The sequence below is a fragment of the Comamonas kerstersii genome (assembly GCF_002056725.1).
Taxonomy (GTDB): Bacteria; Pseudomonadota; Gammaproteobacteria; order Burkholderiales; family Burkholderiaceae_C; genus Comamonas; species Comamonas kerstersii.
Genome location: NZ_CP020121.1, coordinates 2,642,141 through 2,698,832, shown reverse-complemented (window position 1 = coordinate 2,698,832; position 56,692 = coordinate 2,642,141). Strand labels below are relative to the sequence as shown.

Below are 56,692 nucleotides of genomic sequence, written 5' to 3'. Positions count from 1 at the left end.
AAGACAGAAATCATTTGGGAAATTTGAGACAAATGGTAAATCACACAAAAGACTTTATCATTTTTATCATTAAAATTTAATACAAACGCAGAAAAATTTAACAACCAGAAGTGGTGCATTTTTTGCTAAGGAAGATCTGTACAAAGCGCCAAACGATGTGCAGAACACCTGAACAACATTGTTGCACAATGGCCTGCTGCCGGTTTCAAAGACACCTTGTTAAGGTGGAAGATGAAACCGGAGGTGGTTTATGGGAACGAGACGGCAGTTCAGCCGGGAATTCAAGGTTGAAGCGGTCAAGCTGGTGACCGAGCGAGGCGTCGCAGTGGCGCAAGCTGCGCGTGACCTAGATGTGCACGAGACGCGGCTGAGGGCATGGATGCGCGAGCTGACAGCAGATTCGCAGCAAGCGTTCCCCGGCAAGAGTGTGATGAAGCCCGAGCAGGCCGAGATAGAGCGGCTGCGCAAGGAGGTTGCCAAGCTCAAGATGGAGCGTGACATCCTGAAAAAGCCGCGGCCTTCTTCGCCAAGGAGTCGATGTGAAGTTCGGCTTCGTTGCGAAACACCGAGGGGCCTGGCCGGTGAATCTGATGTGCGAGGCGCTCGGTGTCTCGCAAAGTGACTTTTATGCCTGGTTGGTGAGGCCACGCAGCCAGCGTAGCCTGAGTGAACGGAACTGAATGCTGTGCTGCCCAAGATGAGCCCTCTGAACCCGCAGTACCTCACCAAGAAGCAGACGGTGTTTCAGAAGATCGCTGCGTTTGTGGAGAAGTTCAAGGGTGTGGGTGGGCAGGTTTGAATCTGCCCTTTTCTCGCCGGAAAATCCATAGGCTGCAAGAATGACAGCAAGGAGGTGGGGATCGCACGTAGGGCTGTGTGACCCCCATCCTGCAGCGTGACCTGATTGGGTCAAGGCCGAGTTGTCATGCAGGCAGTTTGGCTGCAAGCAGTTCGACCTTCTCGATATTGGGCGGAGAACTGAGCAAGGTCGCTGCGTTGGCCATCAAGGCCGCGGCGATCTGGCCGTTCAGATGTGCCTGGCGACCTGCCTCATCGGCAAAGGCATCGAACACACCAAATGTCGAAGGGCCAAACTTCAATGCGAACCAGGCCGTGGTGCCGGACTCGGCGTTGGCGAGCGGCAGTGCGCTGGCCAGGAAGTCGGCAAGCGCAGCCTCCTGGCCGGGTTTAGCTTCGAGGCGAACAAACAGGGCGAGCTTGGTCATGCTGTATTCCTTTGGGTAAATGGAAAAGTGGGTGAAGGGATCGAAGAGACTGCAGTCTAAGTCTTCATGACAGACATCTCTATAGGCAATAATGACAACATTGATATCATTGTTGCCATGAAACTCCACCTCCTTGTTTGTGATGGCGTGTTTGATCTGGGGCTTGCGGCGCTCACTGACACAGTGGGCTTAGCCAATGCGATGGCGGGCTCGCTGCCACAGGCTTCCGCGCACATAGAGCTCACGCTGGTGGGCGTGCGGCGTCGCATCCGAACTGCGCAAGGCTTGACGGTCCCCGTTGTCACTGCGCATGGTGTGCCCGAACCAGACGTAGTGCTCGTGCCAGCGTTTGGCGACAAGATGCCTGACACGCTCTCGGCTCGGCTCACACGCCCCGATGTGCCCGACGCGGTCGCAGCGCTACAGCAGTGGTCCACCGCTGGCGCGCACCTTGGTGCCGCTTGCTCCGGTAGTTTCTTGCTTGCAGAGAGTGGCCTGCTTGATGGGCATCGTGCGACGACGTCATGGTGGCTGGGGCCGATGTTTCGGCAGCGCTATCCGAACGTCGCGCTGGACGAGTCACGCATGATCGTGAACTCGACACGCTTCACCACCGCGGGTGCCGCTTTGGCCCACGTCGACTTGGCCTTGCGCATCATCCGAGGGCGCAGTCCGGCGCTAGCGGCCCTGGTGGCACGCTATCTGCTGGTCGAGACACGCAGTTCGCAAGCCGAGTTCGTGATTCCCGACCACCTTGCGCATGCCGACCCGATGGTAGAGCGCTTCGAGTGCTGGGCCAGACGTCGGCTCGCGCAGGGGTTCTCGCTGGCCGAGGCGGCCAGCGCCGTGGGCACAAGCGAGCGCACCTTGGCGCGGCGGCTGCAAAGCGTTTTGGGAAAGACACCGCTGTCGTATTTCCAGGACCTGCGCGTGGAGCATGCCGTCCATCTCTTGCGCACCGGGAACGCCAGCGTCGATCAGGTCGCCGCACAGGTCGGGTACTCGGATGGAGTGACGCTGCGGGCCCTGTTGCGCCGCAAGCTGGGCCGGGGTGTCAGGGAGTTGCGACGCGGTGGATGACCAAAGGCGTTTGGTGCATGTACGGCTGGAGACCGCCGCGAAACTGTCGGTAGCAAAGGCTTACCCACTTGCGTCTACTACATCGTGCGTTGGGTGCAAAAGCACCAGCCGTGCCAAAGCAGTCTTCAGTGGCCTTTCAAAGGTCTGAGTATTGGGAATACTGTTAGCTTTACCACTGTTTTCTGTTCACTAATCTGGGTTTTCATTCGCATGCTATTCAATCCACTTCAAGTAGGTTCTCTCACCCTGCCCAACCGCATCCTTCTGGCACCACTGACACGCGCCCGTGCCGACGCTGGCCACATGCCCAACGCGCTGATGGCCGAGTACTACAGCCAGCGAGCCACCGGCGGCCTGCTGATTTCCGAATGCACCATGGTGGCGCCCGGTACATCGGCCTTCGTCAATGAGCCTGGCATCTACAACGACGCGCAGATTGCAGCCTGGAGGCAAGTGACCGACGCGGTGCACGCCAAGGGTGGACGCATCTTCATGCAGATCTGGCACGCTGGCCGCGCAGCCTACCCTGGCGCTGCCGATGGCGCCCCCATTGTCTCCAGCAGTGCCACCGCTATTGAGGGTGAGATCCACACGCCCCAAGGCAAGGTGCCGCACGCGGTGCCCCGCCCCCTGACCGTCGAAGAGATTCCCGGCATCGTGGCTGCGTTTGCTCAAGGCGCACGCAACGCCATTGCCGCCGGCTTTGATGGTGTGGAAGTACACGGCGCCAACGGCTACCTGATTGACCAGTTTCTGCGCGACACGCCCAACCAGCGCACCGATGCTTATGGCGGATCGCTGGAAAACCGTGCACGTTTGCTGTTCGAGGTACTCACTGCCGTGACCCAGGCGATCGGTTCCGAACGTGTGGGTCTGCGCCTGTCGCCCCTCAACAGCTTCAACAGCATGAAAGACAGCGACCCGCTGGCCCTCATCGGCTTCCTGGCCGATAGGCTCAATGCCTTCAAGCTAGCCTACCTGCACGTGATGCGCGCCGATTTCTTCGGCGTGCAGAAGGCTGATGTCATGCCCGTAGCGCGTGAAAACTACAAGGGTGTGTTGGTGGGCAATATGGGTTACAGCGCTGATGAGGCAGAGGCAGCTATTGCCGAAGGTAAGCTTGACGCTGTGGCCTTTGGCACCGCCTTCCTGGCTAACCCGGACCTGCCCGCACGCATCAGGGCCAAGGCACCGCTGAACGCGCCTGACTCCAACACGTTCTACGCAGGTGGCGCCAAGGGCTATACAGATTACCCGACACTGCAGGTCGCGTAAATCACCGCTCCAGAAGACCGAAGAAACGAGCCACTTTATACCCAAGGCTCTGCTCTGATGTTGCCCCTGTTTTTTGGAGTTCTTAGCTCCCTACTTACGCGGTCTTTTTGCGCTGTACCTCGTACCAGCGTTGCTCGTATTGCATGGGACTGAGATAGTCCAAGCTCGAATGCCTTCTGCGGTAATTGTAGAAGGCCATCCAATTCATAACGACCTGTGTAGCTTGCTCCCGGCTAGCAAAGCGCTGGCCGTGCACGCAAGCTGTCTTTAATCGCCCCCAGAAGCTTTCAATGGGGGAGTTGTCCCAGCAATTGCCTTTACGGCTCATGGACGAGCGTATTCCCCATTGGGCTAAAGCAGCTTGGAAGTCATGACTACAGTATTGGGTAGATTCAACCGGTCGTCGCAACACCTTTAATCAGGAGGTGTTTATGGGACGTCCCGCAGGATGGATGAAGCAATTTACTGGCTGAGATGCCATGCGATCTCCTGGTGCTCCGTCACATCGACGTGAGATCGAGCGTCAGTTCTGGCTTCAGATTGCCAAGGGCATCACCAGCGAGAAAGCAGCCGAAGCTGTTGGCGCATCACAGGCGGTTGGGGCTCGTTGGTTCAGGCATCGTGGCGGCATGCCATTGTTTATGTCCAAGCCTGTATCCAACAGGTATCTGTCGTTTGACCAACGAGAAGAGATCGGATTGCTTCGTGCGCAGGAGATCGGCGTGCGGGAGATTGCTCGCCGAATTGGCCGAAGTCCGTCTACAGTATCAAGGGAGCTGACACGCAATGCAGCGACTCGCGGTGGCAAGTTGGAATATCGAGCATCAGTTGCGCAGTGGAAGGCAGAGCTAGTGGCTAAACGCCCCAAGCCATCCAAGTTAGTGGTGAATCCACGGCTGCGTGAATATGTCCAAGAACACTTGGAAGGTTCCATTTGCGACGCGCAGGGACGGGAAGTCGCCGGCCCCCAGCAAGCGGCATTTATTGGCCGCAACAAGCCTCATCGTTGTGATCGCAAGTGGGTCAAAGGTTGGTCGCCACAGCAGATTGCCAATCGATTGCATCTCGACTTCCCCAATGATCCATCAATGCGTATCTCGCACGAAGCCATCTACCAAGCCCTGTACATTCAGGGCCGAGGTGCCCTCAAGCGAGAGTCTGTCAGTTATCTGCGCACCGGGAGGGCCTTACGTGTTCCTCGAGCACGATGCCAAGCTAAAGCGTGGGCCCATGTCAGCGAAGAATTAATGATCTGCAATAGGCCACCCGAGATAGAAGCTCGCAAAGCACCGGGGCATTGGGAGGGAGACTTGATCATCGGTTTAGGGCGATCAGCGATTGGTACGCTGGTCGAGCGCACAAGCCGCTTCACCATGCTTGTGCACTTGCCTCGAGAGGATGGCTATGGCTTGAGCCCAAGGGTAAAGAATGGGAAGCCGTTAGCTGGCTATGGGGCTGCCACGATGGCCAATGCGCTGAGAGCAACTGTCACTGAACAGCCTACTCAACTATGGAAATCGTTAACGTGGGATCGAGGTAAAGAGCTGTCAGACCACGCACGGTTTACTGCCGAGTCAGGGGTGCAGGTGTTCTTTGCTGATCCTCATAGCCCATGGCAACGTGGTACGAACGAAAACACCAATGGGCTGCTGCGGCAATACTTCCCCAAGGGCACGGACCTATCTCGATGGAACCATCGAGAGCTTCAAGCTGTGGCATTGACACTCAACAATCGACCACGCAAAACGTTGGGCTGGAGAACACCTGCGGAAGTCTTTAATGAGTATCTAGAATCGGTAACTTCACTTGGTGTTGCGACGACCGGTTGAATCTACCTTGGCTGCCCCTGTCGCTGTGGAAGATGGCTCCTGGTTCTGGACGCCTTCGCCACCAAGCCATCGCCAGAGCATCTTTAACTAAGCTGGTTTGCATATGGGGCTGCAGGCTCCATCCCACTATCTGACGGCTGAACATATCCATGACAGCGGCCAAGTACAGCCAACCTTCATCGGTAGCGATATAGGTGATGTCACCGCACAGAAGTTGGTTGGGTGCCTGCGGCGTAAAACGCCGCTGCACCAAGTCCGGAGCTACCGCTAGGTTGTGCTTGCTGTCTGTGGTCACCACAAACTTGCGCTTGGTTTTAGCCCTGATGCCATGGCTGGCCATCAGCTTGCGCACCCGCTCTTTACCAATGCGCAGCCCCTTAGCATGCAACTCTTTGTACATCCGTTGCCAGCCATACTCGCCCTTGAACTCAGCATGAATTGCTCGAATGTGGGCCAGTGCCAATTCATCGCTACAGCGCTGTGATGTCTCACCTCCGCTGCGCCGCCAGCGGAAGTAACCACTGCAGCTCACTTGCAGCACATGGCAAGAAACAGCAATCGGGTAGACGTACTTCATTTGCTCGATCCAGGCATACCTCGCAGCACGTCCTGCGCGAAGTACGCCGCCGCTTTTTTTGCGATATCTCGCTCCATCCGCAGCCTGGCGTTCTCCGCCCGTAACCGAGCCAGCTCCATTTGCTCCGATGTGACCTTGCTTACTACACCATCGACAGCTCCAAGCTTGAGAGTGCCTGTTCTTGCCTGCCTCACCCAACTACCCAAACTGGCCTTCGGTATGCCCAGCGCCTGGCACACCTGCATTTGAGATTGCCCGCTTTGCACCAAGCGAACAGCCTCCAACTTAAATTCCTGCGTGTACGCCGCTCGCACTTGCTTTGTCGCCATTTCTTAGCTCCTTGTCTACATTTTGGACAAAGCTAAGAACTCCCAGTTTTAGGGGCAACTTCAAGTACCCAGCAAGTAAGAATTCAGACTTATTAAACCTGCTTCACTACACCTCAGATCGTCTAGAGCGACCAAACGATCAAGCAGCTCTGTGCTTTCAGCTGCGACTTTCTGGAAAGTTCGCAAAGTGTCCTCATGCTGCTGGCTAAGTCGGCGTTGATCCAACCACACCGTGGCGACCAGTGCTCCCAACACAAGAGCGAAGGCCAGAAGAAGTCCGATCCCGAAAGCAAAAAACCTAGGCATTTCTGCCATTTTTAGAAGCAGCCAGTAACGGATCTTATTCAAACCAGCCCCCCCTACTCTCAGCAAATCGGATTGGACAGAACAAGGATGCCCATCACTTCAGCGAGCATGAAGGGATGCAGCGTTGTCTGTTGAACTATTTTGCGGCTGGCAAATTGTAAATTTGACAATTTTTTAGTCAATTGTGTCCACCACGCGATTTCGGCCTTCGCGTTTGGCGAGGTACAAATTTTTGTCGGCACGCTCTATGGTGCTTGCCAGCATTTCTTTCTTATTGCGCCGCAGTGCCAGCCCTACGCTGATGTGGATCTGAATCACTTTTTCCCCAACACGCACTGGCTGAGATTGCATTGCAAGGCGCAACCGCTCAGCGACCGCACGAGAGCTAGCTTGGTTGGCTTGGCGTAACAATACGATGAACTCTTCACCACCATAGCGCGCCAGCACATCACCTTCACGCAACTGGGCCTGCGAGCGATGAGCGACCTCTCGCAGCACTTTGTCACCGACTGGATGACCAAATCTATCGTTGATTTTTTTGAAATAGTCGATGTCAAACATCAACACAGCCAAGTCCTGGGATGTATCGCTATCAAACGCTACCTTGTCTTGGGAGTTTTGTGCTTGATAGTGGGCTTGGGCTAGATCGAAAAAAGCACGGCGGTTCAACAGCCCAGTCAGGGGGTCATGTGACGCCTCTCGTCTCAGCATTCGCTCGAGTCGAATTTGAGCCGTGACATCTTGGAAGAGCCAAACTCGACCATTGTGAGCATCATTGAGGACAGGGTGTGTGTCTACTCGCCAGATGCATTCGTCCAGCTCCCAATTGGCTGTCACCTGAGCATTCAGAGAGTGCTGCAGCGCCTGGTAGACAGACTCCAAGTCAGCGGCGTTATCGCAACGCATACGCGCAGCACGCATGGCTTGCGCGAGTGTGTTCAGTGGAACATACCCGGCCGAGATGTTGAGCAAACCTGATGCGACTTGATTGACTTGGGCATGTTGGCCCAGACCTGATACGACGACGACCCCCTGTGGCACGCTGTTGAAGATGTCGTGAAACTTCGCACCAGACTCAATGGTCTCTTCAGCCAGATGACGAGCATCCAGCAAACGTGCATAGATTGGTCTGAGCAATCCGATCAAGTGCTGCTGCGATAGTGGATTGCTGCTTAGCGTTGCCGCTTTGGGTGCTTGGGAAGCATTCCACACAAAAAGTACACCACCCTCTGCCCGTTCTCCAAAATCCAAGCAATTCAGATAAGCGACTTTAGCTGCGGTGAATGTCAAACCAACCGTCAGCATGCTGGGTAAGTCTGCGGGGCACAAAAACTGCAAGGCCCCAGCTTCGTTGCTTAGTTCTTTAGGAACGCGCCAAGACCATGCTGTGCCGCGCTGCCAGCTCAAAGGAGGCTCGCTACGCAGCGGTACAACCTGATCAGCCGCGCGTTGCTGCAATGCGATCACCAAGCTTGCTTGAGATAGCTGACGCGCCAACTCCAGAAAAGCCGCCAGTGAATTGGTGTGCATCCTCACGGGCAGAAGCTCTCAGCAATCCAAGAGATGACGCAATACGGCAGGTGCCACGATCTCAGGTTGCGTTATGTGAGGCAAGTGTCCTTCCAACTCCAAAACCTCGGACACACTGCCAGGCATGTGGGCATGCAGCCAGTGGGCAACATCGACTGGCACAGCCATATCCTTGCGACTATGAATCAATCGAGTGTGCGTAGTCACACGAGGCACAAGACTGCGGTGATCACTTTGAAAGATCATGCGCAGTATGTGTTGTGCGATATCTGGTCGAATTTTGAACAACGTCGCGCTGAAATGTGCAAGGGAGTCCTGCGCTGCCAAGCCCATGACCATGGGCACAAAACCAGCTGCCCAACTCTGATAGTTGGTGGCCATGGCATCGTAGAGTGCATTCAGGTCATTTTGCTCAAAGCCGCCGACATAAGACATTGCAGGATCATTCAAGTAGCACGGAGAAGGCTGCAAGAGCACCAAGCGACCAAACAACTCAGGCCGTGCTACTGCTGCAATCATGCCGATCATTCCACTGACCGAATGACCCACATAATGCACTCGGCTCACTTGCTGCTCGGCAATGAGTGCCAGCAGATCATCGGCGTATCCAAACAACGAGCTGTGCAAGTGCAAATCATAGCTAGCCTCGCCGTGGTCGCCACAGCCAGCCAAGTTGTAAGAAAGCACCCGGAAATTTGCATCCAAAACGGGGCGAATGTACTCCCACGATGTCTGATCGGAACCAAAACCGTGGCTGAGCACAACTACTTCGTCCCCAGAACCACTCCACGTGGCTTTCAAACGGTTGGAAGCTGTTGTCACGTCAGAAGGCTGGTTGGTCATGGTTTTTTAGAATATGGAGTAAACCAATTTTTGTCATACAAATCTTTAGAGCCGCGAACACTACCCAGCAAATCGAAGATTTGCCTCTTAGACGAGGCGTTTAAATGTGCATTGGCTTAGAGCCGCTAACACAACCGGTCAACGAAGCGTGCGCAGATGATTGCTGCCGCTAATTTGAGCAAGGCCAAGTGTATGTCCAGCCGCCTCTCAAAGCGTATGCGTAGCTTTCCAAACCCTGCAAACCATCCATGGGTGCGCTCCACCACCCAGCGATGCTTGCCCAGTTTCTCGCTGCTTTCAACACCACGTCTTGCGATGCGGCTGAGGATTCCACGCTTTCTCAGGTGCGCTCTGCAGCGGGCGTAGTCGTAGCCCTTGTCTGCGTGAAGCTTGTAGGGCCGCCTGCGAGGGCGGCCTTGCAGTCCTTTGACTGCAGGTATGGCGTCCAGGCACTGCTCAAACATCTTGGAGTCATGCCGGTTGGCAAGCGCTTCTTGATGACGGCACTTGATCATGGCGATCCATGGGCAGGCTCAGAAGGGCTCTTGGATGGCTGAAACCTTGCCCCAGTCCTGGTTGATTTCAGCTCATGGCAACGATTCGCCGAAAGATTATTTCTTCTCGTAGTCCTTGCGGAGATTTCCAACTTCCTTGTCACTGCGGGCATTTCGACCGTCGGGGTTCCTGATGTGTACAGAGCCCGCAGGAAGACCGTAGTCTTTCTCAATACGTTTTTCGATTGAACCAACGCGAGCATCGCTACGAGCATCACGGAAGCGACGAGCATCTTCACCACGGGTTGCCATTTTTTATCTCCTGAGTTTAGATAAGTAATGGTAACAAAACGATTCAAAAATTTCTTACCTTCAGCGACACTCAATCCGTCCCAAGAGCTGGTCGATTCCGTTGGCTATCGATTGATCGCGCCGATAACGATTTCGTGACGTTGGTGCGTCAGCGGTAGCGTGATTGATTTTTTCAATCTGCAGCTCCACATTCCCAGTGCGATTCACTCCTATAAAGCACTCGCCAGAACATCCTGCGCTGTGGGAGGAATCATCGTCGGGACGCGCACGAAACACTAACGGGAAGATTCTTGTACTGTTCTCCGAACTTTTTGGATCCATGCGCACCGACGGCATAGGCGTAGACATTCAGCCGAACTTAAAGCTGGAGGTTGCACCAGCCAGATGGCCTATGCTCATCGGCGGCGTGTTGTACCACGTCCAAGTGGTGGCTTGGGTTCAATTCTTGGCCTACAGTAAAATAATTGCCCCAGTTTATCCGCCAGGTCGCCCTGCGAAAGTCAAATGAAATCAGATAGTTATGACACAGTTTCGGCATCAGAAGCAGTCAAAGCTCCGAAGGTTGGCTTTATAAGTCTTGGGTGCCCGAGAGAGGGAATTGCCCCCCTTTTTCTTCAACTCAATCACAAGGGGATTGAGTTTGCTCTTGCTTCCACCCAGCAAGCTCCAGTGGCCGCAGCCCAAACCGCACTGCATTCCCGGCATGCAAGCCAGCCAGTTCCTTGAGCACGAGCTGTGTGAAGTGCTCGCGGTCTTCAGGCTGCACACTTCCAGGAAGCATGGCGTTGACGCTCGCCTTATTCACGGGCTGGCCGCTGCGAACAACAGCTGCAATCACGTCACCTAGCACTTGCCGGTAGCGTAAGCGCAGGATATCGGGCGGCACTAGACTTTGCTGCACCGCCACGTACTGCTGGCAGGAGCGCTCGTAAGCCCACACAAAGACATCCCGCAGCAGATCAACCTGATTGAGTTCGTACACACCGATCATCGCGTCCACGTACGCTTGCTGCGGCACATCAATAAATGACAGCGGGCACAGGTTGTGGCGTATGAAAGGAATGTTGGCAGCCAGGCGCGACACCCGCTTGTTCACATCCTCGAAAGGCTGCAAGTAAGGCAAGTGCACCATCAAGAAGAACGCTTGCTCAAACGGATCTTCGATTTCTGCGGCCATGCCCACCACGATGCCGAACAACTCTTCCAAGCGCTGCGGCAAAGCCACTGGCAGGTAAACGCTACCGCCAATTTCAATTGCACGGCTGCGAATACGACCGCACATGGCGGGTGAAGTTGCCCCTAGAAATGGGAGTTCTTAGCTTTGTCCAAAATGTAGACAAGGAGCTAAGAAATGGTGGCAAAGCAAGTACGTGCGGCATACACGCAGGAATTTAGGTTGGAGGCTGTGCGCTTGGTGCAAAGCGGGCAGTCTCAGATGCAGGTGTGCCAGACGCTGGGCATCCCCAAGGCCAGCTTGGGCAGTTGGGTGCGACAAGTAAAAGCAGGTACTCTGAAGCTTGGGGTTGCCGATGGTGCAAGCAAGGTCACGCCGGAGCAAATGGAGATAAGCCGTCTGCGAGCCGAAGTTACACGCCTGCGAATGGAGCGTGACATCGCAAAAAAAGCGGCGGCGTACTTCGCGCAGGACGTGCTGCGAGGTATGCCTGGATCGACCAAATGAAGAACGTCTATCCAATCGCTGTTTCTTGCCATGTTCTGCAAGTGAGCAGCAGTGGTTACTTCCGATTCAGACGCAACGGTGGTGAGGTATCACGCTTGTGTAGCGATGAACTGGCCCTAGCCCACATACGTGCCATTCATGCACAGGTTAAAGACGAATACGGCTGGCCTCGCATGCACAAAGAGCTGCAAGCCAAAGGGCTGTGCATTGGCAAAGAGCGGGTTCGTAAGCTGATGGCAAGTCATGGCATACGAGCTAAAACCAAGCGCAAGTTCATCGTGACCACAGACAGCAAGCACAGTCTGCCTGTAGCTCCAGACTTGGTGCAACGGCGTTTTACGCCACAGGCCCCTAACCAGCTTCTGTGTGGAGATATCACTTACATCCAGACCGATGAAGGCTGGTTGTACTTGGCTGCAGTGATTGACATGTTCAGCCGTCAGGTGGTGGGCTGGAGCCTGCAGCCCCACATGCAAAGCAGCTTGGTTAAAGATGCCATGGCAATGGCTTGGTGGCGAAGGCGGCCCGAGCCAGGGGCCATCTTCCACAGCGATAGGGGAGCCCAATATTGCAGCCAGAACTTCCAAGCTGCGTTAGCAGGCTGGGGCCTACGCTCGTCCATGAGCCGCAAAGGCAATTGCTGGGACAACTCGCCCATCGAAAGCTTCTGGGGTCGATTGAAGACCGCTTGCGTGCATGGGCAGCGCTTCGCTACTCGGGAGCAAGCAAGGCAGGCCATCATGAACTGGATGGCCTTCTACAATTGCCGCAGATTGCATTCGAGCTTGGGCTATCTCAGCCCTATGCAATACGAGAAACGCTGGTACGAGGCACAGCGCAAAAAGGCCGCGTAAGCAGGGAGCTAAGAACTCCACAAAGCAGGGGCAACATCAGTTTCTCGTCGGCCATTGAGGCGGTAGTCATAGCGGAATGACTTTGTGCCAGCAGTAGTCACCATGACATACATACCATCACGATCCGAGATTTTCTAGGCTTTTTCTTTAGGGCGCAGGCTGCGCAGTTCGGTGTCAGTAAGCATATTGGCTAGGCTTTCGTTGATACCGTCACAGGGGGTGTCGGTATGGGAAAGCAACGTTCCGAAATGTTACAGCTTTACCGTCAGGCGTACCGCACGAAATTGCGGCTAGTGTTGTATTTTGTCGGTTGTCCCTGGACGAACAACCGACTATTCCTTATAGGGAATCAGCAGTTTCCAGAACGTTGCGGTACGTTGCTGGAAACTTTAAATTATTCCCACTCAATGGTTGCTGGTGGTTTGGTGCTCACGTCGTAAGTCACGCGGTTGATGCCGCGCACTTCATTGATGATACGGCCAGACACCTTCTTGAGCAGGCCGTAAGGCAGCTCGGCCCAGTCGGCCGTCATGAAGTCGCTGGTCACCACAGCACGCAGAGCCACGACGTAGTCGTAGGTGCGGCCGTCGCCCATCACGCCCACGCTCTTGACGGGCAGGAACACGGTGAAGGCCTGGCTGGTCAGGTCGTACCAGCTCTTGCCGGTCTTTTCATCGATCCAGTTGCGCAGCTCTTCGATGAAGATGGCGTCCGCACGGCGCAGCAGGTCGGCGTATTCCTTCTTGACTTCACCCAGGATACGCACGCCCAGTCCGGGGCCTGGGAAGGGATGGCGATACACCATCTCGCGGGGCAGGCCCAGAGCTACGCCCAGCTCGCGCACTTCGTCCTTGAACAGGTCGCGCAGGGGTTCCAGCAGCTTCAGACCCAGCTGCTCAGGCAGACCGCCCACGTTGTGGTGGCTCTTGATGGTGACAGCCTTCTTGCTCTTGGCGCCGCCCGACTCGATCACGTCGGGGTAGATCGTACCTTGTGCCAGGAAAGTCGCGCCCTTGGAGCCTGCGGTGGCTGCCTTGAGCTTGGCGGCTTCGCTCTTGAACACGTCCACAAACAGACGGCCAATGATCTTGCGCTTTTGCTCAGGTTCAGACACGCCAGCCAATTCGCCCAGGAACAGCTCGGAAGCGTCCACGCGAATCACCTTGGCGTGCAGCTTGCCTTCGAACATGTCCATGACCATATCGCCTTCGTTCAGGCGCAGCAGACCGTGGTCCACAAACACGCAGGTCAGCTGGTCGCCAATGGCGCGGTGGATCAGCGCAGCAGCTACGGACGAATCCACACCGCCAGACAGACCCAGAATGACTTCTTCGTCACCCACTTGTTCGCGAATCTTGGCAACTGCTTCTTCGATGTAGTCGCCCATGATCCAGTCTGCATTGGCACCGCAGATATCCAGCACAAAGCGGTTCAGCATGGCTGCGCCCTGCACGGTGTGCGTGACTTCGGGGTGGAACTGCACAGCGTAGAAGCGACGTGTTTCGTCAGCCATACCAGCGATGGGGCAGGAAGGTGTGGAGCACATCACCTTGAAGCCTTCGGGCAGCTGGGTGACCTTGTCACCGTGGCTCATCCACACTTTGAGCATGCCGTGGCCTTCAGCGGTCACGAAGTCTTCAATGCCCTTGAGCAGTTCTGTGTGGCCGTGTGCGCGCACTTCGGCGTAGCCGAATTCGCGGGTGTTGGAGCCTTCAACCTTGCCGCCCAGCTGGGTGGCCATGGTCTGCATGCCGTAGCAGATGCCCAGCACGGGAATGCCCAGCTCGAACACTGCGTCAGGCGCGCGGTCATCGACTTCGTAGACGGAAGCGTGGCTGCCAGAGAGGATGATGCCTTTGAGCTTGCCGTCAGCGGCAAACTCGCGCACCCATTCGCTGCTCACATCGCAGGGGTGGACTTCGCAGTACACGTGGGCTTCGCGCACGCGACGTGCGATCAGCTGTGTGACCTGCGAACCGAAGTCAAGAATCAGGATCTTGTCATGTTGCATGGTGTTATCCAAGGGCAAGAAAAGGAGAAATCCATGTCAAAAATCGCCAGGTGCCAAAAGTGCAATTCCGCGCTTTCGGGCCGCAGCAATCTGGGCAGGATCAAAGGTCGCCAGCGGCACACGCAGTGATTGCGCGAGCCACAGATATGCAGCGTCGTACACGGGCAGGCCCGTATCCAGTGCCACATCCAGCACGGCTTTGTGCTGGGCAGGAGCCAGCTCGTGCAGTTCCACGCGATGGCGAATAGCTTCGAGCACACCCCACAACCCCTCGACCGAGGTCTGCGGAATACGCCCATGATTGACACCCGATGCAATCAGGTTGCCGCACTCCCACTGCCAGACATTGGGAGCTTGCGGTTCCACCTCATCACGCCGGATGCGTGCGTACAGACGCTGGGTATCAGCACTGGCATGCTCAGGCAGCAGCCAGGCGGAAGTCACGGAGACATCCAGCACAAATGCGCTCATGTCTGACTCCGCCCTGTATGGCGCAGTGCCACTACAGAATCAGTAGCTTCCGGGGCACGCACAGTCTGCTGTAGCGCCTGAATTTGTTCTAACTCACGGGCAATCTGCTCGTCCGTAATCACCGGGCGACGGCGCACAGGCAGCATGCGCACCACTTCCTTGCCGTGACGGGTAATGCGCACCTCTTCTCCCTGCTCGACCAGTTCGATCAAGGCAGAAAAGCGGGTTTTGGCTTCGTAAATACCGACAGATTGCATGGGTAGAAATAAAAAAATCTGGTCTGAACCAGAAGTTCAGGCCAGATTTTAGCATTCTGACCAGAATCCTGCGACTCTGGTCTATTTCCTCAAAGGGAATTAGTCGGCACGGTAATTAGGTGCTTCCTTGGTGATCTGCACGTCGTGTACGTGCGACTCACGGATACCGGCTGCGGTGATTTCCACAAACTCGGCCTTTTCGTTCATCTCAGCAATGGTCTTGCAACCGCAGTAGCCCATGGAAGCACGGATGCCACCTGCCATCTGGTACACGATGGCAACCATGGAGCCCTTGTAAGGCACGCGGCCTTCAATACCTTCGGGCACCAGCTTGTCAGCTGTGGGGTTGCCTGTAGAGGATTCCTGGAAGTAGCGGTCTGCAGAGCCTTGCTGCATGGCGCCGATGGAGCCCATGCCACGGTAGCTCTTGTAGGAGCGACCCTGGAACAGAATCACTTCACCAGGTGCTTCTTCGGTACCAGCAAACATGCCGCCCATCATGATGGTGGATGCGCCAGCTGCCAGCGCCTTGGAGATATCACCGGAGAAGCGGATACCACCGTCACCAATCAGTGGCACACCTGTGCCCTTCAGGGCTTCGGCCACGTTGGAGATCGCCATGATCTGGGGTACACCCACACCGGCCACGATACGTGTGGTACAGATGGAGCCAGGGCCGATACCGACCTTCACAGCGTCAGCGCCCGCTTCCACCAGCGCCAGCGCAGCAGCGCCGGTAGCGATGTTGCCGCCAATCACATCGATATGGGGGTAGTTTTGCTTGACCCAGCGCACGCGGTCGATCACGCCCTTGGAGTGACCGTGGGCTGTGTCCACCACAATAGCGTCCACACCAGCCTTGGCCAGCAGCTCCACACGCTCTTCCGTGCCAGCGCCCACACCCACAGCAGCGGCTACGCGCAGACGGCCAGCGGCGTCACGTGCAGCGTTGGGGAAATTGGTTTGCTTGTTGATGTCCTTGACAGTGATCAGACCCTTGAGTTCAAAGGCATCGTTGACCACCAGCAGGCGCTCGAGCTTGTGCTTGTTCAGCAGCGCCTTGGCTTCAGCAGGCGTTGTGCCTTCATGCACAGTGATCAGGCGCTCGCGGGGCGTCATGATCTCGCGCACTTTCACGTCGTAGCGTGTTTCAAAGCGGATGTCGCGGTTGGTCACAATACCCACCACCTTGCCGCCTTCCACCACAGGGAAGCCCGAGATGCCACGCTCTTCAGACAGCTGCAGCACCTGCAACACAGTGAAGTCAGGGGTGATCACCACAGGATCAGCCACCACGCCGGATTCATGGCGCTTGACCTTGAGCACTTCAGCCGCTTGTTGCTCGGCCGTCATGTTCTTGTGAATAACGCCAATGCCGCCTTCTTGGGCAATGGCGATCGCCAGACGCGCTTCAGTCACGGTGTCCATGGCCGCAGAGACCAGTGGCAGGTTCAACGTGATGTTGCGAGTGAACTTGGTAGAAAGAGAAACGTCCTTGGGCAGGACTTCGGAGTAGGCGGGAACGAGCAGAACGTCGTCAAAGGTCAGTGCTTTTCCGAGAAGGCGCATTGTGAAGGCTCCAAAAGAGGGATTGTAGCTTCGTCTGGCGGCTCCCGTGCCAATCACGCAACAAGAAACCTTGCAAGCCAGAGCTACACTGCCAGTCATGAAAACGCTCAAACTTCTTCTTGCAGCAACGCTAAGTGTTTGCAGTTGCAGTGTTTTTGCACAATGGCAGTGGATAGATGCTTCAGGGCAAAAAGTCTATAGCGATCGTCCTCCACCCGCACACATCGCGCCACCACAGATCCTCAAGCGCCCGGGCAGCAGCGCGCCTGCCGCGCCCAGCGTGCGCTATCCCAGCGCTGAGGGCGCGACAGCTGCACCCGTAGCAACGCCTGCTGTAGTGCCAGAACCTGCTTCTGAAACAAGCACTGTGCAGGCAGCACCCGAAACATCAGCGCCTGATCAGGACAAAGCCCGGGAAGCGGCTCAACGCAAGGCCGAAGAAGACGAACGTAAGAAGCACGAAGCCAGGCAGGCCGAGGTTCGCCGCAGCAACTGCCAGCGCGCCCGGGCAATGCAGGCTTCGCTGCAGTCCGGTGCACTGCATGCCTATGTGAATGAAAAAGGGGAACGCGGCTTGATGACGGACGCGCAGCGCCAGGCAGAACTGCAGCGCGCCCAGGCTGCCATCAAGGACAATTGCAGATAAAAGAGCTTAGTAGCCCGACTTGCTGTTGGCCCGGCGCTTGGCAAACAGCCCTGCCCCACGCGCGCCCTGTTGAGCAAACCGCTCACGGCGCGCAACTTTGGGGTCAACCTTCAGTGGCTGATACAGCTCGACGCGGTCGCCCTCCTGCAGCGCATATTCCAGCGGCTTGACGCGGCCCCAGACACCACAACTTTGCTGGACTGACAGCTCAAGACCGCATGCGGTGATGGCATCCTGCAGGCACGCACCAGCAGGCAACTGCACCGAACGCTCCTGCACCTGACCCTGAGCATCCATCCAAACCACTTCAATGTTGAGCATTGTTGACCTGCCTCAACCGTAGACTTTTTCTGCGCGCTTGATAAAGGCATCCACCATGGAGTTGGCGATGCGATCAAAGATAGGGCCAATCAGCGTTGCCAGCGCCATGCTGTCAAAACCATAGTCCAGCTGCAGCTGAACCTTGCAGGCCCGCTGGGTGCCATCACCCACAGGATGAAAAATCCAGTGCCCTTCCAGGCGCGAGAACGGCCCTTTGATCAGGCGCATGCTGATCTTGTTTTTGCCCTCGTGCACATTGCGTGTCACAAACGACTTCTTCAGAGCACCCATGGCCATACCCACTTCAGCCGTCATGCCGTGCTCGTCCTGCTCCAGCACCTTGGTATGCGAGCACCAGGGCAGAAATTCGGGATAGCGCGCAACGTCTGCCACCAGGGCAAACATTTCTTCAGGGCTATACCAGATGAGGACGGACTTATTAACGTTTTTCATGAATAAACAAACCAGCGCCTTGAAACCTTGGGGCATTGTGAGGCCGCTTCGGTCAGTCTGGCGCTGGAGAAACTAAAATCAAAGCTGAGCGGGAGAAACGCCCATCATTGTAGGTAGAGCCCAGCATCTGTGGGCCCGCCACCCAGAAAGACCCATGGCAAAAAAACCAGAAACCAACTCTCGCATTGCAGAGAACAAAAAAGCTGCGTTCAATTATTTCTTTGAAGAACGCCATGAAGCCGGCATTGTGCTGCAAGGCTGGGAAGTCAAGGCACTGCGCAGCGGCAAGGCACAGATCAGCGAGGCCTATGTTGTCATCAAGGACGGCGAGCTGTTCCTGATCGGCTGTCAGATCCAACCCCTGAAAACCGCCTCCACCCACATCAGCACCGACGCTACGCGTCTGCGCAAGCTGCTGATGAAAAAAGACGAAATCCGCCGCCTGATCGGCAAGGTCGAGCAAAAGGGCTATACCCTGGTGCCCACCAACCTGCACTGGAAGAACGGTCTGGTCAAATGCGATGTTGCTCTGGCCAAGGGTAAGGCAGAGCACGACAAGCGCGACGTGATCAAAGACCGTGAAGGCAAGCGCGAGGTGGAACGCGCCATGAAAAGCCGCAACCGCTAAGCAACACTGATACCAGCTTGGCGCATGCCCTTGCGGAGTCTGCAAGACTCAGAAACGCTTCATACCCAAGACTGCTCGGATCAAGCAGCAAGACTGCAGTACAGGAATCTCACTGTCAGGACGCTTGTGGGCTTGCTGCGTCCGCAAGCTACTGCTGCGGTCAGGACGCCAATTTGGATGCCATCCTGCACGCCCCCTCAGACACCCTCAAGAGACAGCTGCAGGCTGTGGAGCCTCAACACTCCACTGCATGTCCTGAATCAGCGACTGCAGCAAGGCAAAGCCCAGCGGCCATGGGCCATAGCCCGATTCCACATTGATGTGCCCCGCATTTTGCAGACGCACAAATTCGCTGCCCCAGGCGCGCGCGTAGGCACCTGCGAGGCGAATGGGGCAGTACGGATCATTACTGCTGGCCACCAGCACGCTGCGATATGGCAGGAGCTGATAAGGCACGGGCGCAAAGTCTGCCAGATGCGCCCGGCGCTCCGGGTCAGCAGGCGCCACCAGCAAGGCACTGCGGATGCGTGCAGCTGCCTCAGCGCCCAGGTGCGTGGTCGTAATACAGCCCAGGCTGTGTGCTACCACGATCACTGGCTCAGGGCGCGACAGAATCAGGTCTTCCAGCGCACGCACCCAGTCTTCACGCTTTGGGGTCAGCCAGTCGTTTTGCTCCACACGCTCCACATTGGGCAAAGTCTGCGCCCACAGGCTTTGCCAATGTTCAGGGCTGGAATTGCGCCACCCCGGAACGATGATGATGCGTGGTGCTGTGCTTGACATGGCTTGCTCTCCTTCAGAGCCGCCGATTGTGAAAGTCAGAGGCGCAAAACCCAACTATTGATTCGTTGTTTTCTTATGGGCATAAGCTTTTAGCTGCATGCACCGGAAGCCGCAGGTATCCGAGCTCGAGCATGGTTATGCGGCCGGCAACACACGCCCCACAAGTGAGCGGCATAGGATGCGAGTAACAAATAGCAACATAGCTTTTTCTGCTCCTCCGACCCCTTCATGTTTCACCGGAAAATTAGTCACCGTCTTCTGGGCTGCTTTGCCCTCATTACGGCCTTGCTCATTGCACTGTCCACTTACAGTGTGTTCGTCACACAAGGCATCGACTCCAAGCTCACCGCCAACTCCAGCCAGAACGCCGTCATTCAGCGCGCTGCCATTGACTTTCGCGGCTCAGTGCACGACCGCGCCATTGCACTGCGCGATGCAGTGATTGCTCCCGACCCCACCGCTGTACAACATGAGTTGCAGCAAATCGAGCGCCTGGCACAGGCCTATGTACGGGCTAATCAACAGTTGCAGCAGGTGCTACAGGAGCAGTCAGGCACTATTCCGCCTGAAGTGCTCAAGATGCTCGAAGACATACAGCGTCAGGAAGCCAGCACACAGACAACCACTGACCGTATCCTGCAACTACTCCAGCAGCAAGACCGTGCCCGTGCCGAGTCACTGCTATGGGCGCAGGCCAAGCCCCAGTATGTGCAGTGGCTGGCCAGCATCAACCGCCTGATCGACTTTGAAGAAGCACGCATCATCACCAACAACAGCGGAGCCAATGATGCTGCCAAGGAGTTTGGCACGGCCATGCTGCTCATCACCGTACTGGCCGTAGCTGTCAGCGTGGCCGCAGCCATGAAGCTGGCCCAGTACATCACCCATGAACTGGGCGCAGAGCCCTATGAAGTACGCAATGTGGTGCAGGCCATGCGCAATGGGGAACTGACCGTGCACATTCCCGTGAGGGCTGGCGACAGCCGCAGCGTGATGGCGGCCGTAGCTGCCATGCAGCAACGCTTTCACGAACTGGTGGCAGCAGTACATACCAATATCACGCACCTGCGCTCTACTGGGCACGAAATTGCTGAAGGCAATCTGCGCCTGGGCGAGCGAACCGACCACACCACAGACAACCTGCACCGCACCACCCTGGCCATGCAGGCACTGACCGACACCGTGCAAAGCAGCGCCAATGCCGCTCAGCAGGCCGAAACTCTGGCAGATAGCGCCCTGCATGCGGCAGGCAGCGGAGGCCGGGTCATGCAGCAGGTCGTTGGCACCATGCAGGACATTGCTGCCAGCAGCCATCAGGTGGAAGAGATCATTGGCCTGATTGATAGCATCGCCTTTCAGACCAATATCCTGGCGCTCAATGCTGCCGTCGAAGCTGCACGCGCTGGCGAACAAGGCCGTGGCTTTGCCGTCGTAGCAGGTGAAGTACGAGCCCTGGCTGGTCGCAGTGCCGAAGCTGCACGACAGATTCAGCAGCTGATTGCCTGCAGCGTGGAACGTATCAATTTGGGCAACCAGCTGGTGGATGAAGCCGGACATGCCATGCAGGACATCGTGCAGCACGTACAGCGTGTGCACCAGATCATCAGCTCCATTGGGCAGACAGCACAGGTGCAAAGCCAGGATATTCTGCAGGTCAATGCCTCCGTCCATGATTTGGAACAGATGACACAACAAAACACGACCTTGGTACAGCAAAGCACGGCAGCCGCCAAAGATCTGCAAGATCAGGCAGAAAAGCTGACCCAGCTGGTATCAGCCTTTAGCGTGCAGCGCAGCAGCGACGAGATGCGCCTGGTACGGGCTGAATCTGCTGCTTGAAGCCGATAAAAAAGCGCTCCCCCCAGGCGGGTTGGAGCGCTTTTGGAACCGCTGTCAGCATCCATGCTGTATGTTTTTCAGAGTTCGCTCACCAGCCCTAACTGCATGCGCTCACAGCTGCCATACAAGGCATTGAGCGAGACCTTGGCCATCACATGCTCGCCGTCGGGCAGCTCCAGCTCAAACACAAAATGACTGCCACGGAAGGTGCGCTCCAGCACTTTGGCGGAAACACCGCGCTCCACCACGCAGACATGCTCAGGGCGCAGCAGCACCTTGGCGCCTTCGGATGTTTCGTAATGCGGATGGCCCGCTGGCAGCAGGCCCAGTGCCGTCTGCCACTGACCACCTGCCGTGCGCTGTGCGGAGACCAGCGCCCCCTCTCCCACAAACTGCGCCACAGCCTGCGTCGCAGGCGCGCAGTACACCTGCACGGCACTGCCCCACTGCATGAGCTGGCCATGGGACATCACGCCAATGTTGTCCGCCATGGCAAAGGCTTCGTTCTGATCGTGCGTCACCATCAGCGCCGTGGCCTTGGCCTGCTTCAAGATGGCGCGCACTTCACGCGCAATGGCCTCACGCATGCTGGTGTCTAGGCTGGAAAAAGGCTCATCCATCAGCAACAGGCTGGGGTTCGGCGCCAGCGCACGGGCCAGCGCTACACGCTGCTGCTGGCCACCAGAAAGTTCATGGGGCCAGCGCTGGGCCATGCCCTGCAGGCCAACCAGCTCCAGCATTTCCTGCACCCGTGCAGGGCGCTGCGCCTTGGGCATGCTGTGCAGACCAAAGGCTACGTTGTCACCCACCGTCAGATGAGGAAACAGCGCGTGATCCTGAAACACCATGCCAATGTCACGCAACTGCGGGGCCACATGCACCGTTGGGCTGGCCACCGTGCTACCTTGCAGGACGATGCTGCCAGCACGCACTGGCTCAAAGCCTGCAATGGCGCGCAGCAGCGTGGTCTTGCCGCAGCCAGAAGGCCCCAGCAGACAGGCAATTTCACCCTGATCCATGCGCAGGTTCACCCCTTGCACAACCGTGTTGGCACCATATCCCAATGAAATATTGTTGATTTCAAGCATCACAAAAACCCGGCATTGATCAACCGGCCGAGGACGGTTTCTTTTCCGTTTGCAGCACCAGCAGGATCACTGGCACCAGCCCCACCAGCACAATGGCCAGCGCTGGCAAAGCAGCCTCTTCCCACATGGATTCCGATGTCAGCTGAAACACGCGCACGGCCAGAGTGTCCCAGCCGAACTGACGCATCATCAAGGTGATGGGCATTTCCTTCATCACATCTACCACCACCATCAGAAAGGCAGACAGCAAGCCTGTGCGCAGCAGCGGCAGATGCAGGCGGCGCAGCGTCTGCCAGGGGCCCAGCCCCAGCGAAGCACAGGCCTCCTCCTGACTGCGCGTGATGCGTTGCATAGCAGCATCGGTCGAGTGATAGGCCACGGCCAGAAAGCGAGCGGCCAGCGCCAGCAGCATGCCTGCCAGAGAACCCTTGATGATGCCCAGCGCCTGAATCCCAAAGGGCTCCAGCAGCGCCATCAGCCAGGCATCCAGCCAGGCGATGGGAATGAACACACCCACGGCCAGTACCACACCGGGCATGGCATAGCCCAGCACCGCCAGGCGAATCACCCATGCGGTTTTTGCATCGCCATGGCGGCGGCGAATCCACGACAGCAGCAGCGCCAGCACGGTGGTGATGACAGCCGTCAGCAAGGCCAGATACAAGGTATTCCAGGCGTAGCCCCAATAGTCGCTATTGAGCTGTTCACGCCAAATCGACAGTACCCAGGCCACCATCTGCACCATGGGAATGGCAAACGACGCAGCAAACACCAGCAGGCAGAACCCAAATGCCAGCCAGCGCATGCCCCCCTGCAGCACAGCGCGGTGCTGCTGCGGATTGCTGACGTGAAAACGCTTGGCATTGCGCGAGCGCTGCTCAGCGGCCACCAGCAGCAAGACGACCAGCACCAAAATGGCTGCGAGCTGCGCGGCTGCGCCAATGTTGTGCAGGTCAAACCACGATTTGTAGACCGCGGTCGAGAAAGTGTCGAAGTTAAAAACGGCAATGGCGCCAAAGTCGGCCAGCACTTCCATGAGCACCAGCGCCAGACCGGCACCAATCCAGGGTCGCGCCAGTGGCAAAGCCACTTTGAAGAAAGCTGCCACAGGGCTGTAGCCCAGTGCCTGTGCGGCCTCCATGCTGCGGTGCCCCTGTGTCAGAAAGGCACTGCGCGCCATCAGGTACACATAGGGGTAGAAGGCCATGACCAGCACCATGACCAGCCCCCACAGGCTGCCGCGAATGTCCGGAAACCAGCGGCTATTGCCCATCACATCACGCACAAAGCTCTGCACCGGACCGGCATATTCGAAGATGCCCATCTGCACAAAGGCCAGCACATAGGCAGGGATGGCCAGCGGCAGCACCAGCGCCCAAGCAAAAAACCTGCGCCCCGGAAAATCACACATGGCCGTCAGCCACGCAAGCGGGACGGCAACGATCAGCACAGCCACACCCACCAGCAGCATGAGCAGCAAAGTGTTGCCCAGCACACGCGGCAGGACGTAGTTCCACAGGTGCAGCCAGATATCTGGCTGGGGCGTGACAGCCATGCCCACCACCGCCAGCAAAGGCACGATGGTCAGCAAGGCAATGGGAAGCGCAAAAGCGAAACCGCGCCAGCGGTGTGCTGGCGCGGAATGGTCTATGACAGACAAGTAACTAACCTAACAGGAAATCACCAATTAACGATAGCCTACACGATCGAGCAGCTTGATGGCTTCAGGCTGGCGCGAGCCGATGTCTGCAGCATTCAGAGGGCTGGGAACAAACGTGCCCCATGCCTTCACGATGGGATCAGCCTCAGCCTGCTTGTTGATGGGGCTTTCATACGTGCCATGGGTGTAGGCAGTCTGCACCTTGTCAGAAGACAGCCACTCCAGCAGCTTGCGAGCGCCTTCGGGGTTCTTGGCATGGGCTGTCACACCGCCGCCAGACAGGTTCACGTGGGTACCGCCCTCATCCTTGCCCTGGTTGGCCCAGAACAGCTTGACCTTCTGGTTGAAGTCAGGCTCCTTGGCCAGGATACGGCCGTAGTAGTAAGTATTGGCAATGCCCACATCGCACTGACCGGCAGCGATGGCCTTGAGCAAGCTGGCATCGTTGGTGAACACATCACCGGCCAGGTTGTTCACCCAGCCCTTGGTGATCTGCTCGGCCTTGTCCACACCGTGCTTGGCGATCATCATGGCCACCAGCGACTGTGTGTAAGTCTGCTTGGAAGTGCGCAGGCACAGCTTGCCCTTCCACTTGGGGTCAGCCAGGTCTTCGTAGGTGCTCAGCTGCTCAGGTTTGACACGGTCAGCAGCGTAGAAAATGGTACGTTCACGCTGCGACAGGCCCCACCAGCGGTTGCCGGGGTCACGGAAGTTATCAGGCACGTTGGCGTTCAGTGTGGGGGAATCCACCTTCTGCAGCAGACCACGCTCTGCAGCGTTGTGCAGATTGCCCATGTCGACGGTAATCAGCACGTCTGCGGGAGAGCTGGCACCTTCAGCAGCCAGACGCTCAGCCAGAGATCCGCCACGGTCTGTCAGCAGATTGATCTTGACGCCGGTCTGCTTGGTGTATTCGTCCAGTGTGGGCTTGAGCAAGGCCTCAATGCGCGAGGAGTACACGGTCACTGCCTGTGGCGCATCCGCAGCTTGTGCCAATGTTGCAGCACCAACCAAACCGGCGCACAGGGCTGTCTTCCAAATTTTCATGCTTACCTCAAAAGTGTGAAAAAGGCACTCCTGCGAGTGCCTGCACAGATGGCAGATCCATGAGCGCAAGTGGCCTGACGCTCATAATAAGAATAATTCCCATTAATTATTCTGCCACTTTTTAGCCAGCTGCAACACATTCCTGAGCGGGATTGCAAAAAAAAATGCTGCACCGCTCAGTCCACCCTGCTTGCTCAGCGCCCCCAGGAACTGCTGCCCGGCACGAATTCCCCCAGAAAATCCAGAAAACTGCGCACCGCAGGCGTGAGCCCCCGGCGTGAACTGAACACCGCGTGCACGATGGCTGGCGGCACACTCCACTGCGGCAGCACATGCACCAGCTCACCACGCTCCAGCTCCTGACGACACATATAGTCAGGCAGATAACCAATGCCTGCCCCACCTTGCGCCGCCAGCTTAAGGGTCATCAGGTCATCGGCCATATAGCGCACAGGCGGCTGTACCTGCACTTCCGCCCCGGTGTCGCTGCGCATGCGCCAGTGGGCCACACCTTCGAAAGCCGACATGGACAGCACCTGGTGCTCCAGCAATTGCTGCGGATGCTCAGGCGTGCCATGGTGGCGCAGATAGTCAGGGCTGGCCATGAGCACCTGGTGCGTGACATCCAGCTTTTTGACCACCAGTGTGGCGCTGTCTTCCAGCGTGGCGCGCACCCGCAGGGCGATGTCCACCCCCTCCTCCACCACATTGACCGGGCGGTTGACCACCTGCATCTCCAGCCGTACCAGCGGGTACTGCGCCAAAAAACGGGGAATCAGCGGTGCCAGCACAGTCTGCGACAGTGTCACCGGACAAGTCACGCGCACCGTGCCACGGGGTTCGCTTTGCACCTGCTCGACGGTGTCCTGCGCGGCCTGCGCTGCGTCACGCATGGCCTGGCAGTGGCGCAGATAGGCTGCGCCTACCTCGGTGAGCGACAGCTTGCGGGTGGTGCGCTGCAACAGTCGCACACCCAGCTGCGACTCCAGCTCCGCAATCCGGCGCGACAAGCGCGACTTTGGAATACCCAGCGCCCGCCCGGCAGCCGCAAAACCGCCACGCTCCACCACCTCCACAAAGTACAGCATGTCATTGAGGTCTTGCATGGGGCAGCTCCTTGTTTGTTCCAAAATTAGAACAATCTATCGCATTTATGCTGACTTATCAAAGTGGCGCGTGTAATCCATACTTGCGTCCATTGAACACACCAACACAGGAGCCTCTCTTGAAACTGCTGCACATTGACTCTTCGATCACTGGTAACAACTCCGCTTCGCGCAAGCTGACTCAGCAAATCGTGGAAGCCTGGGTCGCCAAGCACCCCGACACACAGGTGGAATACCTGGATCTGGTGGTAGATACCCCCAACCACTTCACCATGGCGGCCATGGCTCCCCGCACTGGCCAGACCGAAGGCCTGAGCGCCGAGCAAGTGGCAGAGAACGCTGTGTCTGAAAAGCTGGTGAGCCAGTTCCTGGCCGCAGACGTGGTCGTGATCGGCGCGCCCTTCTACAACTTCACCATTCCTACCCAGCTCAAGGCATGGATTGACCGCATCGCCCAGCCTGGCCGCACCTTCCGCTACACCGCCAACGGCCCTGAAGGCCTGGCCAAGGGCAAGACCGTGATCGTGGCCTCCAGCCGCGGCGGCGTCTACTCCACCAGCGAAGCCATGCAGGCGCTGGAGCACCAGGAAAGCTATCTGAAGGTGGTCATGGGCTTCTTTGGCATTACCGACGTGCGCTTTGTACGCGCCGAAGGTCTGGGCATGGGCCCTGAAGCCGTGGCTGCTGCCTTTGAAAAGGCCGCCAACGATGTAAAGGCTGTGACTGCTGCCTGAAAACGATCGCGCTCCGCGAATCGCACAACGCCTGCTGATGCAGGCGTTTTTTTATGGCCTGATGGCTTTGCCGCAGGTGCAAAATTGCAGCAAAAGCTCCTAAATAAAGAGCATTCAGCGCTTGAATATCAATGACTATGAAGTCATTTCCACCTGAAACCATGGTGCTGTCCGGCAATACCGACCGTGAAACGGCTAATGCCATGATGCGCCAAGTGCTGGATAGTAACCCCGGTATTGTCTCTACATGGACGATTTGGGAGCCCAACGGCTTTGATGGCCGTGATGCCGAATACGCCAACACCCACGCCCACGATGCCACCGGCCGCTTTGTGCCCTACTGGATTCAGGACGGCAAGGGTGGTCACTCCACAGCAGCCATTGTCGACTACGACAAGGAAAACTATTACCTCCTGCCCAAGCGTACGGGCAAGATCGCCATGCAGGAGCCCTATGTCTACAACTACGGCGGGCGTGAGATTTTGCAGACAGCGGTGACCGTACCCATCATCGTCAACGGCAAGTTTTTGGGCGTGGCAGGCGTGAGTGTGCCGCTGAGCAGTCTGCAGAAGATGGTGGAAGACATTTCCATCTATGAAACCGGCTATGCCAGCCTGGGGCATCTACGTGGGTGACGGTGAAGCCAGCGTCCTTGGCAAGCGCCTGGACCAAACCGGCCGCTTTGACGCAGCCCTGGGCCAGGAAGTGCTCCATGCAATTCAGAACGGCCAGTCGCGAACAAAGCGCTGGCGTGGTGCAGGTGGGCGAAGCCGTCACCGAAATGGACCAGGTCATCCAGCAGAATGCAGCACTGGTGGAGGAAATGACCGCCTCCGCACGCAGCCTGCAGCAGCAGGCTCAGGCGCTGGTCGATACTGTGGCCATCTTCAAGTACTGATCACAGACACTTCAGATAGCGCTTGCAAAAAAGCCTTGCAGTACATGCTGCAAGGCTTTTTTTGTGACCGCTTGCTGGTTGCGGGAGCTGCTCAACGCGTCAACGCATAGGCCAGCTGCCCCAGCCATTCGTGCAGCGCCACCTGCCAGCGCAGCAGGCTCTCGGCCATACGGTATTCCGTCCATGGCGTGCTCTCGCCCGTGCGAAAGTCCACGGGGTATGGCGTGATCTGGCAGCCCACAGCTTCAAACTCGGGCACGGAGCGCGGCATGTGCCAGGCCGATGTCACCAGCAGCCAGCGTTCGTTGTGGCAGCGCTCACCCAGCGTCTGGGCCACACGCTGCGCGTTTTCGCGGGTGGTGCGCGAGCCTTGCTCGATATGCACACGCGCCATGTCCAGGCCTTGCTCCCGGTAGAACTGCGTGGCCAACTGGCCGTCGGTCACCCCCGTGGTGAGCAGGCGCCCTTCGCCACCGCTGAAGACCAGCTGCAGCTCAGGGTGCGCATGCATCCAGCCGACAGGCACCGTCATACGCTCTACCGACTGGCCCAGCGGCACCTGTCCATGCGCCTGCCAGCTGGCGGGGTGCTCCAGCGCACCACCCAGCACAATCACGCCAGCATGCTCTGGCACACGTTCAGCCGCAGGTACGGCATAGCGGTTTTCCAGCGGCCGCAGCAAAGCATCTGGCCCGGCCTGAAAACCCAGCAGCCCCAGCACCACCAGCCCTGCCCACAGCATGCGCCGGGCCAGCCTGGGTTGGCGGCTGAGCAGCAGCAAGGCCAGCAGCCACCACAAAGCCAGCCAGAACACAGGCTGGGTGATGGCCGACAAGAGTTTGGAAACAACAAACACGGTGCACACCCTCTATGAATACAAGAGCAGATAGCGCTTGATTTCAAAGGATTTCAGATAGTTTTCTATCTAAAAACCAGCAAAATCAAGCGCTAGCCGCTCTGATTGTGAGAGTGCGATTATTGACCAATGCCGCCGTGGGCCAGCGACCATTGGGCGGGGTTGTGCAAAAAGGCCTGCCACACTGCCAGCTGCTCTACGGAGAACCCGCCGCGCTGGAAGGCCATGGCCAGTACATCCTGCCAGTTGCACAGCGCATGCACGCACACACCGTGCTGCGCCAGTACGGCGTCTGAGCCAAAGCAGCCGTAGTCAAATACGACGAACAGGTCTTCCACACGCGCGCCCTGGTTGCGCAGCGCTTCGATGAAGTTGAGCTTGTACTGGCCCGCCGAGACCATGTCGTCCACCAGCAGCACCTTGCCACCTGAGTGCACCACGCCCTCAATCTGGCGGCTGCCCACAGGGCGCTTGCGCACGTACTGCAAAGGCATATCCAGCTTTTCGGCAAACCAGGCCGCAAAGGCAATACCGCTGGACTCCCCGCCTGCCACAGCAGACAGGCCTTGCAGAGCACCCGCATCGAGCAGGCGTTGCACGCCCTGCTTCATCAGCTCGCGGCGTATGGTGGGCAGCGAGATCAGACGCGTGGCATCCATGTATACGGGGCTGGCCCAGCCCGAAGGCAGGATAAAAGCAGCATCAGTGCGCACTTCCACACAGCCCGCATCGAGCAGCATGGCTGCTGCGTCATGTCGTAAAGATTGGGTCATCACTTGGTCTTTCTTTGCAGAGATTGCATGGCTTTACGCAGTAATTGCGAGCATGGTGTCCGCCAGCACCTGGGTGCCCAGCATGAAGTCGCTCAGTTCCATGGCTTCATAGGGGTTGTGCGAGCCGTTCTGGTTGCGCACAAACACCATGCCAGAAGGCACACCGCCATTGGCAAACAGCGCGGCGTCATGCCCTGCGCCACTGGGGATGCGCTCGTGCGCAATGCCGCGCGTGCGGCAGGCCTTGGCCATCAGCTCGCACAGCAGCGGGTCGGTCACTGCGGGGTCACTGGTCAGGCGGCGGTCCAGCGCAAACTTCACGCCGCGCTCGCGCTCGATCGAGGCCATCTCGGCCTGCACCAGCTGGTAGAAAGCTTCCAGCGTGTCGCTGCTCTTGCTACGCACCTCAAAACTGAAATGGGCGTAACCGGGCACGCGCGAAATCGAGTGCTCTGCCGGGTTGGTCTGCACCACGCCGCAGGTCACCACCAGGTCTGTGCCGCGCTCCAGCAGCGCACGCCAGTGGTTGTCCAGGCGCACGATGAGGTCCGACACGGCAAACACCGCATCCTTGCGCAGCCAGCGCGGCACCACACCCGAGTGCTGGGCATCGCCAAAGCACTCAATCTTGTTGTGGCGCACATTGCCGCGAATGCCACTAACCACACCCACGGGAATCTCTCGTGCCACCATGACGGGGCCCTGCTCGATGTGCAGCTCCAGATAGGCACGGATATCGGCAGGATTGAACAGCTTTTCCTGACGGCTGATGGCGTCCATGTCCGCACCGCATGCGGCCAGCGCATCACGCAGCGTCACTTCGTCACCACGGCGCTTGAGCGCCAGATCTGCCGCCGTGAGCTTGCCCCACAGCGCACCCGAGCCCATATAGGCCTTGCCAAACCAGGCGCTTTCTTCCCCACGAAAGCCAATCACCTTCAGCGGTGCAGCCAGCGTGACGCCTTCACGCCGGGCCGCCAGCAGCACCAGCAGACCGGCAACCACACCAGCCAGGCCGTCGTAATTACCGCCCTGTGGCACCGAGTCCAGGTGCGAGCCGCACCAGATCGCAGGGGTGCTGCGTGTGTCAGCAGGGTCGAAATAGATGAAGTTGCCAGCGCGGTCCGTGGTCACATCCAGACCTTCGCTGCGCACAAATTTTTCCAGATAGGCAGCGCAGGCGTTCTCGCCCTCACCGTAACTGGCGCGGGTGACACCCACACCATCAAAAGTCAGCGCACGAATGTCAGCAAACAATTGCTGGGCCAGTGGCTGTAGAGCATGCATTTCCATATCAACATACCTGCATCACATGCCGCGTGCAGGCTTACAGGTTGCTAAGAAAGCATGCTACTAGCAAAAAATATACGTGTTATCCGCAAATCTCTGCAAAAAATACGCATGAAATCTGGAGCAACAGGAATACTCAAGCCTCCAGGTCAAACAGCAAAAACTCGGCGGGACTGCTTCCCGTAAATTGCAGCAGCGGCTCCTGGTCCACCAGCAGTGCATCCCCGGCCTGCAGCAGGTGACCTGATACCTCCAGCTTGCCGTGGATGAGCTGCACATAGGCTTTTCGCCCCGCTGGCAGGACATGGCTGAACTGTACGGCAGCCCCATCTTCTGGCCGCAGCACACTGGCATAGATACGGGCATTGGCATGCAGCTGCACCGAGCCCTGCGCCCCGTCAGGCGACGCCACCAGCCGCAGCGTGTTGGTTTTTTCGGCTTCGCTGAAACGCTTTTGCTCATAGCCAGGCTGCAGCCCTTGGGCACTGGGCAGCAGCCAGATCTGCAGAAAATGCGTCTGCTGGCCCTGGGCATGGTTGTGCTCACTGTGCACCACGCCCGTGCCCGCTGTCATGCGCTGCACTTCGCCGGGTGTGATGGTCTGCACATTGCCCATGCTGTCCTCATGCGAGAGTGCACCGTCAATGACGTAGCTGACAATTTCCATGTCACGGTGCGGGTGCGCGCCAAAGCCTGCTCCGGGCGCGATGCGGTCTTCATTGATGACGCGCAGATTGCCCCAGCCCATATGACGGGGGTCGTAGTAGCCAGCAAACGAAAAGCTGTGAAACGAGGTCAGCCAGCCGTGATCGGCAAAACCTCGCTCATGCGATGGGCGGATACGAAACATGAACACACCTCCTTGGCAGCAAACACCCCACTGTAAAAGCCCAGCTTTGCCTTCGACACAAAGCCGTTTGATGGCATCATTCAAACTCTTTGAATGGACTTGTCTTCTTCAGACACATTTCCTGCATGCCCAGTCCTCGTGATGTTTTAACCCCGGACAGCCTTGCCATGCTGCAGGTCATTGCCGATACCGGCAGTTTCGCAGCTGCTGCACGCCAGCTGCAACTGGTGCCCAGCGCGCTCACCTACCGGGTGCGGCAAATGGAAGAAGCCCTGGATGTGCTGCTGTTTGACCGCAGCACCCGCCAGGCCCAGCCCACCGAGGCCGGACAGGCCCTGCTGGCCGAAGGTGCACGTCTGCTGCAGGACATTGATGCCGTTGCCAACCGCGTACGCCGTGTAGCCACTGGCTGGGAGCCAGAGCTGACCATCGTGGCCGATGCCGTGCTCTCACACAGCACGCTGCTGGATCTGGTCGAAGCCTTTTACGCGCTCAACGCCCCTACGCGGCTGAAGCTGACCACAGGTACCCTGTCTGGCCCCATGGAATGTCTGATCCAGGGCCGCGCCGACCTGGCGCTGGGCATGACGCCCACCAACACCAGCGCCGCCGGTCTGCAGGTACAGGACCTGGGCGATGTGCAGTTTGCCTTTGCCGTGGCGCCCTTTCACCCGCTGGCCCAGCATGAAGGCCCGATCACGGATGAAGTCATGCGCGAACACCGCCTCGTCGTCATCAGCGACTCCGCACAGCGTGAACGCACCTCCATGGGACTGCTGGACGGGCAGGACATCTTCACCGTAGACCACATCCAGGCCAAGATCGACGCCCAGGTGCGCGGCCTGGGCTGTGGCTTTCTTTCACAGGCCATGGTCCAGCCCTATGTGGATGCCGGCCTGCTTGTTATCAAACCTATAGCGCGCGCGGCACGCAATGTCCGGGTGCGCTACGCCTGGAAAAAAAGCGGTGGCAACGCCCCGGGCAAGGCCCTGCAATGGTGGCTGGAGCAATTGCAAAGCCCTGTGACCCAGCAGGCCCTGCTGGAGCAGCACCGCTACAGCTGGTTGCCTCAGCGCTGATTCGCTGACTCGCTGATTGTTTCTTCTTCCCATGACAGTTTCATTGCCCTGTCCCTACCGTGGGCGCTTTGCACCTTCACCCACAGGCCCCTTGCATGCAGGCTCGCTGGTCGCGGCCCTGGCCAGCTGGCTGGACGCACGTGCCCACCACGGCACCTGGCTGGTGCGCATCGAAGACATTGACCCGCCACGCTGCATGACAGGGGCCGACCAGGTCATCCTGCAGCAGCTCAGCCAGTGCGGCCTGACCCCGGACGAACCGCCAGTCTGGCAATCCCAGCGCCACGCACACTATGCCGACGCGCTGGAGCAGCTGCGCGCAGCCGGTCTGGCCTATGCCTGTGGCTGCACCCGCAAAGACCTGGAACAGGCCTGGCAGCAGCTGGGCCTGGTGCATGAACGCCATGTGGAGCGCCCCTACCCCGGCACCTGCCGCGATGGTCTGCACGGCAAACCTGCCCGCAGCTGGCGCTTCGCCCTGCAAAAATATATAGAAAATTGGCCTCTAGCGCTTGATACACAAGCACAGACAGCTCCTTTTTTCATAGAACCCAGCCACATGCTGCACTGGCAGGACCGGCGACTGGGCGCCGAGCAGCAGGACCCGACACAGGTCGCTGGCGACTTTGTGCTGCAGCGCGCTGATGGCCTGTACGCCTACCAACTGGCCGTGGTGGTAGACGATGGACTGCAAGGCATCACCCACGTGGTACGGGGCGAAGACCTGACGGACAACACACCGCGCCAGCTGCTGCTGCAGCATGCGCTGGGCCTGCCACACCCGCGTTACCTGCACACACCGCTGGTGCGCATGCCCGATGGCGAAAAGCTTTCCAAACAGCATGGTGCACCTGCCGTGGATGTGAGCGACCCGCTGGCTGCCTTGAACACGGCGGCACAGAACTTGCAACTGCAGCCCGTAAGCCCTGCAACCACGCTGGCAGACGCACTGCAGCAATGGGTGAACGAATGGCGAGCCACATACAATAGCCGGCGTGACTGAGCATCAAAACACCACCATGGCTGACACAGCCCCTAACACTGCCGCTGCAGGCCAAGCGCCTGCCGATGTGGCACATCCCCGCACCATTCGCAGTTTCGTGCGCCGCACTGGCCGCGTGACCACCGGACAGGCCAAGGCCTTTGAAGAGCTGGGCCCCAAGTTCGTGCTGCCTTACACCGGCCAGCCGCTGGACCCGCAGACCGCCTTCGGTCGCCCCGGCAAGCTGATTCTGGAAATCGGTTTTGGCATGGGTGAGGCCACGGCCCACATCGCACGCGTGCGCCCTGATGACAACTTCCTGTGCTGCGAAGTGCACGAGCCCGGCGTGGGCGCGCTGCTCAAGCGCATTGGCGAGCAGGACATCCACAACATCCGCATCCTGCAGCACGACGCCGTCGAAGTCATTGACTTCATGCTGCCCGAGGGCATGCTGGACGGCGTGCACATTTTCTTCCCAGACCCCTGGCACAAGAAAAAGCACAACAAGCGCCGCCTGATCCAGTCGCCACTGGTGGCCAAGCTGGCCAGCCGACTCAAGCAAGGTGGCTACATCCACTGCGCAACCGACTGGGAACCCTACGCCGAGCAAATGCTGGAAGTGCTGGGCGCCGAAGCCCAGCTGGCCAACACCGCAGAAGGCTATGCGCCCAAGCCTGATTACCGCCCTCTCACCAAGTTTGAGAACCGCGGTCTGAAGCTGGGACATGGCGTCTGGGATCTGGTGTTCGTCAAACGCTAAGCACACCACCCGGGATCGTCCAACTGCCCCGAACATTCATGCGTATTCTGCAAAATCTGGTCCAGATGACCGAGCAACGGGATCATCTTCGCCTGGAGCTCTCCGTCCTTTCCACTTTTTTGCAGCTGCCACATATACAGAGTGTTCGGGCGCTGGAACTGCTCAAGCTCGATGACGCTTACTGGGTGCGGCCACGCACCTGGCTGCACAACGACCAGCTGGTCACTGCTGCGCAGGACTTCATGAATGACCCTGCACGCAAGCCGCTGCAGTCCGTCCCCCATCTGCACGCATGTATCACGCAGCGTGCCCAACAGGCCCAGCAGACGGGCGTTCATGGGCAATACATACTGTGGCTGCCAGTCTGGATGCATGAGCCAGTGCATGCCTGCGTCGAAATCATTCGCGCCACCCCGCCCAGCAAGCATGAGCTGGATGTCATTCTGGCCATTTTTACGGTCTACAAGAACTACCAGAGCCTGCTGGACTACAGCGAGCGCGATGCACTGACCGGCCTGCTCAACCGCAAGACTTTTGATGAACACCTGATGCGTTTTGCCGCCCAGGTGCATGACTCAGAGGAACAGCCCTGGCTGGCCGTGATCGACATTGACCACTTCAAGCAGGTCAATGACCGTTTTGGCCATCTGTTTGGTGATGAGGTCCTGATTCTGGTGGCCAATCTGCTGCGCACTGCCTTTGGCACACAGCACCGTATCTTCCGCTTTGGTGGTGAAGAGTTTGTGGTACTCATGCCCCCCATGCGCCGTGAGGCTACACAGGCAGCACTCGAGGCCTTTCGCGAGACCGTCGCCCGGCATGCATTTCCGCAGGTGGGCTCTGTCACGGTCAGCATTGGCTTTGCCTGCGCCAAGCTGTGTGCGCCTATTGAAATTCTGGGACAGGCCGACCAGGCCCTGTACTTTGCCAAAGAGCATGGCCGCAACCGCGTCTGCCAGTACGAGCAGCTCCATGCCGATGGGCAGCTGCACCACGCACAGATACACGACGACATCGAACTGTTCTGAATAGCCCGCTCAGGCCTCGGAACACACACTGTCGCGCCCCTGATGCTTGGCCCGGTACAGCAGGCCATCCACACGCTGCAGCAGCGCCTCCATGGACTCACCATTGCGGCGCTGCGTCACCCCGAAGCTGCAGGTCAGCTGTAGCTGCAGGCCATCACCTTGCCAAGGCTCACTGCGCACCACCTGTGCCAGGCGCTGCGCCACTTCGCTGGCCTGATCCAGCGCAGTATCGGGCAGGCAGATGACAAACTCCTCCCCGCCAAAACGGACCATCCAGTCCTGACCCGCCCGCAGAGCATGCTGCAGGCGCTGGGCAATGGCACGCAGCACCGCATCACCCACCGCGTGACCGTGCCTGTCATTGATGCGCTTGAAGTGGTCGATATCCGTAAAAATAATGCTGAAGGCCCTGCCTTCGCTCATGCACTGATCCAGCTCCAGCGGCAGGCGCTGTTCCATGGCTCGGCGGTTGTACGCACCAGTGAGCACATCCACCTGCGACAGTCGCTTGACCTCTTCCACCAGCTCGGAAAGCTCCTGCGTGCGCTCCTTGACCAGGCCATCCAGCTGCCTGATATGGCGATCCAGCTCCTCCTGCAGATGGTGAAAGCCTTGCACGACCAGATCGATTTCATCGCAGCGCTCATGCCGCGCACGCTGAATCTGCAGAGGCTGGCTCACCGCCTCAGGGCGCAGATGGCGCACAAAGTCCGCAATCTGGCGCAGCGGCAGACCCAGGTCACGCCGGATCACCCAAGCCACCATGATGCACATCAGTGCCGTAAAAATCAGATAGCCAGGAATCACATGCTTCTGCGATTCCCACAGCAGATTGCGGTGGAAGTCCGGATCAGCCCAGACCTCGATCGTGCCTAGCACCTGCTCCTTGTCATCTGGTGAGTGAATCACGGCTTCATACGAGGGCGCATCCAGCACGGCTTTGCTGCGCCCAGCCGTCAATATTTCACCGGTCAGCGCCACCTGAATATGCACCGCCCCTACTGCCTCAATTTCGGTAAGTCGTTGCAGATGGTTGTTCAGGCGCTCCCGGTCAATATCCCACAGCGCATGGCCAATCGCACGGCTGCTGGTCTCCACAATCAGCGCCATGGTGTTGAAGAACTGCTTTTCCTGAACAGAGCGCTCCACCCATACCTGCACACCACCAATTCCAATCAGGCACACCATGGCCAAAGCAACAATGCGTTGCAGCATGCGTGTAGAGATGGATCGGAATTCAAGATGGCGACTTGGCATGGCGGTCAGGATACCCAGTCAGTGCAGCAGCCTGTGAATGTCAAAATCATAGCGCTTCAGATGAGGGTTCAGGTATTTACTGAACTGTCTGAAGTCCAAACGGACCTTGCTACCCGCTCCCATGCGCTGCTCAAAGCGTTTGCTGCTGCTAGCGTCAAAGAACATGAACATGGGGCGCTTTTGCTCCAGACCTTCATCGGCAAAATCAATGCCGTGGTGGTAGTCGAACAGCATGACCATGGCCCATGCCCCGGCCAGAAAATGACCGCCTGCCATGGCGGTCAACTCACCCTGGCGCAATTTTTCCAGTGCCTGCGCTGAGGTATTGATGCCGCTGAAAACAGCATCCTGACCTGGCTTACCACCCTGCTCTTGCCAGGCCTGCATGGCGCCCAGCGCCATCACATCATTACCACTCCACACAATGCGCGCCTGCGGATAGCGCTGAAAAAGCACAGCAGCCTGCTCGCGTGCCTTGTCCTGGCGCCACTCACCGTAGACCTGCTGCATCAGCTTGACGGAATCACCCGCCTCACTCACGGCCCTGAGCATGCCCTGATTGCGGGTGATGGAAACAGGGGTCGAACGGTCGCCAGCAATGGCCAACATCTGCCACTGGCCTTGCTCATCACGCCACTGTGGATGCTTTTGGGCTGCTTCAATCAAGGCCTTGGCTGTGCGATACCCCGCATCTTCGGCATTGGACTCCAGACTGCCAAGCCAGAATGGGAAGCGCTCTCTGGGAAAACCCACCTGCGGGCGTAGATCTTCATGAATTCCGCTGAACGCCATGAACGCCTGGATGCCGGCCCCCTCCAGCGCCTTGAGCACACTGGGCGCCACACTGTACTCGTTACCAAAGAGCACGTAGTCAGGGCGTTCCTGCGGCGGCAACTGCGCCAAGGACTGCGCAACCTCCATGGGCTTGAGGCGGTCGCGCTCCACAGTCACCACTTGCAGCTGCATACCCAGACTGTCAGCCGCCTTACGCATGGCATCACTGGCGGAAGTCCAGAAAATCTCATCGGACATGCCCGGGTTGATGAACACCACAGACTGCGCCTGTGCCATGCCTGCAGTCCAGAGACATACCGCCGCCCCCCATAGCCGCAGCCCAGCCTGCCAGCAGCGCTGACACACTGCACACCACAGCAACTTGCTTGTTTGCATATGTCTCAATCTCATCATCAGGCAGCCAGAAAGCGCCTGCGCTCTTTCCATAAAAAAACCAGAAGGCAGAACTGCCTTCTGGTTTTTAGTGAGGTGAAGTACGCAATCAGATGCGCTCAGCCACCCAGGCCTGAACCGATGCCAGCGCAGCTGGTACGCCCTCGGCATTGGAGCCACCGGCCATGGCCAAGTCTGGCTTGCCACCGCCCTTGCCGCCTACCTGCTGGGCCACAAAGTTCACCAGCTCACCCGCTTTGACCTTGGCAGTCTCAGCTTTGGTCACACCGGCAGCCAGCTGCACCTTGTCGCCGTCGACAGCGGCCAGCACGATCACGGCCGCACCCAGCTTGTCCTTGAGCTTGTCCATGGTCTCACGCAGGGTCTTGGCATCCGCGCCATCGAGCTTGGCAGCCAGCACCTTCACGCCCTTGACATCCGCAGCTTGCGTAGCCAGTTCATCGCCTTGGCTGGAAGCCAGCTTGCCCTTGAGTGCGGAAATTTCCTTTTCCAGCACCTTGATCTGATCCAGCGCCGAACCAATGCGGTGGTTCAGTTCTGCCACAGGCGCCTTCAGCGCTGCAGCAGCCTGGTCCACGGTGGACTCCAGCGATTGCAGATAGGCCAGTGCGTTCTCACCCGTCACCGCTTCCACACGGCGCACACCAGCGGCCACGCCCGACTCGGCCACGATCTTGAACAGACCGATATCGCCGGTGCGATGCACGTGGGTACCGCCACACAACTCACGGCTGGTACCAATGTTCAGCACACGCACGGTTTCGCCGTACTTCTCGCCGAACAGCATCATGGCGCCGCTGGCCTTGGCCGATTCGATGTCCATCACGCGTGCATCGGTGGCGGTGTTGGCCAGAATTTCCTGGTTCACACGGCGCTCGATTTCGCGGATTTGCTCTGCGGTCACAGGTGCGTTGTGCGTAAAGTCAAAGCGGGTGCGGTCAGCATTGACCAGCGAGCCCTTTTGCTGCACGTGCTCACCCAGCACTTCGCGCAATGCCTTGTGCATCAGGTGGGTAACCGAGTGGTTGCGCATGGTGGCGGCACGCAGCTGGGTGTTGACCTCCGCCTGCACAGCATCGCCCACCTTCAGGCTGCCGGACTCCAGCACGCCATGGTGACCAAACACATCGGCCTTGATCTTCTGGGTGTCTTCCACCGCAAACACACTGCCTGCGGCGCTGATAACGCCCTGATCGCCCACCTGGCCGCCGGACTCTGCATAAAAAGGAGTGGTATCCAGCACAACCACGCCGCTTTGACCAGCCTTCAGCTCAGAAACGGGCGTACCTTCTGCGTAAAGCGCTACGATCTTTGCAGATTCCACCAGCTTTTCGTAGCCGGTGAAGGTGTTGGCCGCGCCGGTGTATTCCAGCGCACGGTCCATCTTGAACTTACCAGCGGCGCGGGCCATGTTCTTCTGGGCTTCCATCGCGGCGTTAAAGCCTGCTTCGTCCACGGTCACACCGCGCTCGCGGCAGACGTCGTTGGTCAAGTCCAAGGGGAAGCCGTAGGTGTCGTGCAACTTGAAGGCCACGTCACCAGCCAGTACCTTGGCGTCACCGGCCAGGGCGCTGTCCAGAATTTCCATGCCATGGGCCAGGGTCTCGAAGAAACGCTCTTCTTCCACGCGCAGCACTTCGGTGATGCGGGCCTCCTGCTCGCGGATCTTGGGATAGGCATCGCCCATCACGGCGACCAGGTCCTTGACCAGCTTGTGGAAGAACGGCGTCTTCTGGCCCAGCTTGTAACCGTGGCGGATGGCTCGGCGCACGATGCGGCGCTGCACATAGCCACGGCCTTCGTTGGAAGGAATCACACCGTCCGCCACCAGGAAGGCAGTTGCACGGATGTGGTCGGCAATCACGCGCAGCGATGGATGCTCCAGATCGCTGGTGCCGGTTTCACGGGCAGCGGCCTTGATCAGGTTCTGGAACAGGTCGATCTCGTAGTTGCTGTGCACGTGCTGCAGAATGGCAGCCAGACGCTCCAGACCCATGCCGGTGTCCACGCACGGTGCGGGCAGCGGCTTGACGTTGCCCTGCTCGTCCATGTCGAACTGCATGAACACGTTGTTCCAGATTTCGATGAAACGGTCGCCGTCTTCATCGGGCGAGCCAGGAGGGCCACCGGCAATGTGTTCGCCGTGGTCGTAGAAGATTTCCGAGCAAGGGCCGCAAGGGCCGGTGTCAGCCATCATCCAGAAGTTGTCGGACTTGTAACGTCCGCCCTTGTTGTCGCCAATGCGAATCACGCGCTCTGGAGGCAGGCCAATTTCCTTGGTCCAGATGTCATAGGCCTCGTCGTCTTCAGCGTACACCGTCGCCAGCAGACGCTCCTTGGGCAGCTTGTAGACCTCGGTCAGCAGCTCCCACGCCCACTTCAGCGACTCACGCTTGAAGTAGTCGCCGAACGACCAGTTGCCCAGCATTTCAAAGAAAGTGTGGTGGCGCGCGGTGTAGCCCACGTTTTCCAGGTCGTTGTGCTTGCCACCGGCGCGCAGGCAGGCCTGCACCGAAGTTGCGCGGTTATAGGGGCGCTTGTCGGTACCCAGGAACACGTCCTTGAACTGGACCATGCCCGAGTTGGTGAACATCAAAGTGGGGTCGTTACCGGGCACCAGAGGGCTGGATTCCACAATGGTGTGGCCCTTGGATGCAAAAAAGTCCAGGAACGTCTTGCGGATGTCCGCAACGGAGAATTTGGGAGTGCTCATGGATAAGTCGTTGTCTTGTGCGCAAACACTGCTGCACGAATTAACTTTTGATTATAGGTTTCATGCATGGCATGGCGCGCAAGCCATTCAATCGTTCCGATAGTTCAACACGGGCTTGTGCACCGCTTCATGCCGCGGCAGCGGGCCCAGCGTGCGCCGGGAACGAAACTGGTGCTGCAGCCCGGTCACGGGATCGCAAAATGCCAGGCTTTGCGCCAGCAACATCAGGGGGCGAGAAAAATCCCCTTCTGGCGCATCATCCACCACAGGGTACAGACCATCGCCCTTGAGCCCTAGCCCCAGCGCTGCCATGTGTACGCGCAGCTGGTGGCGCTTGCCACTGATGGGCAAAAGCCGGTAGCGCGCCCAGTGCTGGTTGTGCTCCAGCAGTTCCATCTGTGTAAAGCTGTTGGGCGTGCCTGCGACTTCCTGCATCCGGATGAAATTGTTGCTTTCCACCATGCGGCTTGCGTGCTCACGCGGAAAGGTGATGGCGGGGTTCCACGGCGCAATCGCTTCATAGGCCTTGTGCACCGTGCGCTCTCGAAACAGGGCCTGATAGGCACCACGGTCCTCTCGACGCGCGGCAAACAGCACCAGCCCCGCCGTATCACGGTCGATGCGGTGCACAGGCGACAGATCCGGCAGGCCCAGCTGGTTCTTCAGCCGCACCAGCAAGGTGTTCTGCAAGTACTTGCCGCCCGGTGTGACCGGCAGAAAGTGTGGCTTGTCTGCCACCACAATGTGGGCGTCCTGGTAGAGCACCTCGGCTTCGAATGGAATGTGCGGCTCTGCCTCTACCTCACGGTAGTAATAAATACGCAGCCCTTTGAGCAGCGGCGTGTGCGGCTGCACGGGGCGAGCCAGCTCGTCCACCACTTCACCGCGTGCCATGCGCTCCAGCCAGCTCTCACGCGATACAGCCGGCAGGCGCTGCACCAGAAAGTCCAGACAAGTCCCGTCCCCCACATTGGGGAGCACCACGCAGCTGGGCTTGACGCCATCGCGTATGGGCAGCACTTGTGGATCATGGGTGTTATACATGGGGCTTCCAGCAAACCAGACCATGCAATCATGGTCAAATCAGGCTCCAGCGCTTGCTACACAAGCGCTGACAGCTATATTTTTCATACTAACGGTACGGCAACAGCTGCTGTATGGCCTGCGCCGTCGCTCTGGCGGTACCACGGTGTGAGGCCGCAAACTCCAGCGCGGCCTGCCGCGCAGCTGCCAGACTGCTGGCATCACGCACCAGCGCAGTTGCCAGCTGCACGCCCTGCTCCATATCCAGCACACGAAATGCAGCCCCCACTTCGCAAGCCGTCTGCGATACCTGGGCAAAGTTGAACGTGTGTGGGCCGATCACCATGGGGCAGCCACAGGCCGCAGCTTCGATCAGATTCTGCCCCCCCAGCGGCTCAAAGCTGCCACCGAGCAAGCCGATGTCTGCCGCAGCGTAGTACAGCGGCATCTCCCCCAAGCTATCGCCCAGCCAGACATCCACATCGGTCGGTGGCAGGCCATCGCCCCACTGGCTGCGGCGTGCCACACGCAGCCCGGCTTCCAGAAGCTGTGCATGGACTTCATCAAACCGTTGCGGGTGGCGCGGCACGATCAGCCACTGGCACTGCCCAGCCACCCCGTGGAATTTGCGACCAGCCCACTGGGCCATCCATTGCGCTTCTTCCCCTTCGCGCGAGCTGGCCAGCACCACCACGGGCCGCTGGCTCACCGCACGCCAGGCCTTGCCTTGCTCCAGCAAAGCCGCATCAGGCTGCACATCAAACTTGAGATTGCCCAGCACGGCCTGCACGGGAGCGCCTACGCTGCGCAGGCGCTCGGCATCTTCCTCGGTCTGCGCCCATACGGCACGCAAAGCGCCGTAGGTGGGTTCAAACAGCGATGACCAGCGCTGCGCACCAGCCTGCGACTTGGCATTGAGACGGGCATTGGCCAGCACCAGAGGCACGCCCATGCGCTGGCAGCCCTGCACCAGATTGGGCCAGATCTCGGTTTCCATCAGCACACCGATGGCTGGCTGAAACTGCTGCAGAAAGCGGCGCACGGCCTTGCGACTGTCCCACGGCTGCCACACCTGTATGTCGCCAGGCTGCAGCAGCTTGCGTCCTTCAGCACGGCCCGTAGCCGTTCCATGCGTGAGCAGCAGGCGCATGCCTGGCATGGCAGCACGCAGCTCATGGATCAGCAATGCCGCAGCACGCGTTTCGCCAAGGGACACGGCATGCACCCAAACCCACTGGCCTGCGGCCTCACGACCCAGATCCCTGGGCGTGTAACAGCCAAAGCGCTCAGGTACGGCTTCCGCATACCCTGGCTCTGCCTTGGCTCGCCTGCGCAGCTTGCGCTTGAGCAAGGGTTGCGCCGCCCACGCCAGCAGGGAATAAGCCGCCAAGCTCAGGTTCATGCTGCTCCTCTGCGCTGCGCCATCAATGCGCGGCACTGCCGATCTTGGCACCGGGCTTGACACGCTCGAGCAGTGCCAGCATCTGGGCCTCGATGCGGTTCAAAGCTTCCTGGGTATGGCCTTCAAAGCGCAGCACCAGTACCGGCGTGGTGTTGCTGGCGCGAATCAGACCAAAGCCGTCTTCCCAGTCCACACGCAGACCATCAATGGTGCTGATCTGGGCAGGCGCAGCAAACACTTCAGGCGCCAGTGCCTGCAACTGTGCAGTCAGGGCATGGGGCTCACCTTCGGCGCAGGCTACGTTCAGCTCCGGGGTTGAGAAGCTGGTGGGCAACGCATTGAGCACAGCGCTGGGGTCCGCTTCCTTGCTCAGAATTTCCAGCAGGCGACAGCCTGCGTAGGTGCCGTCATCAAAGCCGTACCAGCGCTCCTTGAAGAAGATATGACCACTCATCTCGCCACCCAGGGGAGAGTCCAGCTCCTTCATGCGCGCCTTGACCAGCGAGTGGCCGGTCTTGTACATCTCGGGCACACCGCCTGCTTCGCGAATGGCAGGTGCCAGGCGTTGCGTGCACTTGACGTCAAACAAAATCGTGCCTCCGGGCACGCGTGAGAGCACATCCTTGGCAAACAGCATCATCTGGCGGTCGGGGTAGATGGTCTGACCGTCCTTGGTCACAATGCCCAGGCGGTCGCCGTCACCGTCAAATGCCAGTCCCAATTCCGCATCAGTTTCCTGCAGAGCCTTGACCACATCGCGCAGGTTCTCTGGCTTGCTGGGGTCTGGATGGTGGTTGGGGAAATTGCCATCCACCTCAGAGAACAGCTCCAGCACCTCGCAGCCCAGCGCGCGGAAAATCCCCGGCGCCGTGGCACCCGCCACACCATTGCCGCAGTCCACCACAATCTTTACAGGGCGCGACAGCTTGACATCACCCACAATGCGTGCGGTGTAGTCAGCCAGCACATCGGCCTGGCGAATGCTGCCACCTGCCTGCAGCTGCCAGCTTTCCGCTTCCATGGTCTGGCGCAGGGCCTGAATCTCAGGGCCGTAAATGGCGCGACCTGCCAGTACCATCTTGAAGCCGTTGTAGTCCTTGGGGTTGTGGCTGCCCGTGACCATGATGCCGCTCTTGCACAGCGTGGCGGCCGCAAAGTACAGCATGGGGGTGGTGCACATGCCGACATCAATCACTTCAATGCCTACATCCACCAGACCTGCCATCAAGGCCTGGCTCAGCGCTGGCCCGGACAGGCGCCCGTCACGCCCCACGGCCACGACTTTTTCACCTTCAGCCAGGGCAGCCATGCCAAATGCACGGCCTACGCCGCGGGCGACCTCTTCGGTCAGTGTGGCTGGAACCACACCACGAATGTCATAGGCCTTAAAGATAGAAGCAGCAATCTGCACAGTGAAATCCTCAACGTGGCACAGGCCACAAAAACAAAGAGCACCGTACGTGCTCGGCCGTCATTCTAGAGACTTGGAGCAACCACCCCTACGGAAAGCTCGACTTTCTGCCTGCACTTCCTACACTTTGTTACGAGGTAATCCCTCATAGCGCTCCAACCGGGAAGGCTGCACGATGAGGCCGCACTCACAGATCACCCCCCGCAAGACGTCCTGCTGGCCAGGGCCTGCGCACGACCAGGCGCCTTGCCTCTGCTGCGCTTTGTGTGAGTACATAACGCCCATGGATCAGACGGCCTATGACCGCCTTTGCCTCACAGCTTTTCGCTCATGTATTGCGCCATTCCTTCAGCGCCTGGCTACTGGTCTCAGCGCTGGCTGTCATGCTGCCAGTCACATGGCAATGGCTGCAGCTACCTGCAGATCTATCTGGCTGGCTCGGCAGCTATGGCCAGTGGCTCAGCCTGCCCTGGCTCACGGTACTGCTCCTGGTTGTGGTCGTCGTGACTGCACGGCAGCGCAACATGCCGCAGGACATGTCACACACGCTGTACAGCGCTGCCTACCGCGCCTCACCTGATGCAGTGGGCATTACTTCCATCAAGGACGGGCGATTCATCGACGTCAACCCAGCCCTGTGCAATATGCTGGGCCTGCCGCGCGAACAAATCATCGGGCGCACCAATGCCGAACTGCAGGTCTATGCCACACCCGAAGAGCGTGTGCGCCTGCTGGACGAGCTGGCAAGCAAGGGGCAGGTGCACCGTCTGCGCATTCTGTGCCAGTCCCATGGCGAGATCGTCCCTGGCACGATTTCCGCGGTGCTGGTCGAGTTTGACAGCGAGCCCTGCATGTTCTTCATCTTTCATGACATGCGCGACTATGAAAAAGCGGTCGATCAGCTGCATTCCGCCAACCGGCTGCTGCAGCAAGCGGGCCACCTCGCCCAGCTGGGTGCCTGGGAAGACCGGCGCGGTCAAGGTCTGGTGTACTGGTCCGATGTCTGCTACGACATCCACGGCGTGCCGCGCAGCAGTCCGCTGCCCAGAGACTACCTCAGCACTTTTGTCGCCCCGGAACACAGAGAGCATATGCGCAGGCAGCTGCAGCAATGCCTGCGCGTGAACAAAGCATGGAATATTGACATGCAGATCATCCGCACCGATGGGCGCAAGCTCTGGGTCCGCTCCCACGGAGAAGCTGTACAGGACGACAACGGAAGAATCATTGCCATGCGCGGCGTGATGCAGGACATCGATGCCTACAAGCGCCAGGAGGAATCCATCCGTGAGCGCGAAGCCCTGCTCGCAGTCACGCTGGAGGCCGCCACCCTGGGGCGCTGGGACTGGGATCTGCTCCATGGGAGCATTACGGGCGACAGCTTCTAGCACAAGCTCAACGGCCTGGAAATCAAGCCTGCCTACCTCAGCCCTGCCGGTCAGAAACGCTGGCACTGGACAGAAATCATGGAGCCTCACGATGTAGCGCGCTGCAACGCCGAGCTGCAGCGCCATATCGATCACCCGGAAGGTGGTCCATTTGATATCACCTGGCAACGTCCAGGGCCTGCGGGACAGCCTCGCTGGCTGCGCTCTATCGGAAAAATCGTGAGTTACGACCTGCATGGCCGTGCCATGCGCATGCTGGGTGTGTGCCTGGACGTCACCGAGCAGCAGGAGCAGAAAAACACGCTGCGGCAACTGGCCCATTTCGACACACTGACGGGTCTGGCCAACCGCGTAGAGCTGGCTGCACGTCTGAACGATGCCCTGCAAAGCAGTCGCCAGAGCACGCAGCTGATGGGCATTGCCTACCTGGATCTGGACGGATTCAAACCCATCAACGACCGTCTGGGCCACGCAGCTGGCGACCGCCTGCTGGTACTGGTCGCCAAGCGCCTGCAACACACCATGCGCTCCAATGACTGTGCAGCCCGCTTTGGGGGTGACGAGTTCGTGCTGCTGCTCAACCTGCTCAACTCCCGTGCGGAGTGTGAAGCCATGCTGCAGCGGATCATGCACAGCATCTCCCGGCCCTATGCGCTCGATGGCGAGCAAGTCTTGGTCACCGCCAGTATCGGCTACACCCTCTCCCCCGATGATTCCAGCGATGCGGACACACTGATACGCCATGCCGATCAGGCCATGTACCAGGCCAAGCAGTCCGGGCGCAACCGCATTGAAGCTTTTGATGCCAACGAAGATCGCAGCCAGCGAGAAAACCACATCAAGGGCCAACGCATTCTGCAGGGGCTGCACCACCATGAATTTGTGCTGCACGTCCAGCCCAAGGTAGACATGCAGTCTGGCCAGGTCATCGGCGTGGAAGCGCTGGCCCGGTGGCAGCATCCACAGCAAGGTTTGCTGACACCCCAGCATTTTTTGCCGCATATCGAAGGCGGCGAGCTGGAGCTTGCCTTTGGGCAGTGGTCCATCATGCAGGCGCTGGACATCCTGGAAGACTTCCAGCAGCAAGGCCTGTCACTGCCGGTAGCCGTCAACCTATCTCCCACACATCTGCAGTACAGCCATTTCACGCAGTGGATGGCATCTCAGCTGCAAGCCCACCCTCGCATCCCACCCAGACTGCTGGATCTGGAAATCACGGAGAACGCAGCCTTGCACGACATGCAGAAAATGTCTCAGGTCCTCAAGGCGCTGCGCGCGCTCGGGTTGAACATTTCACTGGACGATTTTGTGGTACCGGCTACTCCTCCCTCACCTATCTGAGCAAGCTGCCACTGGACAGTCTCAAAATCGATCGCAGCTTTGTCTGCGACATGCTGACAGACCGTGCGCACCGTGCCATCGTGCACGGAGTCATCACCATCGCCAGCTCGTTTGGCTGCAAAGTCATTGCGGAAGGTGTGGAAAGTCACGAACAGTGCGCCTGTCTTTCAGACATGGGCTGCCATTGGGCACAAGGTTTTTATTTCGCACGCCCCATGGCGGTAGAGGACTTTTACCGCTGGCTGCAGACCCGGGAGCAGACCAGCCAGCCACAGCTGGCCAGCTGAGCATCGCCGCCATTCCATGCACAAGCACACAGAGCAAGCCGCCGCGCTGCGGCAAGCTTGCTCGGCATCACCTCGCATCAGTCATCGGACTTCAAGCACTCACGCCTGCTCAGCCGGGGCTGAGCCTTGCAGTGCGTCCCTGATCTGTGCCAGCACCGCAGGATCTTCCACCGTGCTCAGATCGCCGGGGTCGCGGTTTTCGGCGACAGCCTGCAATGCACGGCGCAGCAGCTTGCCGCTGCGTGTCTTGGGCAATGCCGTTACCAGCAGCACGCGCGCAGGCCGCGCCACGGCACCCAGCCGATCATCCACCAGCTTCATGACCTCGGCCTCTATGGCACTGCGCTGCTCGGCACTTTGTACTGCGTTCACATCGCGCACCACGGCAAATGCCAGAGCCACCTGACCTTTCAGGCTGTCCGCCACACCAACCACCGCGACTTCTGCCACACCGGGGTGAGACGAAATGGTCTCTTCAATCTCACGGGTGCCCAGGCGGTGTCCTGCCACGTTAATCACATCATCCGTGCGGCCCAGAATAAAGTAGTAACCCTCTGCATCGCGCACGCCCCAGTCAAACGTGCTGTAAATCATGCGCCCCGGGATGCTTTGCCAGTAAGTTTTGACAAAACGTGCATCATCACCCCACACCGTCTGCATGCACCCCGGAGGCAATGGGCCCTCAATTGCCAGCACACCTTTCTGGCCCGCCCCCTGCAATTCCTCTCCGGTTTTATCGTCAATCAGTTTGACGTGATAACCATATACAGGCTTGCCCGGACTGCCAAACTTGCTGGGCTGACGCTCTACACCGTTACACAAAGTCATGATGGGCCAACCGGTTTCTGTCTGCCAGTAGTTATCAACCACCGGCACATTCAGTGCTTCGCTGATCCATTGCGCCGTCGGCTCATCCAATGGTTCTCCGGCCAGCCACAATGCCTGCAGACTCGACAGATCATATTTGCGCAGATATTGCGGGTCGTGCTTTTTCAAAACACGCACTGCTGTTGGCGCAGAGAACATGTGCGTGACACGGTATTTTTCCACCAGCTGCCACCAGATGCCCGGATCTGGCCGAACAGGCAGACCTTCATAAAGAATCGTCGCCATGCCCGCAATCAAAGGCGCATACACGATATAGCTGTGCCCCACGACCCAGCCAATATCACTGGTGCAGAAAAAAGTCTGTCCGGGCTTGGCATTGAAAATATGAGGCATGCTGGCTGCCAGTGCCACGGTATAGCCGCCTGTGTCCCGCTGCACACCTTTGGGTTTGCCCGTCGTGCCGCTGGTGTACAGCACATAACTTGGGTCGGTAGATTTCACCCATTCGCAAGGCACTTGCACATCCAGATATCTGGCGCGTAACTCCTGCCACATATGATCACGCCCTGCCCGTAAATCCATGGCCGCCAGACCGCGATTTACCAGAAGTACCGCCTTCGGCTGATGTGCACTCAGTTTCAGCGCCTCATCCAGCAAGGGCTTGTACGCCACGACACGGCCACCGCGTGCACCTGCATCCGCACTGATAATGACCTTGGGCTGTGCATCCTCAATACGCGAAGCCAGCGATGCCGAGGCAAATCCCCCAAACACCACACTGTGAATCGCCCCCAGACGGACGCAGGCCAGCATGGCAAATACTGCCTCGGCAATCATGGGCATATAAATCTGTACACGATCGCCTTTACCCACGCCAAATGACTGCAATACCGCAGCCATGCGCTGCACCTCGGCATGCAACTGCGCGTAGGTATAGCTTTGCTCGGTATTTGTTTCTGTGGAAATGGCAATCAATGCCACCTGATTCCCGCGTGCGGACAAATGCCTGTCAATCGCGTTATGGCAAAGATTCAAACTCCCGTCAGCAAACCAGCGCGCAAAAGGTGGTTGCGAATAATCACAAATTTGCTGAGGCTTTTGGTGCCAGTCCACCAAAGCTGCCTGCTCCAGCCAAAACTGGTCGCGCTGCTGGGGATCGATAGAGTGTTGATAAAAGTCATGAAATTGCTGCATGGCCATGTCTCCTTTTCTTCTTTATATTTCGAGCATTATTCATGGCCCACTTGCGATAAGCTGACACAGCCTGAGACACAGACTCCCTGCATATGTTGCAAAAAACAACAAGCAGCCCTGCAAACAGCAGCACCAGCAAGCACGTTTTTTGCAAATTTTGCCAGCTGCTCTTTTACTGCTTTTCAATTTCGATATAAAATCAGCGCATTCACCAGTACGTCACAACCTCGTGGCGTTTATTTTTTAGTTTCACCTTCCCCTTAATTCGATGAGCACATACAAAGAACTCCTGGCACAACGCGCAGAACTGGAAAAGCAAATTGAAGCTGCCCGCAAAGAAGCGCTGGCTTCTGCCATTGCCCAAGTGCGCGCCATCGTTGCTGAATACGAACTGACTGAAGAAGACGTTTTCTCCAAGAAGGCTCCTCGTGCAGCCGCTGCTGGCACCAAGACCGTGGCCCCCAAGTACCGCGACCCTGAAACCGGCGCTACCTGGACTGGCCGTGGCAAGCCACCACTGTGGATTGCTGGCAAGGACCGTCTGAATTTCCTGATTCAAGACCAGACTGCCTAAATAAGCACTCTCTTATTTAAGTCAATCAAAAAAAGCCCAGTACTTTGGTTCTGGGCCTTTTTTGCTCTGCCACCCTGCACGCACAGATTGCGCACAGCATTACCTGGATGGCGCATCGGTTGCCTCAGCGCACAGGTGCCAGCCTGACGAGAAACCATACCTTGAATGCGCATTGGCGCTCAGCACCCTGCTGGCAACGTGCCAGCACATCCACCCCAGCTGCATGACCTGCCTCAGACCTCACTGCACACTGTCTGCACTCTGTTTTTAAGAGCTGCTTGCGCAGGCAGAATCAGCAACTGCAAGCTAAAAATATTTCAAACACAGTACACACAAGCGCAAGGCGCTATGAAAATTAAAGAAGCAACAATGAAAAAGCCACTTGATCTTGCGATCAAGTGGCTTTCAAACTGGTCGGAATGGCGGGATTCGAACTCGCGACCCCTTGCACCCCATGCAAGTGCGCTACCAGGCTGCGCTACATTCCGAAGCCTCAGATTATACCCCGGATTTTTCATCCAGATTTCAAAGCTCTGAAGAAACTTTGAAATCCAAGCCCCAGACAAAGCCTGAAACCAGGGAAAGATTGATGGTCGGAATGGCGGGATTCGAACTCGCGACCCCTTGCACCCCATGCAAGTGCGCTACCAGGCTGCGCTACATTCCGATCAATCGATAGGTTGAATTCTACACCTATTTTTGTAGCGCAATTTCAAAAAACTGCGCCACTTTGCGTGCTGTTGCCTAAGTTATTGAAAACTGGGCAACAGCACCTGCCCTCAGCCCTGGATCTGCTCCTTGAGCTTGCTGCTGGCGTGGAAAGTCACCACACGACGGGCGTCGATCGGGATCAACTCCCCGGTACGAGGGTTGCGGCCAGGGCGTGGTGCCTTGGAGCGAATCTGGAAATTACCAAAGCCCGAGAGCTTGACCTCTTCCCCGCGCACCAGGCTGCCAGAGATCAGGTCAAAGTAGGCATCCACCATGTCCTTGGCCTCACGCTTGCTCACACCCAGTTGGTCAAACAGCAGATCGGCCAGCTGCGCCTTGGTCAGCGCACCCGAGGTTTCTGCATCCCCCAGCATGACGTCTTGTGTGTTCATAACTTCCTTATCCACGCAGTCGTGCGCCTACTTGCGCCTGCAAAGCTGCAATCGCGCCTTGCATGGCAGCATCGATTTCCACATCCGTCAAAGCAGCGTCATCGCGGCCCAGCGTCAGACGCACGGCCAAGCTCTTCTCATCCTGCGCCAGGCTGCCGGGAGCCGCTTCTTCACCTGCCTTGAGCTTCTTGGGGCGGAACACGTCAAACAGCACGGCATTGCGCAGCACACCGCCCTTAACGCCTTCTGCCACCGCAGCCATCACCTGGGCGTGGGTCACGCCTTCCTTGACCACCACGGCAATGTCACGCTCCACCGCCTGGAACTTCGAGACAGTCTGGAACTTGGGCACTTCACGTGCCAGCACGGCGTCAAGCTCCAGCTCGAACAGCACGGGCGCTGCAGGCAGATCCCAGCTTTGGCGCCACTTGGGGTGCAACTCACCCACATGACCGATCACCTTACCACCAAGCAGCACGCGTGCGCAGCGACCGGGGTGCATGGCGGGGTGTTCAGCCGCTTCAAACACAGGCTTCAGAGGCGCCAACAGCGCTTCCACATCACCCTTGACGTCGTAGAAGTCCACCTTGGCATCGTCCTGGCCCCATTGCAGCTGGTCAGCCAGCCCATAGGCCAGACCGGCAACGCGCATGGGCTGGTTAAAGCCCTTTACGCTGGAGTCAGACTCCTGCACGCTGTCGTCACGCAGGAACACGCGGCCCAGCTCAAACACACGCACGCGCGAGGCCTTGCGGTCCACGTTGAACTTGAGCACCTGCATCAGCGAGCCGATCAGGCTGGTGCGCATCACGCTCAGCTGGCTGGCAATGGGGTTGAGCAGCTTGATGGGATTGGTATTACCTGCCAGCTCTTCTTCCCACTTGGCTTCCACGAACGAGAAGTTGATGGTTTCCTGATAGCCCAGCGCGGCCAGTTCACGGCGCACCGCAAAGCTGCTGCGCTGGTTTTCCTTGCGCAGCTTGGGCGAGATGGGGGCCACAGGCTTGGTGGTGGGCAGATGGTCATAGCCAATCATGCGCGCCACTTCTTCAATCAGGTCTTCTTCCAGATTGATGTCAAAGCGGAAGGTCGGCGCGGTCACACTGATGACGTTCTCACCTTCCGCCTTGGCAGGCAGACCCAGACCGTTCAGGGCGTCCAGACACTGCTGCTGGGTCACGGGCATACCGATCACCTTGGCGGCGCGGTCCACTCGCAGCTGCACCACCTTGGGCGCAGGCATGTTGACCTTGTTGTCATCCACGGGACCCACCACGGTCTCGGGCGTGCCGCAGATCTCCAGCACCAGCTGGGTGATGCGCTCGATGTGCTCGACGGTGTATTCAGGATCAACACCACGCTCAAAGCGGTGGCCTGCATCGGTCGAGAAGTTGAAGTGGCGCGAGCGGCCAGCAACTGCCTTGGGGAACCAGAAAGCAGCTTCCACATAGATATTGCGGGTGTCATCAGACACGGCCGTGTGATCACCGCCCATGATGCCGGCCAGCGACTCGACAGCGTTGTCGTCCGCAATCACACCTACCTTGATGAAGTCATCGAACTTCACGGTGTTGCCGTTGAGCAGCTTGAGCGTCTCACCCTCTTTACCCCAGCGCACGTTCAGGCCGCCGCTGATCTTGTCCAGATCAAAAATGTGGCTGGGACGGCCCAGCTCAAACATCACATAGTTGGAGATGTCCACCAATGGCGAAACGGAGCGCTGACCGCAGCGTGCCAGACGATCCACCATCCACTGGGGTGTCTTCACCTGCGTGTTCACATTGCGCACGATGCGGCCCGAGAAACGGCCGCACAGATCAGGCGCTTCGATCTTCACAGGCAGCTTGTCCTGAATACCGACAGCTGCTTGAGGGTATGCGATGGCCTTCAAAGGCGCACCTGTCAATGCCGACACTTCACGTGCAATGCCGTAGACGCTCAGGCAGTGCGCCAGATTGGGCGTCAACTTCAGCGTGAACAGGGTGTCATCCAGATTCAGATATTCGCGGATGTTCTGACCCAGAGGTGCATCAGCAGGCAGCTCCAGCAGACCACCGTGGTCATCCGCAATGCCCAGCTCCTTGGCCGAGCACAGCATGCCAAAGCTTTGCACGCCGCGCAGCTTGCCCACCTTGATCTTGAAGGGCTTGCCATCAGGGCCGGGAGGCAGCTCAGCACCCACGGTGGCGCAAGGGATCTTGATGCCCACGCGCGCATTGGGCGCGCCGCAGACGATGTTCAGCAGCTCGGGGCCGCCCACATCCACCTGGCACACGCGCAGGCGGTCAGCATCAGGGTGCTGCACGGCTTCCTTGATTTCACCCACCACAATGCCGGTGAAAGCAGGCGCTACGGGCTCCAACTCTTCCACTTCCAGACCCGCCATGGTCAGGGTGTCAGCCAGTTCTTGGGTAGTGAGCTGTGGGTTGCAATATTCGCGCAACCAGGATTCAGGAAATTGCATATTCAGACTCTTTGGCGTTGGTGTCAGCGCCCTGCTCACAGGGCTGCTGACGGGCATGCGTACTCTTAAAAGAAGAGCTTTCAGCGCTTGTATTCGCTTGTTTTCAGTATTAAAAGCATCTGAAAACCTTATGCATCAAGCGCTAGCTGCTCTCTTTATTGCTTACTGAAATTGCGACAGGAACCGAATGTCACCGTCGAAGAACAGGCGCAAATCATTCACGCCATAACGCAGCATGGTCAGGCGGTCCATGCCCATGCCAAAGGCAAAGCCAATGTACTTTTCAGGGTCCAGGCCCATGTTGCGCACCACGTTGGGGTGCACCTGGCCTGAGCCTGCGACTTCCAGCCACTTGCCAGCCAGCGGGCCGCTCTGGAACTGGATGTCGATTTCAGCCGAAGGTTCGGTGAAGGGGAAGAAGCTGGGGCGGAAACGCAGCACCAGATCGTCCGATTCAAAAAAGGTCTTGCAGAAGTCGGTAAAGACCACCTTCAAGTCCTTGAAGCTCACGTTCTCGCCAATCCACAAGCCTTCGCACTGGTGGAACATGGGCGAGTGGGTAGCGTCCGAGTCCACACGGTAGGTGCGACCGGGCGCAATGACGCGAATCTCTGGCATGCCCTGGCCAGCATCGAGCGCATTGCGGTATTGCTTGACATGACGCACCGCATGGCGCACCTGCATGGGGCTGGTGTGCGTGCGCAGCAAATTGGGGGCGTGTGCACTGCCGCCTTCCACATAGAAGGTGTCGTGCATCGAGCGTGCGGGGTGGTCTTCCGGCGTGTTCAGCGCCGTGAAGTTAAACCAGTCGGATTCAATCTCCAGGCCTTCAGCCACATCAAAGCCCATGGAGCCAAAAATGGCTTCAATGCGCTCTTGCGTCAGCGACACGGGGTGCAGACCACCCTGACCTCGGCGACGACCGGGCAATGTCACATCCAGCACTTCAGTCTTCAGGTGCGCTTGCAGCTCCGCATCGGCCAAGGCCTTACGACGCGCTGTCAAAGCCGCTTCAATGGCTTGCTTGGCCACATTGATGGCAGCACCACGCGACTTTTTCTCTTCGACGGAAAGCTGCGCCATGCCCTTCATGAGCTCAGTCATCTTGCCCGACTTGCCCAAGAACTGCGCCTTGGCATTTTCCAGCTCAGCGGGGGTTTGTGCCTGCGCAAACAGTTGCTGCGCGCTCTCGACCAGAGAATCCAACTCGTTCATATCGACTCTTTATCGACTTGTAAAAATAAACAAGGGCTAGTGCCTTTTCAAGCCCTAGCCCTTGCTGATAGTGCGCCAGTAGCTACTACATCACTAGCGGCTACCGATCGTGTAATCAAGCAGCCAGCTTGGCCTTCACTTGATCAACGATGCTGCTGAAAGCAGCCTTGTCGTGCACAGCGATATCGGCCAGCATCTTGCGGTCGATTTCGATGGAAGCCTTCTTCAGGCCGTTGGCAAACTGGCTGTATGTCAGACCCAGTTCACGGACAGCGGCGTTGATACGGGCAATCCACAGCTGGCGGAACACGCGCTTCTTGTTACGACGGTCACGGTATGCGTATTGACCGGCCTTCATCACCGCCTGCTTGGCGACGCGGAAGACGTTACCGCGACGACCGCGGAAACCCTTAGCAAGATTCAGAACTTTTTTGTGACGGGCGCGTGCCGTTACACCACGTTTGACGCGAGGCATGTGTTTTCTCCTAGTTCGTCAGTGAATTACAGGCCAGCGGAAGGCAACATCTTAGCGATGGAGCCCATATCGCCCGAGTGCACAGCAGTGATGCCACGCAGATGACGCTTGTTCTTCGTAGTCTTCTTGGTCAAGATGTGACGCTTGAAGGCTTGACCGCGCTTAACGGTACCACCTGGACGAACGCGGAAACGCTTCTTCGCGCTGCTCTTGGTTTTCATTTTGGGCATGTGAATGCTCCTGTTGTTTGTGCTCGTGAGGCGTCTGCACAACCGCGCAGATCTTGTTGGCCCCGAGACACTTCTTGGGTTTGCCAGTCGAAACCGGCAATGCTTGCCGCAAGCGGCAAAACAATTGCCTACCCCTTGCGGGGCAGGCAATTGCAAATTTTACCTCAGCTTAGGCTGCGTTGCTCGCTGGCGCTGCATCTCCAGCAGGTTTATTGCTGCCAGTACCAGGCTTTTTGCGCGCAGGCGCGATCATCATCACCATTTGACGACCTTCCAGCTTGGGGAACTGCTCCACCTGGATAGTGTCAGCCAAATCATCACGCAAGCGATTGAGCAAATCCAGACCCAGCTGCTGGTGCGTAATTTCACGGCCGCGGAAACGCAGCGTGACTTTTACCTTGTCACCATCGGCCAAGAAGCGGCGAATATTGCGCAGCTTGATGTTGTAGTCACCATCATCGGTACCAGGACGGAATTTCACTTCCTTGATATCGATCACGGTCTGCTTGGCCTTGGCTTCAGCAGCCTTCTTTTGCTCTTGGTACTTGAACTTGCCGTAGTCCATCAAACGGCATACCGGAGGATTTGCAGTGGCTGCAATTTCCACCAAGTCCACATCCAAATCACCGGCCATGCGCAGCGCTTCTTGCAGCGGCACAATGCCCAAAGGTTCATTTTCAGGACCAGACAGGCGCACTTCAGGCGCAGTGATCTCACGATTCAGACGGTGCTTGCGTTCCTCGCGGTGGCGACGGTCACGAAATTCTGTAGCTATGGCTCTCACCCTAAATTAAAAACGCTACGAAAAGCGTAGCTGCTTGCATTGATGAAACTGGCGCGAATTGCTTCGCGCCAAACTTGCATCAGATCTTGTTTGCAATATCGCTCTTCAGCAGTTCAATGAACGCTTCCACCGACATTACGCCCAAGTCTTTATTACCTCGGGCACGCACAGCGACGGTGCCTGCCGCTTTTTCCTTATCGCCCGCGACAAGGATGTAAGGCAGCTTCTGCAATGCATGCTCACGTATTTTATACGTGATCTTTTCGTTGCGCAGGTCAGACACAAACTTAAGACTTTGATTGGGCAATGCTTTTTGCAGCTTTGCGACAACTTCCTGCACGTAGCCGGCC

The 56,692-nt window shown here is 58.2% G+C and carries 51 protein-coding genes, 2 tRNA genes and 7 pseudogenes (1 of these 60 only partly in view); 20 read left to right on the top strand and 40 right to left on the bottom strand.

Annotation, left to right across the window (positions count from 1 at the left end; all coding sequences use genetic code 11):
- Nucleotides 1-250: 250 nt before the first annotated feature.
- A pseudogene (locus B5M06_RS16860) lies at nt 251-662 on the top strand (transposase); the annotation flags it as partial.
- 261 nt (nt 663-923) lie between these two features.
- Here B5M06_RS16860 and B5M06_RS12715 read toward each other — a convergent pair.
- A complete protein-coding gene (locus B5M06_RS12715) occupies nt 924-1,226 on the bottom strand; it encodes a putative quinol monooxygenase (protein WP_007182542.1) in 303 nt (100 codons plus the stop codon).
- Between the two features lie 66 nt (nt 1,227-1,292).
- Here B5M06_RS12715 and B5M06_RS12710 point away from each other — a divergent pair, with 66 nt between their 5' ends.
- A complete protein-coding gene (locus B5M06_RS12710) occupies nt 1,293-2,306 on the top strand; it encodes a GlxA family transcriptional regulator (protein ID WP_054066569.1) in 1,014 nt (337 codons plus the stop codon).
- A 210-nt stretch (nt 2,307-2,516) separates the two neighbouring features.
- Nucleotides 2,517-3,581 carry an alkene reductase gene (locus B5M06_RS12705; RefSeq protein WP_046462160.1) on the top strand — a complete coding sequence of 355 codons (1,065 nt, stop codon included), beginning with the start codon at nt 2,517-2,519 and terminating at the stop codon, nt 3,579-3,581.
- 94 nt (nt 3,582-3,675) lie between these two features.
- Here the strand turns inward: B5M06_RS12705 and B5M06_RS12700 are convergent.
- A pseudogene (locus B5M06_RS12700) lies at nt 3,676-3,969 on the bottom strand (integrase core domain-containing protein); the annotation flags it as partial.
- Nucleotides 3,970-4,060: 91 nt separating this feature from the next.
- Between B5M06_RS12700 and B5M06_RS12695 the strand changes: the two are divergent.
- On the top strand, nt 4,061-5,410 hold the full coding sequence (locus B5M06_RS12695; protein WP_080025235.1) for an IS30 family transposase: 1,350 nt from the start codon (nt 4,061-4,063) through the stop codon (nt 5,408-5,410).
- Nucleotides 5,411-5,417: 7 nt separating this feature from the next.
- Here B5M06_RS12695 and B5M06_RS12690 read toward each other — a convergent pair.
- The 6 genes and pseudogenes from B5M06_RS12690 to B5M06_RS12655 all read right to left on the bottom strand — a co-directional run.
- A pseudogene (locus B5M06_RS12690) lies at nt 5,418-6,316 on the bottom strand (IS3 family transposase); the annotation flags it as partial.
- Between the two features lie 480 nt (nt 6,317-6,796).
- On the bottom strand, nt 6,797-8,152 hold the full coding sequence (locus B5M06_RS12680; protein ID WP_054066574.1) for a GGDEF domain-containing protein: 1,356 nt from the start codon (nt 8,150-8,152) through the stop codon (nt 6,797-6,799).
- A gap of 18 nt (nt 8,153-8,170) precedes the next feature.
- Nucleotides 8,171-8,995 (bottom strand): alpha/beta fold hydrolase, encoded by an 825-nt coding sequence (locus B5M06_RS12675; protein ID WP_054066575.1) that lies wholly within the window; start codon nt 8,993-8,995, stop codon nt 8,171-8,173.
- A 125-nt stretch (nt 8,996-9,120) separates the two neighbouring features.
- A pseudogene (locus B5M06_RS12670) lies at nt 9,121-9,480 on the bottom strand (transposase); the annotation flags it as partial.
- Nucleotides 9,481-9,606: 126 nt separating this feature from the next.
- Nucleotides 9,607-9,801, bottom strand: a complete 195-nt coding sequence (locus tag B5M06_RS12665; RefSeq protein ID WP_077344674.1) for a hypothetical protein — start codon at nt 9,799-9,801, stop codon at nt 9,607-9,609.
- 619 nt (nt 9,802-10,420) lie between these two features.
- A complete protein-coding gene (locus B5M06_RS12655; RefSeq protein ID WP_240183921.1) occupies nt 10,421-11,083 on the bottom strand; it encodes a Fic family protein in 663 nt (220 codons plus the stop codon).
- 69 nt (nt 11,084-11,152) lie between these two features.
- Here B5M06_RS12655 and B5M06_RS12650 point away from each other — a divergent pair.
- A protein-coding gene (locus B5M06_RS12650; RefSeq protein ID WP_114145216.1) for an IS3 family transposase occupies nt 11,153-12,336 on the top strand; the annotation gives its coding sequence in 2 pieces (ribosomal slippage) (nt 11,153-11,429 and nt 11,429-12,336; 1,185 coding nt in all).
- A gap of 38 nt (nt 12,337-12,374) precedes the next feature.
- Here B5M06_RS12650 and B5M06_RS17485 read toward each other — a convergent pair.
- The 5 genes and pseudogenes from B5M06_RS17485 to guaB all read right to left on the bottom strand — a co-directional run.
- Nucleotides 12,375-12,521 (bottom strand): annotated as a pseudogene (locus B5M06_RS17485) (Arm DNA-binding domain-containing protein); the annotation flags it as partial.
- Between the two features lie 209 nt (nt 12,522-12,730).
- On the bottom strand, nt 12,731-14,347 hold the full coding sequence (gene guaA, locus B5M06_RS12640; RefSeq protein WP_054067761.1) for a glutamine-hydrolyzing GMP synthase: 1,617 nt from the start codon (nt 14,345-14,347) through the stop codon (nt 12,731-12,733).
- Between the two features lie 36 nt (nt 14,348-14,383).
- Complete coding sequence (locus B5M06_RS12635; RefSeq protein WP_054067740.1) at nt 14,384-14,818, bottom strand: type II toxin-antitoxin system VapC family toxin; 435 nt, start codon at nt 14,816-14,818, stop codon at nt 14,384-14,386.
- The gene (locus B5M06_RS12630; protein ID WP_054067739.1) at nt 14,815-15,075 is read right to left on the bottom strand and encodes a type II toxin-antitoxin system Phd/YefM family antitoxin; all 261 of its coding nucleotides are present in this window, start codon (nt 15,073-15,075) and stop codon (nt 14,815-14,817) included. The genes B5M06_RS12635 and B5M06_RS12630 overlap by 4 nt, the downstream gene beginning before the upstream one ends.
- A gap of 99 nt (nt 15,076-15,174) precedes the next feature.
- Nucleotides 15,175-16,644, bottom strand: a complete 1,470-nt coding sequence (guaB, locus tag B5M06_RS12625) for an IMP dehydrogenase (RefSeq protein ID WP_054067738.1) — start codon at nt 16,642-16,644, stop codon at nt 15,175-15,177.
- 97 nt (nt 16,645-16,741) lie between these two features.
- Here guaB and B5M06_RS17695 point away from each other — a divergent pair.
- Together B5M06_RS17695 and B5M06_RS17480 are read left to right on the top strand one after the other, a co-directional pair.
- A pseudogene (locus tag B5M06_RS17695) lies at nt 16,742-16,909 on the top strand (DUF4124 domain-containing protein); the annotation flags it as partial.
- A 102-nt stretch (nt 16,910-17,011) separates the two neighbouring features.
- Nucleotides 17,012-17,290 (top strand): hypothetical protein, encoded by a 279-nt coding sequence (locus B5M06_RS17480; protein ID WP_054067737.1) that lies wholly within the window; start codon nt 17,012-17,014, stop codon nt 17,288-17,290.
- 6 nt (nt 17,291-17,296) lie between these two features.
- On the opposite strand, the gene B5M06_RS12615 is transcribed toward B5M06_RS17480, so the two are convergent.
- Complete coding sequence (locus B5M06_RS12615) at nt 17,297-17,611, bottom strand: RnfH family protein (protein WP_054067736.1); 315 nt, start codon at nt 17,609-17,611, stop codon at nt 17,297-17,299.
- A 12-nt stretch (nt 17,612-17,623) separates the two neighbouring features.
- Nucleotides 17,624-18,064 carry a type II toxin-antitoxin system RatA family toxin gene (locus B5M06_RS12610; RefSeq protein ID WP_054067735.1) on the bottom strand — a complete coding sequence of 147 codons (441 nt, stop codon included), beginning with the start codon at nt 18,062-18,064 and terminating at the stop codon, nt 17,624-17,626.
- A gap of 154 nt (nt 18,065-18,218) precedes the next feature.
- Between B5M06_RS12610 and smpB the strand changes: the two genes are divergently transcribed.
- On the top strand, nt 18,219-18,692 hold the full coding sequence (gene smpB, locus B5M06_RS12605) for an SsrA-binding protein SmpB (RefSeq protein ID WP_054067734.1): 474 nt from the start codon (nt 18,219-18,221) through the stop codon (nt 18,690-18,692).
- A gap of 207 nt (nt 18,693-18,899) precedes the next feature.
- Here smpB and B5M06_RS12600 read toward each other — a convergent pair whose 3' ends face one another.
- Nucleotides 18,900-19,475, bottom strand: a complete 576-nt coding sequence (locus B5M06_RS12600; protein WP_054067733.1) for an RBBP9/YdeN family alpha/beta hydrolase — start codon at nt 19,473-19,475, stop codon at nt 18,900-18,902.
- A gap of 228 nt (nt 19,476-19,703) precedes the next feature.
- On the opposite strand from B5M06_RS12600, the gene B5M06_RS12595 reads away from it, so the two are divergent.
- The gene (locus tag B5M06_RS12595) at nt 19,704-21,314 is read left to right on the top strand and encodes a methyl-accepting chemotaxis protein (protein ID WP_080025234.1); all 1,611 of its coding nucleotides are present in this window, start codon (nt 19,704-19,706) and stop codon (nt 21,312-21,314) included.
- Nucleotides 21,315-21,391: 77 nt separating this feature from the next.
- Here the strand turns inward: B5M06_RS12595 and B5M06_RS12590 are convergent, their stop codons facing one another.
- From B5M06_RS12590 to B5M06_RS12575, 4 genes are all read right to left on the bottom strand, one after another.
- Complete coding sequence (locus B5M06_RS12590; RefSeq protein WP_054067731.1) at nt 21,392-22,402, bottom strand: ABC transporter ATP-binding protein; 1,011 nt, start codon at nt 22,400-22,402, stop codon at nt 21,392-21,394.
- Between the two features lie 19 nt (nt 22,403-22,421).
- The gene (locus B5M06_RS12585) at nt 22,422-24,062 is read right to left on the bottom strand and encodes an ABC transporter permease (protein WP_240183920.1); all 1,641 of its coding nucleotides are present in this window, start codon (nt 24,060-24,062) and stop codon (nt 22,422-22,424) included.
- A 27-nt stretch (nt 24,063-24,089) separates the two neighbouring features.
- Nucleotides 24,090-25,109, bottom strand: coding sequence for an extracellular solute-binding protein (locus B5M06_RS12580; protein ID WP_054067730.1), 1,020 nt, complete (start codon nt 25,107-25,109; stop codon nt 24,090-24,092).
- Nucleotides 25,110-25,303: 194 nt separating this feature from the next.
- Nucleotides 25,304-26,215 carry a LysR substrate-binding domain-containing protein gene (locus tag B5M06_RS12575; protein ID WP_054067729.1) on the bottom strand — a complete coding sequence of 304 codons (912 nt, stop codon included), beginning with the start codon at nt 26,213-26,215 and terminating at the stop codon, nt 25,304-25,306.
- 119 nt (nt 26,216-26,334) lie between these two features.
- On the opposite strand from B5M06_RS12575, the gene B5M06_RS12570 reads away from it, so the two are divergent.
- From B5M06_RS12570 to B5M06_RS12560, 3 genes and pseudogenes are all read left to right on the top strand, one after another.
- The gene (locus B5M06_RS12570; RefSeq protein ID WP_054067728.1) at nt 26,335-26,949 is read left to right on the top strand and encodes an FMN-dependent NADH-azoreductase; all 615 of its coding nucleotides are present in this window, start codon (nt 26,335-26,337) and stop codon (nt 26,947-26,949) included.
- Nucleotides 26,950-27,086: 137 nt separating this feature from the next.
- Nucleotides 27,087-27,584, top strand: coding sequence for a cache domain-containing protein (locus tag B5M06_RS12565; RefSeq protein ID WP_054067727.1), 498 nt, complete (start codon nt 27,087-27,089; stop codon nt 27,582-27,584).
- 92 nt (nt 27,585-27,676) lie between these two features.
- A pseudogene (locus B5M06_RS12560) lies at nt 27,677-27,841 on the top strand (methyl-accepting chemotaxis protein); the annotation flags it as partial.
- 97 nt (nt 27,842-27,938) lie between these two features.
- On the opposite strand, the gene B5M06_RS12555 reads toward B5M06_RS12560, so the two are convergent.
- From B5M06_RS12555 to B5M06_RS12540, 4 genes are all read right to left on the bottom strand, one after another.
- Nucleotides 27,939-28,703: a YdcF family protein gene (locus B5M06_RS12555; RefSeq protein ID WP_130932690.1), complete on the bottom strand. Its 765-nt coding sequence runs from the start codon at nt 28,701-28,703 to the stop codon at nt 27,939-27,941.
- Between the two features lie 119 nt (nt 28,704-28,822).
- Nucleotides 28,823-29,476: an orotate phosphoribosyltransferase gene (locus B5M06_RS12550; RefSeq protein WP_054067724.1), complete on the bottom strand. Its 654-nt coding sequence runs from the start codon at nt 29,474-29,476 to the stop codon at nt 28,823-28,825.
- 33 nt (nt 29,477-29,509) lie between these two features.
- The gene (locus B5M06_RS12545) at nt 29,510-30,769 is read right to left on the bottom strand and encodes an allantoate amidohydrolase (RefSeq protein ID WP_054067723.1); all 1,260 of its coding nucleotides are present in this window, start codon (nt 30,767-30,769) and stop codon (nt 29,510-29,512) included.
- A 133-nt stretch (nt 30,770-30,902) separates the two neighbouring features.
- Nucleotides 30,903-31,616, bottom strand: a complete 714-nt coding sequence (locus B5M06_RS12540) for a pirin family protein (RefSeq protein WP_054067722.1) — start codon at nt 31,614-31,616, stop codon at nt 30,903-30,905.
- Between the two features lie 125 nt (nt 31,617-31,741).
- Between B5M06_RS12540 and B5M06_RS12535 the strand changes: the two genes are divergently transcribed.
- The 4 genes from B5M06_RS12535 to B5M06_RS12520 are packed head-to-tail and all read left to right on the top strand — an operon-like array spanning nt 31,742 to nt 35,465.
- Nucleotides 31,742-32,695, top strand: coding sequence for a LysR family transcriptional regulator (locus B5M06_RS12535; RefSeq protein WP_054067721.1), 954 nt, complete (start codon nt 31,742-31,744; stop codon nt 32,693-32,695).
- Nucleotides 32,696-32,726: 31 nt separating this feature from the next.
- Nucleotides 32,727-33,698, top strand: coding sequence for a tRNA glutamyl-Q(34) synthetase GluQRS (gene gluQRS, locus B5M06_RS12530; protein WP_054067720.1), 972 nt, complete (start codon nt 32,727-32,729; stop codon nt 33,696-33,698).
- Nucleotides 33,699-33,714: 16 nt separating this feature from the next.
- A complete protein-coding gene (gene trmB / locus B5M06_RS12525) occupies nt 33,715-34,437 on the top strand; it encodes a tRNA (guanosine(46)-N7)-methyltransferase TrmB (RefSeq protein WP_054067759.1) in 723 nt (240 codons plus the stop codon).
- 38 nt (nt 34,438-34,475) lie between these two features.
- Nucleotides 34,476-35,465 (top strand): GGDEF domain-containing protein, encoded by a 990-nt coding sequence (locus B5M06_RS12520; RefSeq protein WP_054067719.1) that lies wholly within the window; start codon nt 34,476-34,478, stop codon nt 35,463-35,465.
- A gap of 9 nt (nt 35,466-35,474) precedes the next feature.
- Here B5M06_RS12520 and B5M06_RS12515 read toward each other — a convergent pair whose 3' ends face one another.
- The 6 genes from B5M06_RS12515 to B5M06_RS12490 all read right to left on the bottom strand — a co-directional run bounded on the left by B5M06_RS12515 (nt 35,475) and on the right by B5M06_RS12490 (nt 44,459).
- Nucleotides 35,475-36,722 (bottom strand): GGDEF domain-containing protein, encoded by a 1,248-nt coding sequence (locus B5M06_RS12515; protein WP_077345580.1) that lies wholly within the window; start codon nt 36,720-36,722, stop codon nt 35,475-35,477.
- 18 nt (nt 36,723-36,740) lie between these two features.
- A complete protein-coding gene (locus tag B5M06_RS12510) occupies nt 36,741-37,793 on the bottom strand; it encodes an ABC transporter substrate-binding protein (RefSeq protein WP_054067717.1) in 1,053 nt (350 codons plus the stop codon).
- 205 nt (nt 37,794-37,998) lie between these two features.
- Nucleotides 37,999-40,623, bottom strand: coding sequence for an alanine--tRNA ligase (alaS, locus tag B5M06_RS12505; RefSeq protein ID WP_054067716.1), 2,625 nt, complete (start codon nt 40,621-40,623; stop codon nt 37,999-38,001).
- Between the two features lie 87 nt (nt 40,624-40,710).
- Nucleotides 40,711-41,667: a pseudouridine synthase gene (locus B5M06_RS12500; RefSeq protein WP_054067758.1), complete on the bottom strand. Its 957-nt coding sequence runs from the start codon at nt 41,665-41,667 to the stop codon at nt 40,711-40,713.
- 88 nt (nt 41,668-41,755) lie between these two features.
- On the bottom strand, nt 41,756-43,048 hold the full coding sequence (locus B5M06_RS12495) for a 3-deoxy-D-manno-octulosonic acid transferase (RefSeq protein ID WP_054067715.1): 1,293 nt from the start codon (nt 43,046-43,048) through the stop codon (nt 41,756-41,758).
- Between the two features lie 22 nt (nt 43,049-43,070).
- Complete coding sequence (locus B5M06_RS12490; protein ID WP_054067714.1) at nt 43,071-44,459, bottom strand: phosphomannomutase/phosphoglucomutase; 1,389 nt, start codon at nt 44,457-44,459, stop codon at nt 43,071-43,073.
- Between the two features lie 299 nt (nt 44,460-44,758).
- Between B5M06_RS12490 and B5M06_RS12485 the strand changes: the two genes are divergently transcribed.
- From B5M06_RS12485 to B5M06_RS17240, 3 genes are read left to right on the top strand one after another with little or no spacing between them, the layout of a single operon-like run.
- The gene (locus tag B5M06_RS12485; protein WP_054067713.1) at nt 44,759-45,847 is read left to right on the top strand and encodes a PAS domain-containing protein; all 1,089 of its coding nucleotides are present in this window, start codon (nt 44,759-44,761) and stop codon (nt 45,845-45,847) included.
- Between the two features lie 15 nt (nt 45,848-45,862).
- The gene (locus tag B5M06_RS12480; RefSeq protein WP_338028325.1) at nt 45,863-47,188 is read left to right on the top strand and encodes a putative bifunctional diguanylate cyclase/phosphodiesterase; all 1,326 of its coding nucleotides are present in this window, start codon (nt 45,863-45,865) and stop codon (nt 47,186-47,188) included.
- Nucleotides 47,185-47,475: an EAL domain-containing protein gene (locus B5M06_RS17240; protein WP_240184061.1), complete on the top strand. Its 291-nt coding sequence runs from the start codon at nt 47,185-47,187 to the stop codon at nt 47,473-47,475. The genes B5M06_RS12480 and B5M06_RS17240 overlap by 4 nt, the downstream gene beginning before the upstream one ends.
- Nucleotides 47,476-47,574: 99 nt before the next feature.
- Here B5M06_RS17240 and B5M06_RS12470 read toward each other — a convergent pair whose 3' ends face one another.
- Nucleotides 47,575-49,497, bottom strand: coding sequence for a propionate--CoA ligase (locus B5M06_RS12470; RefSeq protein ID WP_133936541.1), 1,923 nt, complete (start codon nt 49,495-49,497; stop codon nt 47,575-47,577).
- Nucleotides 49,498-49,765: 268 nt separating this feature from the next.
- On the opposite strand from B5M06_RS12470, the gene B5M06_RS12465 reads away from it, so the two are divergent.
- Entirely contained in the window at nt 49,766-50,071 is a 306-nt protein-coding gene (locus B5M06_RS12465; protein WP_054067709.1) for an H-NS histone family protein, read from the top strand.
- Nucleotides 50,072-50,482: 411 nt separating this feature from the next.
- Here the strand turns inward: B5M06_RS12465 and B5M06_RS12460 are convergent.
- The 9 genes from B5M06_RS12460 to thrS form a co-directional block, all read right to left on the bottom strand.
- Nucleotides 50,483-50,559 (bottom strand) — tRNA-Pro (locus B5M06_RS12460).
- A gap of 102 nt (nt 50,560-50,661) precedes the next feature.
- Nucleotides 50,662-50,738: transfer RNA gene (locus tag B5M06_RS12455), tRNA-Pro, on the bottom strand.
- A 112-nt stretch (nt 50,739-50,850) separates the two neighbouring features.
- Nucleotides 50,851-51,174 carry an integration host factor subunit alpha gene (locus tag B5M06_RS12450; RefSeq protein ID WP_240183919.1) on the bottom strand — a complete coding sequence of 108 codons (324 nt, stop codon included), beginning with the start codon at nt 51,172-51,174 and terminating at the stop codon, nt 50,851-50,853.
- 7 nt (nt 51,175-51,181) lie between these two features.
- Nucleotides 51,182-53,638, bottom strand: coding sequence for a phenylalanine--tRNA ligase subunit beta (pheT, locus tag B5M06_RS12445; RefSeq protein WP_054067756.1), 2,457 nt, complete (start codon nt 53,636-53,638; stop codon nt 51,182-51,184).
- Nucleotides 53,639-53,800: 162 nt separating this feature from the next.
- Complete coding sequence (gene pheS / locus B5M06_RS12440) at nt 53,801-54,853, bottom strand: phenylalanine--tRNA ligase subunit alpha (RefSeq protein WP_054067708.1); 1,053 nt, start codon at nt 54,851-54,853, stop codon at nt 53,801-53,803.
- 115 nt (nt 54,854-54,968) lie between these two features.
- Nucleotides 54,969-55,328: a 50S ribosomal protein L20 gene (rplT, locus tag B5M06_RS12435; RefSeq protein ID WP_054067707.1), complete on the bottom strand. Its 360-nt coding sequence runs from the start codon at nt 55,326-55,328 to the stop codon at nt 54,969-54,971.
- A gap of 26 nt (nt 55,329-55,354) precedes the next feature.
- Nucleotides 55,355-55,558: a 50S ribosomal protein L35 gene (rpmI, locus tag B5M06_RS12430; protein WP_054067706.1), complete on the bottom strand. Its 204-nt coding sequence runs from the start codon at nt 55,556-55,558 to the stop codon at nt 55,355-55,357.
- Nucleotides 55,559-55,727: 169 nt separating this feature from the next.
- Nucleotides 55,728-56,342, bottom strand: coding sequence for a translation initiation factor IF-3 (gene infC / locus B5M06_RS12425; protein WP_077345585.1), 615 nt, complete (start codon nt 56,340-56,342; stop codon nt 55,728-55,730).
- A 79-nt stretch (nt 56,343-56,421) separates the two neighbouring features.
- On the bottom strand, nt 56,422-56,692 hold the 3' portion of the coding sequence (gene thrS / locus B5M06_RS12420; RefSeq protein WP_054067705.1) for a threonine--tRNA ligase. Its footprint extends 1,649 nt past the window's final position; 271 of the gene's 1,920 nt are visible here — the last part of the coding sequence; the start codon falls outside the window, past its right edge — the gene reads right to left on this strand; its stop codon occupies nt 56,422-56,424.

Coding starts and splice junctions, on each gene's coding strand:
- B5M06_RS12715 (WP_007182542.1), bottom strand. CDS start 1,226: ATGACCAAGCTCGCCCTGTTTGTTCGCCTCGAAGCTAAACCCGGCCAG.
- B5M06_RS12710 (WP_054066569.1), top strand. CDS start 1,293: ATGACAGACATCTCTATAGGCAATAATGACAACATTGATATCATTGTT.
- B5M06_RS12705 (WP_046462160.1), top strand. CDS start 2,517: ATGCTATTCAATCCACTTCAAGTAGGTTCTCTCACCCTGCCCAACCGC.
- B5M06_RS12695 (WP_080025235.1), top strand. CDS start 4,061: ATGCGATCTCCTGGTGCTCCGTCACATCGACGTGAGATCGAGCGTCAG.
- B5M06_RS12680 (WP_054066574.1), bottom strand. CDS start 8,152: ATGCACACCAATTCACTGGCGGCTTTTCTGGAGTTGGCGCGTCAGCTA.
- B5M06_RS12675 (WP_054066575.1), bottom strand. CDS start 8,995: ATGACCAACCAGCCTTCTGACGTGACAACAGCTTCCAACCGTTTGAAA.
- B5M06_RS12665 (WP_077344674.1), bottom strand. CDS start 9,801: ATGGCAACCCGTGGTGAAGATGCTCGTCGCTTCCGTGATGCTCGTAGC.
- B5M06_RS12655 (WP_240183921.1), bottom strand. CDS start 11,083: ATGTGCGGTCGTATTCGCAGCCGTGCAATTGAAATTGGCGGTAGCGTT.
- guaA (WP_054067761.1), bottom strand. CDS start 14,347: ATGCAACATGACAAGATCCTGATTCTTGACTTCGGTTCGCAGGTCACA.
- B5M06_RS12635 (WP_054067740.1), bottom strand. CDS start 14,818: ATGAGCGCATTTGTGCTGGATGTCTCCGTGACTTCCGCCTGGCTGCTG.
- B5M06_RS12630 (WP_054067739.1), bottom strand. CDS start 15,075: ATGCAATCTGTCGGTATTTACGAAGCCAAAACCCGCTTTTCTGCCTTG.
- guaB (WP_054067738.1), bottom strand. CDS start 16,644: ATGCGCCTTCTCGGAAAAGCACTGACCTTTGACGACGTTCTGCTCGTT.
- B5M06_RS12615 (WP_054067736.1), bottom strand. CDS start 17,611: ATGCTCAACATTGAAGTGGTTTGGATGGATGCTCAGGGTCAGGTGCAG.
- B5M06_RS12610 (WP_054067735.1), bottom strand. CDS start 18,064: ATGAAAAACGTTAATAAGTCCGTCCTCATCTGGTATAGCCCTGAAGAA.
- smpB (WP_054067734.1), top strand. CDS start 18,219: ATGGCAAAAAAACCAGAAACCAACTCTCGCATTGCAGAGAACAAAAAA.
- B5M06_RS12600 (WP_054067733.1), bottom strand. CDS start 19,475: ATGTCAAGCACAGCACCACGCATCATCATCGTTCCGGGGTGGCGCAAT.
- B5M06_RS12595 (WP_080025234.1), top strand. CDS start 19,704: ATGTTTCACCGGAAAATTAGTCACCGTCTTCTGGGCTGCTTTGCCCTC.
- B5M06_RS12590 (WP_054067731.1), bottom strand. CDS start 22,402: ATGCTTGAAATCAACAATATTTCATTGGGATATGGTGCCAACACGGTT.
- B5M06_RS12580 (WP_054067730.1), bottom strand. CDS start 25,109: ATGAAAATTTGGAAGACAGCCCTGTGCGCCGGTTTGGTTGGTGCTGCA.
- B5M06_RS12575 (WP_054067729.1), bottom strand. CDS start 26,215: ATGCAAGACCTCAATGACATGCTGTACTTTGTGGAGGTGGTGGAGCGT.
- B5M06_RS12565 (WP_054067727.1), top strand. CDS start 27,087: ATGAAGTCATTTCCACCTGAAACCATGGTGCTGTCCGGCAATACCGAC.
- B5M06_RS12550 (WP_054067724.1), bottom strand. CDS start 29,476: ATGACCCAATCTTTACGACATGACGCAGCAGCCATGCTGCTCGATGCG.
- B5M06_RS12545 (WP_054067723.1), bottom strand. CDS start 30,769: ATGGAAATGCATGCTCTACAGCCACTGGCCCAGCAATTGTTTGCTGAC.
- B5M06_RS12540 (WP_054067722.1), bottom strand. CDS start 31,616: ATGTTTCGTATCCGCCCATCGCATGAGCGAGGTTTTGCCGATCACGGC.
- B5M06_RS12535 (WP_054067721.1), top strand. CDS start 31,742: ATGCCCAGTCCTCGTGATGTTTTAACCCCGGACAGCCTTGCCATGCTG.
- gluQRS (WP_054067720.1), top strand. CDS start 32,727: ATGACAGTTTCATTGCCCTGTCCCTACCGTGGGCGCTTTGCACCTTCA.
- trmB (WP_054067759.1), top strand. CDS start 33,715: ATGGCTGACACAGCCCCTAACACTGCCGCTGCAGGCCAAGCGCCTGCC.
- B5M06_RS12520 (WP_054067719.1), top strand. CDS start 34,476: ATGCGTATTCTGCAAAATCTGGTCCAGATGACCGAGCAACGGGATCAT.
- B5M06_RS12515 (WP_077345580.1), bottom strand. CDS start 36,722: ATGCCAAGTCGCCATCTTGAATTCCGATCCATCTCTACACGCATGCTG.
- B5M06_RS12510 (WP_054067717.1), bottom strand. CDS start 37,793: ATGGCACAGGCGCAGTCTGTGGTGTTCATCAACCCGGGCATGTCCGAT.
- alaS (WP_054067716.1), bottom strand. CDS start 40,623: ATGAGCACTCCCAAATTCTCCGTTGCGGACATCCGCAAGACGTTCCTG.
- B5M06_RS12500 (WP_054067758.1), bottom strand. CDS start 41,667: ATGTATAACACCCATGATCCACAAGTGCTGCCCATACGCGATGGCGTC.
- B5M06_RS12495 (WP_054067715.1), bottom strand. CDS start 43,048: ATGAACCTGAGCTTGGCGGCTTATTCCCTGCTGGCGTGGGCGGCGCAA.
- B5M06_RS12485 (WP_054067713.1), top strand. CDS start 44,759: ATGACCGCCTTTGCCTCACAGCTTTTCGCTCATGTATTGCGCCATTCC.
- B5M06_RS12470 (WP_133936541.1), bottom strand. CDS start 49,497: ATGCAGCAATTTCATGACTTTTATCAACACTCTATCGATCCCCAGCAG.
- B5M06_RS12465 (WP_054067709.1), top strand. CDS start 49,766: ATGAGCACATACAAAGAACTCCTGGCACAACGCGCAGAACTGGAAAAG.
- B5M06_RS12450 (WP_240183919.1), bottom strand. CDS start 51,174: ATGAACACACAAGACGTCATGCTGGGGGATGCAGAAACCTCGGGTGCG.
- pheT (WP_054067756.1), bottom strand. CDS start 53,638: ATGCAATTTCCTGAATCCTGGTTGCGCGAATATTGCAACCCACAGCTC.
- pheS (WP_054067708.1), bottom strand. CDS start 54,853: ATGAACGAGTTGGATTCTCTGGTCGAGAGCGCGCAGCAACTGTTTGCG.
- rplT (WP_054067707.1), bottom strand. CDS start 55,328: ATGCCTCGCGTCAAACGTGGTGTAACGGCACGCGCCCGTCACAAAAAA.
- rpmI (WP_054067706.1), bottom strand. CDS start 55,558: ATGCCCAAAATGAAAACCAAGAGCAGCGCGAAGAAGCGTTTCCGCGTT.